This is a genomic window from Nocardioides sp., from assembly GCF_029937575.1.
In the GTDB taxonomy this organism is placed as follows: domain Bacteria; phylum Actinomycetota; class Actinomycetes; order Propionibacteriales; family Nocardioidaceae; genus Nocardioides.
In genome coordinates, this window is sequence record NZ_JAPYPS010000012.1 from 1 (window position 1) to 56348 (window position 56348).

Annotated in this window: 57 protein-coding genes and 1 riboswitch (1 of these 58 running past the window's edge); of the genes, 28 read left to right on the top strand and 29 right to left on the bottom strand. The window is 69.3% G+C overall.

Annotation, left to right across the window (positions count from 1 at the left end; translation table 11 throughout):
- The 4 genes from Q1K33_RS06480 to Q1K33_RS06495 all read left to right on the top strand — a co-directional run.
- A partial coding sequence (locus tag Q1K33_RS06480; RefSeq protein ID WP_300401904.1) for a cbb3-type cytochrome c oxidase subunit I occupies positions 1–1031 on the top strand: 1031 nt, incomplete at its 5' end.
- Positions 1028–1462, top strand: coding sequence for a cytochrome c oxidase subunit 4 (locus Q1K33_RS06485; RefSeq protein ID WP_300401906.1), 435 nt, complete (start codon positions 1028–1030; stop codon positions 1460–1462). The genes Q1K33_RS06480 and Q1K33_RS06485, both read left to right, overlap by 4 nt.
- 135 nt (positions 1463–1597) lie before the next feature.
- Positions 1598–2845 (top strand): Ig-like domain-containing protein, encoded by a 1248-nt coding sequence (locus Q1K33_RS06490; RefSeq protein WP_300401908.1) that lies wholly within the window; start codon positions 1598–1600, stop codon positions 2843–2845.
- Between the two features lie 133 nt (positions 2846–2978).
- Positions 2979–3923: a hypothetical protein gene (locus Q1K33_RS06495; RefSeq protein WP_300401910.1), complete on the top strand. Its 945-nt coding sequence runs from the start codon at positions 2979–2981 to the stop codon at positions 3921–3923.
- A gap of 109 nt (positions 3924–4032) precedes the next feature.
- Here Q1K33_RS06495 and Q1K33_RS06500 read toward each other — a convergent pair whose 3' ends face one another.
- The 4 genes from Q1K33_RS06500 to Q1K33_RS06515 are packed head-to-tail and all read right to left on the bottom strand — an operon-like array spanning position 4033 to position 8427.
- Positions 4033–5787 carry a ubiquinol-cytochrome c reductase cytochrome b subunit gene (locus Q1K33_RS06500; protein WP_300401912.1) on the bottom strand — a complete coding sequence of 585 codons (1755 nt, stop codon included), beginning with the start codon at positions 5785–5787 and terminating at the stop codon, positions 4033–4035.
- Positions 5784–6839 carry a Rieske 2Fe-2S domain-containing protein gene (locus Q1K33_RS06505; protein ID WP_300401914.1) on the bottom strand — a complete coding sequence of 352 codons (1056 nt, stop codon included), beginning with the start codon at positions 6837–6839 and terminating at the stop codon, positions 5784–5786. Before Q1K33_RS06505 ends, Q1K33_RS06500 begins: the two co-directional genes overlap by 4 nt.
- Positions 6836–7744 carry a c-type cytochrome gene (locus Q1K33_RS06510; protein ID WP_300401916.1) on the bottom strand — a complete coding sequence of 303 codons (909 nt, stop codon included), beginning with the start codon at positions 7742–7744 and terminating at the stop codon, positions 6836–6838. Before Q1K33_RS06510 ends, Q1K33_RS06505 begins: the two co-directional genes overlap by 4 nt.
- A 53-nt stretch (positions 7745–7797) precedes the next feature.
- Positions 7798–8427 (bottom strand): heme-copper oxidase subunit III, encoded by a 630-nt coding sequence (locus tag Q1K33_RS06515; RefSeq protein ID WP_300402047.1) that lies wholly within the window; start codon positions 8425–8427, stop codon positions 7798–7800.
- A gap of 110 nt (positions 8428–8537) precedes the next feature.
- Between Q1K33_RS06515 and Q1K33_RS06520 the strand changes: the two genes are divergently transcribed.
- On the top strand, positions 8538–9557 hold the full coding sequence (locus tag Q1K33_RS06520; RefSeq protein ID WP_300401918.1) for a cytochrome c oxidase assembly protein: 1020 nt from the start codon (positions 8538–8540) through the stop codon (positions 9555–9557).
- Here the strand turns inward: Q1K33_RS06520 and Q1K33_RS06525 are convergent.
- On the bottom strand, positions 9504–10076 hold the full coding sequence (locus Q1K33_RS06525) for a Uma2 family endonuclease (RefSeq protein WP_300401920.1): 573 nt from the start codon (positions 10074–10076) through the stop codon (positions 9504–9506). The two genes, Q1K33_RS06520 and Q1K33_RS06525, sit on opposite strands and share 54 nt — an antisense overlap.
- Before the next feature lie 106 nt (positions 10077–10182).
- Between Q1K33_RS06525 and Q1K33_RS06530 the strand changes: the two genes are divergently transcribed.
- Complete coding sequence (locus tag Q1K33_RS06530) at positions 10183–10587, top strand: hypothetical protein (RefSeq protein ID WP_300401922.1); 405 nt, start codon at positions 10183–10185, stop codon at positions 10585–10587.
- A gap of 19 nt (positions 10588–10606) precedes the next feature.
- Positions 10607–11629, top strand: coding sequence for an anthranilate phosphoribosyltransferase (gene trpD, locus Q1K33_RS06535; RefSeq protein ID WP_300401924.1), 1023 nt, complete (start codon positions 10607–10609; stop codon positions 11627–11629).
- Positions 11630–11649: 20 nt separating this feature from the next.
- On the opposite strand, the gene Q1K33_RS06540 is transcribed toward trpD, so the two are convergent.
- From Q1K33_RS06540 to Q1K33_RS06570, 7 genes are all read right to left on the bottom strand, one after another.
- Positions 11650–12051: a DUF2304 domain-containing protein gene (locus tag Q1K33_RS06540; RefSeq protein ID WP_300401926.1), complete on the bottom strand. Its 402-nt coding sequence runs from the start codon at positions 12049–12051 to the stop codon at positions 11650–11652.
- Positions 12048–12731: a glycosyltransferase family 2 protein gene (locus Q1K33_RS06545; RefSeq protein WP_300401928.1), complete on the bottom strand. Its 684-nt coding sequence runs from the start codon at positions 12729–12731 to the stop codon at positions 12048–12050. The genes Q1K33_RS06540 and Q1K33_RS06545 overlap by 4 nt, the downstream gene beginning before the upstream one ends.
- A 138-nt stretch (positions 12732–12869) precedes the next feature.
- Positions 12870–13775 carry a glycosyltransferase gene (locus Q1K33_RS06550; RefSeq protein ID WP_300401930.1) on the bottom strand — a complete coding sequence of 302 codons (906 nt, stop codon included), beginning with the start codon at positions 13773–13775 and terminating at the stop codon, positions 12870–12872.
- Positions 13776–13785: 10 nt separating this feature from the next.
- A complete protein-coding gene (locus tag Q1K33_RS06555) occupies positions 13786–15228 on the bottom strand; it encodes a DUF2142 domain-containing protein (protein ID WP_300401932.1) in 1443 nt (480 codons plus the stop codon).
- 5 nt (positions 15229–15233) lie between these two features.
- On the bottom strand, positions 15234–15512 hold the full coding sequence (locus tag Q1K33_RS06560; RefSeq protein WP_300401934.1) for an Lrp/AsnC ligand binding domain-containing protein: 279 nt from the start codon (positions 15510–15512) through the stop codon (positions 15234–15236).
- Positions 15513–15534: 22 nt separating this feature from the next.
- A complete protein-coding gene (locus tag Q1K33_RS06565; RefSeq protein ID WP_300401936.1) occupies positions 15535–17268 on the bottom strand; it encodes a DEDD exonuclease domain-containing protein in 1734 nt (577 codons plus the stop codon).
- A gap of 48 nt (positions 17269–17316) precedes the next feature.
- Positions 17317–17919: a methyltransferase domain-containing protein gene (locus Q1K33_RS06570; protein WP_300401938.1), complete on the bottom strand. Its 603-nt coding sequence runs from the start codon at positions 17917–17919 to the stop codon at positions 17317–17319.
- A gap of 69 nt (positions 17920–17988) precedes the next feature.
- On the opposite strand from Q1K33_RS06570, the gene Q1K33_RS06575 reads away from it, so the two are divergent.
- From Q1K33_RS06575 to Q1K33_RS06585, 3 genes are all read left to right on the top strand, one after another.
- Positions 17989–18204, top strand: a complete 216-nt coding sequence (locus tag Q1K33_RS06575; RefSeq protein WP_300401940.1) for a hypothetical protein — start codon at positions 17989–17991, stop codon at positions 18202–18204.
- 130 nt (positions 18205–18334) lie between these two features.
- Positions 18335–18501: riboswitch (cyclic di-AMP (ydaO/yuaA leader) on the top strand.
- Between the two features lie 140 nt (positions 18502–18641).
- Entirely contained in the window at positions 18642–19514 is an 873-nt protein-coding gene (locus Q1K33_RS06580; RefSeq protein ID WP_300401942.1) for a C40 family peptidase, read from the top strand.
- 97 nt (positions 19515–19611) lie between these two features.
- Positions 19612–20775 (top strand): hypothetical protein, encoded by a 1164-nt coding sequence (locus Q1K33_RS06585; RefSeq protein ID WP_300401944.1) that lies wholly within the window; start codon positions 19612–19614, stop codon positions 20773–20775.
- Position 20776: 1 nt separating this feature from the next.
- Here the strand turns inward: Q1K33_RS06585 and Q1K33_RS06590 are convergent, their stop codons facing one another.
- The 10 genes from Q1K33_RS06590 to Q1K33_RS06635 form a co-directional block, all read right to left on the bottom strand.
- Positions 20777–20992, bottom strand: a complete 216-nt coding sequence (locus Q1K33_RS06590) for a Flp family type IVb pilin (protein ID WP_300401946.1) — start codon at positions 20990–20992, stop codon at positions 20777–20779.
- 11 nt (positions 20993–21003) lie between these two features.
- Positions 21004–21222, bottom strand: a complete 219-nt coding sequence (locus Q1K33_RS06595) for a Flp family type IVb pilin (protein ID WP_300401948.1) — start codon at positions 21220–21222, stop codon at positions 21004–21006.
- A gap of 161 nt (positions 21223–21383) precedes the next feature.
- Entirely contained in the window at positions 21384–22046 is a 663-nt protein-coding gene (locus tag Q1K33_RS06600) for a response regulator transcription factor (protein ID WP_300401950.1), read from the bottom strand.
- Positions 22043–23608 (bottom strand): sensor histidine kinase, encoded by a 1566-nt coding sequence (locus Q1K33_RS06605; RefSeq protein ID WP_300401952.1) that lies wholly within the window; start codon positions 23606–23608, stop codon positions 22043–22045. Before Q1K33_RS06605 ends, Q1K33_RS06600 begins: the two co-directional genes overlap by 4 nt.
- 9 nt (positions 23609–23617) lie before the next feature.
- Entirely contained in the window at positions 23618–24538 is a 921-nt protein-coding gene (locus tag Q1K33_RS06610; RefSeq protein ID WP_300401954.1) for a type II secretion system F family protein, read from the bottom strand.
- A 1-nt stretch (position 24539) separates the two neighbouring features.
- Positions 24540–26483: a type II secretion system F family protein gene (locus tag Q1K33_RS06615; RefSeq protein WP_300401956.1), complete on the bottom strand. Its 1944-nt coding sequence runs from the start codon at positions 26481–26483 to the stop codon at positions 24540–24542.
- Positions 26480–27997: a CpaF family protein gene (locus tag Q1K33_RS06620; RefSeq protein ID WP_300401958.1), complete on the bottom strand. Its 1518-nt coding sequence runs from the start codon at positions 27995–27997 to the stop codon at positions 26480–26482. Before Q1K33_RS06620 ends, Q1K33_RS06615 begins: the two co-directional genes overlap by 4 nt.
- Positions 27994–29193 carry an AAA family ATPase gene (locus tag Q1K33_RS06625; protein ID WP_300401960.1) on the bottom strand — a complete coding sequence of 400 codons (1200 nt, stop codon included), beginning with the start codon at positions 29191–29193 and terminating at the stop codon, positions 27994–27996. Before Q1K33_RS06625 ends, Q1K33_RS06620 begins: the two co-directional genes overlap by 4 nt.
- A gap of 6 nt (positions 29194–29199) precedes the next feature.
- Complete coding sequence (gene cpaB, locus Q1K33_RS06630; protein ID WP_300401962.1) at positions 29200–29946, bottom strand: Flp pilus assembly protein CpaB; 747 nt, start codon at positions 29944–29946, stop codon at positions 29200–29202.
- A gap of 259 nt (positions 29947–30205) precedes the next feature.
- Entirely contained in the window at positions 30206–31993 is a 1788-nt protein-coding gene (locus Q1K33_RS06635; protein WP_300401964.1) for an AMP-dependent synthetase/ligase, read from the bottom strand.
- A gap of 246 nt (positions 31994–32239) precedes the next feature.
- On the opposite strand from Q1K33_RS06635, the gene Q1K33_RS06640 reads away from it, so the two are divergent.
- The 5 genes from Q1K33_RS06640 to Q1K33_RS06660 are packed head-to-tail and all read left to right on the top strand — an operon-like array spanning position 32240 to position 36331.
- Complete coding sequence (locus tag Q1K33_RS06640; RefSeq protein ID WP_300401966.1) at positions 32240–32695, top strand: SRPBCC family protein; 456 nt, start codon at positions 32240–32242, stop codon at positions 32693–32695.
- Positions 32696–32722: 27 nt separating this feature from the next.
- The gene (locus Q1K33_RS06645) at positions 32723–33913 is read left to right on the top strand and encodes an ArsA family ATPase (RefSeq protein ID WP_300401968.1); all 1191 of its coding nucleotides are present in this window, start codon (positions 32723–32725) and stop codon (positions 33911–33913) included.
- A 1-nt stretch (position 33914) separates the two neighbouring features.
- Entirely contained in the window at positions 33915–34445 is a 531-nt protein-coding gene (locus tag Q1K33_RS06650; RefSeq protein ID WP_300401970.1) for a hypothetical protein, read from the top strand.
- Positions 34442–35377: an ROK family glucokinase gene (locus Q1K33_RS06655; protein WP_300401972.1), complete on the top strand. Its 936-nt coding sequence runs from the start codon at positions 34442–34444 to the stop codon at positions 35375–35377. The genes Q1K33_RS06650 and Q1K33_RS06655 overlap by 4 nt, the downstream gene beginning before the upstream one ends.
- 12 nt (positions 35378–35389) lie before the next feature.
- The gene (locus tag Q1K33_RS06660) at positions 35390–36331 is read left to right on the top strand and encodes an ROK family protein (RefSeq protein WP_300401974.1); all 942 of its coding nucleotides are present in this window, start codon (positions 35390–35392) and stop codon (positions 36329–36331) included.
- 25 nt (positions 36332–36356) lie between these two features.
- On the opposite strand, the gene Q1K33_RS06665 is transcribed toward Q1K33_RS06660, so the two are convergent.
- Together Q1K33_RS06665 and Q1K33_RS06670 are read right to left on the bottom strand one after the other, a co-directional pair.
- Positions 36357–36797: a hypothetical protein gene (locus Q1K33_RS06665; RefSeq protein ID WP_300401976.1), complete on the bottom strand. Its 441-nt coding sequence runs from the start codon at positions 36795–36797 to the stop codon at positions 36357–36359.
- A 58-nt stretch (positions 36798–36855) separates the two neighbouring features.
- Positions 36856–37632 carry an alpha/beta fold hydrolase gene (locus tag Q1K33_RS06670; RefSeq protein WP_300401977.1) on the bottom strand — a complete coding sequence of 259 codons (777 nt, stop codon included), beginning with the start codon at positions 37630–37632 and terminating at the stop codon, positions 36856–36858.
- A gap of 106 nt (positions 37633–37738) precedes the next feature.
- Between Q1K33_RS06670 and Q1K33_RS06675 the strand changes: the two genes are divergently transcribed.
- The 4 genes from Q1K33_RS06675 (at position 37739) to Q1K33_RS06690 (ending at position 41005) form a co-directional block, all read left to right on the top strand.
- Complete coding sequence (locus Q1K33_RS06675) at positions 37739–38506, top strand: lysophospholipid acyltransferase family protein (protein ID WP_300401979.1); 768 nt, start codon at positions 37739–37741, stop codon at positions 38504–38506.
- A 38-nt stretch (positions 38507–38544) separates the two neighbouring features.
- Positions 38545–39657, top strand: a complete 1113-nt coding sequence (locus Q1K33_RS06680; RefSeq protein WP_300401981.1) for a DUF5931 domain-containing protein — start codon at positions 38545–38547, stop codon at positions 39655–39657.
- A gap of 118 nt (positions 39658–39775) precedes the next feature.
- Positions 39776–40288 carry a flavin reductase family protein gene (locus Q1K33_RS06685; protein ID WP_300401983.1) on the top strand — a complete coding sequence of 171 codons (513 nt, stop codon included), beginning with the start codon at positions 39776–39778 and terminating at the stop codon, positions 40286–40288.
- Positions 40289–40315: 27 nt separating this feature from the next.
- A complete protein-coding gene (locus tag Q1K33_RS06690; RefSeq protein ID WP_300401986.1) occupies positions 40316–41005 on the top strand; it encodes a response regulator transcription factor in 690 nt (229 codons plus the stop codon).
- Positions 41006–41174: 169 nt separating this feature from the next.
- Here Q1K33_RS06690 and Q1K33_RS06695 read toward each other — a convergent pair whose 3' ends face one another.
- Entirely contained in the window at positions 41175–42425 is a 1251-nt protein-coding gene (locus tag Q1K33_RS06695) for an oxygenase MpaB family protein (RefSeq protein ID WP_300401988.1), read from the bottom strand.
- Positions 42426–42484: 59 nt separating this feature from the next.
- Here Q1K33_RS06695 and Q1K33_RS06700 point away from each other — a divergent pair, with 59 nt between their 5' ends.
- The 3 genes from Q1K33_RS06700 to Q1K33_RS06710 are packed head-to-tail and all read left to right on the top strand — an operon-like array spanning position 42485 to position 44582.
- Complete coding sequence (locus tag Q1K33_RS06700) at positions 42485–43105, top strand: TetR/AcrR family transcriptional regulator (RefSeq protein ID WP_300401990.1); 621 nt, start codon at positions 42485–42487, stop codon at positions 43103–43105.
- A gap of 53 nt (positions 43106–43158) precedes the next feature.
- On the top strand, positions 43159–43638 hold the full coding sequence (locus tag Q1K33_RS06705; protein WP_300401992.1) for a hypothetical protein: 480 nt from the start codon (positions 43159–43161) through the stop codon (positions 43636–43638).
- A 47-nt stretch (positions 43639–43685) separates the two neighbouring features.
- The gene (locus Q1K33_RS06710; protein ID WP_300401994.1) at positions 43686–44582 is read left to right on the top strand and encodes a hypothetical protein; all 897 of its coding nucleotides are present in this window, start codon (positions 43686–43688) and stop codon (positions 44580–44582) included.
- A gap of 34 nt (positions 44583–44616) precedes the next feature.
- On the opposite strand, the gene glpK is transcribed toward Q1K33_RS06710, so the two are convergent.
- Together glpK and Q1K33_RS06720 are read right to left on the bottom strand one after the other, a co-directional pair.
- Positions 44617–46098: a glycerol kinase GlpK gene (gene glpK, locus Q1K33_RS06715; protein WP_300401996.1), complete on the bottom strand. Its 1482-nt coding sequence runs from the start codon at positions 46096–46098 to the stop codon at positions 44617–44619.
- On the bottom strand, positions 46095–46910 hold the full coding sequence (locus Q1K33_RS06720; protein ID WP_300401998.1) for a DUF1028 domain-containing protein: 816 nt from the start codon (positions 46908–46910) through the stop codon (positions 46095–46097). Before Q1K33_RS06720 ends, glpK begins: the two co-directional genes overlap by 4 nt.
- A gap of 276 nt (positions 46911–47186) precedes the next feature.
- Here Q1K33_RS06720 and Q1K33_RS06725 point away from each other — a divergent pair, with 276 nt between their 5' ends.
- The gene (locus Q1K33_RS06725) at positions 47187–48215 is read left to right on the top strand and encodes a 6-phosphofructokinase (RefSeq protein ID WP_300402000.1); all 1029 of its coding nucleotides are present in this window, start codon (positions 47187–47189) and stop codon (positions 48213–48215) included.
- A 161-nt stretch (positions 48216–48376) separates the two neighbouring features.
- Here the strand turns inward: Q1K33_RS06725 and Q1K33_RS06730 are convergent, their stop codons facing one another.
- Together Q1K33_RS06730 and Q1K33_RS06735 are read right to left on the bottom strand one after the other, a co-directional pair.
- Positions 48377–49888 carry an MFS transporter gene (locus tag Q1K33_RS06730; protein WP_300402002.1) on the bottom strand — a complete coding sequence of 504 codons (1512 nt, stop codon included), beginning with the start codon at positions 49886–49888 and terminating at the stop codon, positions 48377–48379.
- Positions 49885–50454, bottom strand: coding sequence for a TetR/AcrR family transcriptional regulator (locus tag Q1K33_RS06735; RefSeq protein ID WP_300402004.1), 570 nt, complete (start codon positions 50452–50454; stop codon positions 49885–49887). The genes Q1K33_RS06730 and Q1K33_RS06735 overlap by 4 nt, the downstream gene beginning before the upstream one ends.
- Before the next feature lie 121 nt (positions 50455–50575).
- On the opposite strand from Q1K33_RS06735, the gene Q1K33_RS06740 reads away from it, so the two are divergent.
- The 5 genes from Q1K33_RS06740 to Q1K33_RS06760 all read left to right on the top strand — a co-directional run.
- Positions 50576–52060 (top strand): APC family permease, encoded by a 1485-nt coding sequence (locus Q1K33_RS06740; protein WP_300402006.1) that lies wholly within the window; start codon positions 50576–50578, stop codon positions 52058–52060.
- Positions 52061–52135: 75 nt separating this feature from the next.
- Positions 52136–53476 (top strand): class II 3-deoxy-7-phosphoheptulonate synthase, encoded by a 1341-nt coding sequence (locus tag Q1K33_RS06745; protein WP_300402008.1) that lies wholly within the window; start codon positions 52136–52138, stop codon positions 53474–53476.
- A gap of 125 nt (positions 53477–53601) precedes the next feature.
- A complete protein-coding gene (locus Q1K33_RS06750; RefSeq protein WP_300402010.1) occupies positions 53602–54603 on the top strand; it encodes a GntG family PLP-dependent aldolase in 1002 nt (333 codons plus the stop codon).
- 52 nt (positions 54604–54655) lie between these two features.
- Entirely contained in the window at positions 54656–55747 is a 1092-nt protein-coding gene (locus tag Q1K33_RS06755) for a hypothetical protein (protein WP_300402012.1), read from the top strand.
- Positions 55744–56348: the 5' portion of an ATP-binding cassette domain-containing protein gene (locus tag Q1K33_RS06760; protein WP_300402014.1), read on the top strand. The gene runs 352 nt beyond the window's last position; 605 of the gene's 957 nt are visible here — the first part of the coding sequence; the start codon lies at positions 55744–55746; the stop codon falls past the right edge of the window. Before Q1K33_RS06755 ends, Q1K33_RS06760 begins: the two co-directional genes overlap by 4 nt.

Here is a 56348-nt window from a genome sequence, read left to right on the forward strand (position 1 = left end):
TCCTGTGGCAGCACCTGTTCTGGTTCTTCGGCCACCCGGAGGTCTACATCATCGCGCTCCCGTTCTTCGGGATCGTGACCGAGATCCTCCCGGTCTTCAGCCGCAAGCCGATCTTCGGCTACGTCGGCCTGGTCGGGGCCACGCTCGGCATCGCGATCCTCTCGGTCGCCGTGTGGGCGCACCACATGTTCGTCACCGGCGCGGTGAACCTGCCCTTCTTCTCCGGCATGACCTTCTTGATCGCGGTCCCGACGGGGGTGAAGTTCTTCAACTGGATCGGGACCATGTGGGGTGGATCGATTTCATTCGACACCCCTATGTTGTGGTCGATCGGGTTCCTCACCACCTTCCTGTTCGGTGGTCTCACCGGCGTCATCCTGGCCAGCCCGCCGCTGGACTTCGCGATCTCGGACTCCTACTTCGTCGTCGCGCACTTCCACTACGTGGTCTTCGGCACCGTGGTGTTCGCGATGTTCGCCGGGTTCTACTTCTGGTGGCCGAAGATGACCGGCCGGATGCTGGACGAACGTCTCGGCAAGGTGCACTTCTGGCTCCTGTTCGTCGGCTTCCACACCACCTTCCTGGTCCAGCACTGGCTCGGGGTCGAGGGCATGCCGCGTCGCTACGCCGACTACCTGGAGAGCGACGGCTGGGCGGGTCTCAACCAGATCTCGACCATCGGCGCCTTCCTGCTCGGCGCCTCGACGCTGCCGTTCCTCTACAACGTCTACATCTCGCGCCGCGCCCCCCTGGTGGAGGTCGACGACCCGTGGGGCTGGGGACGCTCGCTCGAGTGGGCCACCAGCTGCCCGCCGCCGCGGCACAACTTCCACTCCATCCCGCGGATCCGCTCGGAGTCGCCGGCCTTCGACCTGCACCACCCCGAGGTGGCGGCGATCGAGCTGGACGACAACACGGCTGCACGCGACGGCAAGTTCGCCGACGCGCCCGACATGGATGGTCGCGACACGTTGCTCAAGGAGCGTATCGAGACCGAGACCGACGCTGGCGAAGGAGACGAGACGCGATGAAGGCAGAAGCCTGGATCTTCGGGGTCACCACCGTCTTCCTGGTGCTCGTGACACCCGCCTACTGGTTGGTCACCGACAGCGACGGCAACGCCAACGTCGGCGGTGGCGGCGGTGACTGGACCGGCACGTCCGCGCTGGTGATGACCGGGCTGCTGACTCTGATGGTCACGCTCTACCTGGGTTTCCACGCCAAGAAGATGGACGCCCGTCCCGAGGACCGCAAGGACGGCGAGATCGCCGACGGTGCCGGCGAGCTCGGGTTCTTCCCGCCGTACTCCTGGTGGCCCCTGTGGTGTGGCGCGACGCTGGCCACGCTCGTCTTCGGTGTCGCCATGGGTGCCTGGTGGCTCTTCGTCATCGGTGCTGCCCTCGGAGCGGTCGCGCTCAGCGGCCTGATCTTCGAGTTCTACCGGGGCGAGCACGCGCACTGATCCTCTGATCCAGACACGTGAGGCGCGCCCGGCTCGGATATGGGGTCGCGACCACTCGTGACCTACCCTTGACGATGAGGTCGTCGCGGTCCAGCCGGGCTCGGCGGCCGCACCGTCAACTTGGGGGAACACCACATGTTCGTGTCGAGATCGAGGCGTCTGGTCGCTCTGGTCGCCGTGGCCGCGCTGGCTTCCGCAGGCCTTGCCGCCTGCAGCCCCGACACTCCCGGTAGCAGCCCGGGCGCCAGTGACGGATCCTCGCCCGGTGGCGGCGACGGGGTCGCCCAGGCGGGCTCGGGCAGCGGCTCCGAGGGGGCCACCGAGATCGTCAAGCCGGTCCTCAGCTCCAACGTCAGCCGCGGAGAGTCGGGGGTGCCCGTCTCGACTTTGGTCTCGGTGGCGGTGGAGGACGGCTCGCTCTCCTCGGTGAAGGTCACCTCCAGCGCCGGACAGGTGGCTGGTTCGATGAGCAGCGACGGGATCTCCTGGACGGCCGAGGAGCGTCTTGAGCCCGCGACGACCTACACCGTCGCCGCCGTCGCCCAGGGCGCCCAGGAGGGCTCCCAGGCCCGTCGCAAGACCACTTTCACCACCCAGGACCTCTCGCTGTCCGAGCAGACCTATGCCTCGATCGCCCCGCTCCAGGGCGAGACCGTCGGGGTCGGCATGCCGGTGATCGTGACCTTCGACATCCCGGTCCGCAACAAGGCCGAGTTCGAGAAGCACATGACCGTCAGCTCCGCCCCGCAGCAGACCGGCGCATGGCACTGGCTCAGTGACACCGAGGCGCACTGGCGCCCCAAGACCTACTGGAAGGCCGGCACCGAGGTCGCGGTCGACGTCGACGTCAACGGTGTCGACGCAGGCAACGGGATCTACGGCCAGATGGACCGCGACATCGACTTCAAGATCGGCGACGCCAACATCTACAAGGTCAACGCCAAGACTCACCAGATGAAGGTCCTCAGCAACGGCAAGGTGCTGCGCACCATCCCGATCACGACCGGCAAGGCGGGCTTCACGACGCGTTCCGGCACCAAGGTGATCATCGAGAAGTTCGAGTCCAAGCGGATGAACTCCGAGACCGTCGGGATCACCGGCTCCGAGGCCTACGACATCGACGACGTGCAGTACGCGATGCGACTGACCTACTCCGGCGAGTTCATCCACGCCGCGCCGTGGTCGGTCGGCTCGCAGGGCAACGCCAACGTCTCGCACGGCTGCACCGGCATGAGCACCGAGCAGGCCCGCTGGCTCTACGGCATCAGCAAGCGCGGTGACGTCGTCGAGTACACCGGCACCGACCGCCCGATGACCTTCACCAACGGCTACGGCGACTGGAACCAGTCCTTCACCCAGTTCGCCAAGGGCTCGGCCCTCTGATTCGCGCTGACCCGTCTGCCATGTGTGACGGGTCGACCTGATTCGCGCTGACCCGTCTGCCATGTGTGACGGGTCGGCGGTGCCTGTGGAGGAGCAGGTGCACCGGGGCGGTCTGGAGTGAATCATGGCGCCCATGCCTCGTCCCTTGACCGACGCCCAGCTGCTCGATCTCGTCGCGCTTCTGCCCGCGGAGCGTCCGTTCACCAGCGAGGAGGCGGACAGCCGGGGGGTGGTCAACCACCACCGGCGCCATCTGGTGAGCCGCGGGTTGCTGCAGCGTCCGGTCCGCGGTGTCTTCCACCTGGCCGCCCTGCCCGACACCTTGCAGCTGCGCGTGGAGGTGCTGCGGTTGCTGGTGCCCTCGGACTGCGTCGTCACCGACCGTACGGCGGCCTGGCTGTGGGGTGCCCCGACCGTGCTGGCACCCGGCGACCACCTGGCGGTGCCGCACATCTCTGTCTTCGCGCCCCCGGGGCGGCGGCTGCGCAACGGCCTGGTGGCCAGCGGCGAGCGTCGCCTGCTGGGGTGCGACGTCGCGACTGTCCACGACGTACGCGTGACCACGCCGCTCCGGACCGCCTGCGACCTGGGCAGGTTGCTGCACCGCGACCAGGCACTCGGGTCGATGGACATGCTGGCCGGTCTGCGGCGGTTCAGTGTGGACGAGCTCGTCGAGGAGCTCACCCGCTTCCGCGGATACCGGGGCATCGTTCAGGCACGCCTCCTGGCGCCCCTGGTCGACGCTCGCTCCGAGTCCCTGTGGGAGAGCGTCCTCCGGCTGCGCTGGTACGACGCCGGACTCCCGCGCCCCGAGTGCCAGGTCGAGATCGAGGCGCCCTACGGCAGCTACTTCCTGGACATCGGGCTGCCGGACCTCCGCTTCGGTGCCGAGTACGACGGCGAGGAGGCGCACGGGCCGGAGCGGGAGCAGCACGACACCGAGCGTCGGGCATGGGCACGTCAGTACGGCGGTTGGTCGCTGGTGGTGGCCCGTAGCCACAACGTCATCGGGCGGCACCAGGACATCGAGCAGACCCTGCGTCGGCAGTTCGCTCTCCACCAGTCCCAGGCCGCCTGACGCCACGACGAGCGCCTGTCCACCGGGCTGAATTAGCCCGAAGAGTGACCACTACCCTCCAAAATCGCGTCGACCCGTCACACATGTGTGACGGGTCGACGCGGGTGGATCAGTGGTCGTCGGGACGAAGGTTCTCGCCCTCGACGGCGTGGTGGCCGTCGAACTGGTGACCGTCGGCCGAGTGGCCGTCCAGCGCCGCGGTGAGTGCGTGCTCGTGCTCGGCGTGGTGGTGCGCCTCCTCGAGCTCGGCGGCCGTGGGCTTCTGGACGTTGTCGGCGTACATCAGCGTCGAGAGCTTGCTGCGGATCCCGTCCAGCCGGCCACCGGGAGCGGCGACGCCGTTCTCGTCGGTCGTGGCGGTCGGGGTCCACGGCACCTCGCGATCACGCGCGGTGAGGGTGTAGGCCTGGGCCTCGCTGATCGGGAGGTGCCGCTCGCTGTAGCCGCCCTCGGCCGAGCGCATGATGATGCCGGTCTCGTAGCCGTGCAGCAGCTTGCCCTCGTCGTGGCGCTGCAAAGAGATGCACCAGCGTCGCGTGATGTAGAAGGCGATCGCCGGTCCGATGAAGACGGCACCGCGCAGGAAGTAGGTGATCTGGTTGATGCTCAGATCCAACTTGATGGCGATGATGTCGTTGCCGCCGGCGGCCCAGGCAAGGCCGTAGAAGGTCATCAGGGAGACCATCACGGCGGTGCGGGTCGGGGCGTTGCGCGGGCGCTCCAGGAGGTGGTGCTCGCGCTTGTCACCAGTGATCCAGGCCTCGATGAAGGGGAGCAGGATCAAGATGGTGAGCATCAGCGGCGGGATGATCAGGATCGGGAGCATGATGTTCCACGAGATCGGCTCCCCGAACAGCGTGGTCTCCCAGCCCGGAATGATCCGCAGCAGTCCGTCGGGCCAGCCCATGTACCAGTCGGGCTGGGAGCCGGCGGTGACCTTGGTCGGGTCGTAGGGCCCGAACTTCCAGACCGGGTTGATGGTCAGCAGGCCACCCATCAGGGCGGTGGCGCCGAAGACGATGAAGAAGAACCCGCCGGCCTTGGCGGCGTACACGGGGAGCATCGGGAAGCCGACGACGTTCTCCTCGGTGCGGCCGGGCCCGGGCCACTGCGTGTGCTTGTGGTAGACGAGCAGCAGCATGTGGGCTGCGATCAGCCCCAGCAGCAGACCCGGGATGAGCAGGATGTGGATGGTGTAGAGGCGCGGGATGATCGAGTCGCCGGGGAACTCGCCGCCGAAGAGGAAGAACGACATGTAGGAGCCCACCACGGGGGTGGCCTTCAGGAAGCCGTCGGCGGCGCGGACGCCGGTGCCGGAGAGCAGGTCGTCGGGCAGCGAGTATCCGGTGAAGCCCTCGAGGGTGCCGAGCAGGAGCAGCAGGCAGCCGATGACCCAGTTGAGCTCGCGCGGCTTGCGGAAGGCGCCGGTGAAGTAGACGCGCATCATGTGGATCATCATCGAGGCGATGAAGATCATCGCCGCCCAGTGGTGCATCTGCCGCATCAGCAGGCCGCCGCGGACGTCGAAGGAGATGTCCAGGGTCGAGGCCATCGAGCGCGACATCTCGACACCGCGCAGCGGGTCGTAGGAGCCCTGGTAGTCGATCTCGGCCATGCTCGGGTCGAAGAAGAGCGTGAGGAACACGCCGGTCAGGAGCAGGACGACGAAGCTCCACAGCGCGATCTCGCCGAGCATGAAGGACCAGTGGTCGGGGAAGACCTTGCGCAGGTTCTTCTTCATCATGGTGCCGAGGCCGAGTCGCTCGTCGGCCCAGTTGGCCACGGCTCCCGCCTTGGCCGGCTTCTTCGGGGTCGCAGCGTTCGTGGTGTTGCTGTCGGCGACCCGACTGGTGTCGATGCTCATTCGCCACGCCCCCAATAGCTCGGTCCGACGGGTTCGGTGAAGTCGCTCTGGGCGACCAGGAAACCTTCGGAGTCCACCGCCAGCGGCAGCTGCGGAAGCGGTCGAGCGGCAGGCCCGAACACGACCCTAGCCGAGTCGGCGAGATCGAAAGTAGATTGATGACAGGGGCACAGCACGTGGTGCGTGGTGCGCTCGTACAAGGAGATCGGGCACCCGACGTGCGAGCAGATCTTCGAGTAGCAGACGATCCCCTCGACCGACCAGTCGTCGCGGCCGGGGCCGGGGGTGATCTCGTCGGGCTCCATCCGTACGACGATGACCGGCGCCTTGGCCTTCTGGGCCTGCAGGTCGACGCCCTCGAGGTCGAAGAGACCGTCGGGTACGGCGTTGACCAAGTCACCGATCTGCAGGTCAGCGGCCCGGATCGGGGTGCCGACGACGTCGCGCACGACGCGGACGCCCTGCTTCCAGATGGTGTGCTCGAGACCCTTGCCCTCTTCCTCGTCCTCGACCTGTCCGGGGGTCGGGCCGAGGTCGCGCAGCAGCACGATGGGGGCCAGTGCGATGACGCCGATGGCACCGAAGAGCGAGTTGCGGATCAGGGGGCGGCGAGCGATGCCGGACTCCTCGAGACCGTCACCGAGTGCGGCGATGGTGACCTCACGGTCCTCGTCGGAGGAGCGCGCCGGGTGACGCATCTCGACGATCTCGTGGTCGGCCATCAGCTTGCGGGCCCACTGGATGATCCCGATACCGATACAAAGCAGAGCCAGGCCGAGCGTCGAGCCCAGGGCGACGGTCGAGGCGCCGAGCCCGGCGCCGACGTCCCAGTTGTCCCCGACCTTGAAGACGAAGTAGGAGACGAAGAAGAGGATCGTGAAGACCGCGGAGAGAGCGAAGAGACCGGCCACCTGGCGCTCGGCGCGCTTGGCGAGTCGCTCGTCGACGTCGGTGGGACGCCACGTGTGGGCCGGCAGGCCCGGGTCGGCGATGGGCTCGGCCGGCGTGGCCAGCTCCCCGCCGGAGGCCTGGTCGTGGGGCTTGATGCTCACGTGAGTTCTCCCTGCTCAACGATGGCGCCGGGCTTGGACTTGGTGGTGCGCGTCGTGTGGGCGGCGATCCAGATCGCGAAGCCCAGCAGGCCGCCGATGCCCACGACCCAGGCGAACAGACCCTCGGCCACCGGGCCGAGCGCACCGAGGCCGAAGCCGCCGTACGTCGGCTGCTCCTCGAGGGTGCGGATGTAGGCGATGACGTCGCGCTTCTCGTCGGGCGTGAGGTTGCCGTTGGAGAAGGTCGGCATCGACTGCGGTCCGGTCAGCAGCGCCTCGTAGATGTACTTCGAGTCGACGTCGAGGATCGAGGGAGCGAAGCCACCACGCGGCATGGCGCCGCCGGAGCCGGAGAAGTTGTGGCAGGCGGTGCAGTTGGTCAGGAAGATCTGCCCACCGCGGGAGATGGCTGCCTCTCGGTCGAAGGCAGAGCCGTCCTCGTTGGTCTCGGGCAGCGTGTAGTCGGCCTCGGTCGGGATCGCGGGACCGGTGCCGAGGGAGTCGACGTAGGCCGCGAGCTGGCGGATCTCCTCGTCGGTGTAGATCGCCGGCTTGCGGACGGCCTGCTGACCCGGCTGGGCCAGCGGCATCCGGCCGGTGCCGACCTGGAAGTCGACCGAGGCGGCGCCGACGTCGGTGAGCGCGGGGCCGTACTGCGTGCCGTTCTCCGTGAGGACGCCCTCACCGTTCTGGCCGTGGCAGAACGAGCAGCCGTTGATGAACAGCTCCTTGCCCGACTGGATGTCCTCCGCGGTGGTGCTGGTCTCGTCGGCCTGGGCGCCGGGTGAGAACGCGGAGTACAGGCCGCCGGTGAGGAGCAGGCCGAGTAGCAGGACCACGAGCCCGGCCAGCGGTGCCCGGCGGTGCCGGGAGAGCCGTCCGGCGGAGCGGTTCAGGAAGCGCACGTATCTGATCCCTTGGATTGCAGGAGCTGGGCGAGTGGAGCGGTGGCGATCGGCTACTTGATGATGTAGATCGTGGCGAACAGCCCGATCCACACCACGTCGACGAAGTGCCAGTAGTAGGAGACGACGATGGCGCTCACCGCCTGCTCGTGGGTGAACTTGCGGGCCATGTAGGTGCGCCCGAGCACGAAGAGGAAGGCGATCAGCCCGCCGGTGACGTGCAGGCCGTGGAAACCGGTGGTCAGGTAGAACATCGAGCCGTACGCCGTGGAGGTGTCGCCCGCGCCGCCGTCGCCGCCCATCGTGATGCCCTCGTGGACCAGCTCGGCGTACTCCAGGGCCTGGCCACCGATGAAGACCGCGCCCATGACGTAGGTGAGGATGAACCACTCGCGCAGACCCCACTTGCGGAAGTCCAGGAGACCTCCGGAGCGACCGACCTGGCCGCGCTCGGCGGCGAAGACGCCGAGCTGGCAGGTCAGCGACGACAGCACCAGGATCGTGGTGTTGGCCGCGGCGAAGGGCACGTTGAGCGCCTCGGTGCTGTCGGCCCACAGACCCGGGCTGACCGACCGGATCGTGAAGTAGGAGGCGAACAGGGCCGCGAAGAACATCAGCTCACTCGAGAGCCAGATGATCGTGCCGACCGCAACCATGCTCGGGCGGTCGTGATGCCCGTGCAGTCGGGAGGCCGGAATAGGAGCTGTCGTCGTTGCCACGGAGACATTATGGCGTGCACTTCGGTGGAGGGCACCCCGACCCCCACGTGTTGGGTCGACCTATCGTGGTGCTCGTGCTCGAAACCGCCGTTCTTGCCCCGTTGCTATCCTCGTCCGCCGCCGGCGAGGGTGCCTCCGGGGTGCTTCCGCGCCTCACGGCGGGGTCGTTCTTCACGGAGTGGTCGATCGACCCGCTGCCGCTGATCATCACCGTCTGGGCCGCCGGTCTCTACCTGGTCGGCGTCGCCTCGTTGCGCCGACGAGGCGACAAGTGGCCCGTGGGTCGCACGCTGGCCTTCGTGGTGGCCGGCATGGGGTCGTTCTACGTCGCGACGTCGTCCGGGCTGGCGACGTACGACACGACCGTGCTGAGCGTGCACATGGTCCAGCACATGATCCTGTCGATGCTGGTGCCGCTCTCCCTCGCGCTGGGCGCCCCGGTCACCCTGGCCCTGCGCACCCTGCCCGCCACACCGCGCCGCTGGCTGCTCGCGGTGCTGCACTCGCGGATCGCGAAGGTCTTCTCGTTCCCGCCGCTCACCTTCACGCTCTACATCGTCTCGCCGTGGGCGCTCTACTTCTCCGGCTGGTACCGCGCCTCGCTGGAGTCGACGTACGTCCACGAGGCGATGCACGTGCACCTCGTCGTGGTGGGCGCGCTGTTCTTCTGGCCGCTGATGGGGATCGATCCCATCCCCGGACGTGTGGGCTACCCGTTCCGGGTGCTGCTCACCGTGCTGACCCTGCCGTTCCACGCGTTCCTGGGGGTCACGATCATGGGTCAGACGACCCTGATCGGCGGCGACTGGTATCCCCGGCTCTCCGACGGGCCGATGGGCGCGTGGCTGCCCGATCCGCTCGAGGACCAGAACCTCGCCGGAGGGATCCTGTGGGGCTCGGGCGACCTGATCGGGCTGGTGTTCTTCGGAGTGCTCTTCACCCAGTGGGTGAGGTCGTCGATGAAGGAGGCGCAGCGCGAGGACCGACGGCTGGACCGCCTGGAGCGGATCGCGGCGCGCGAGCGCGCGCCCGTGGCTGCGTCAGTGGCGGAGTCGGGCGGGGACAACGTCGACGGCGAAGGGCCGGCGCGCTGAGAAGACCGCGTCGCCGCTGACGTGGGCGACCTCGACGTACTGCTGCTCGCCCTCGGCCCCTTTGGGGATGCTGAGCTCCCAGGCGGTGAGGGTCAGCTCGAGCGGGTCGATGACCCAGTACGACGGGGTGCCGGCGGCCTCGTAGCGGGCGCGCTTGGTGTGCAGGTCGAATCGGCGGGTGCTGGGGGAGAGGACCTCGACGGCCAACAGCGGTGCGGAGGTGAGTGCGCGGCTGGTCATGTCGGTGCGACGGGCGACGAGGAGGTCGGGGATCAGGCTGGAGGAGTCGTCGAGGTGGACGTCGTACGGCGCGACCACCAGCGTCAGATCCTGGGGACACAGCGGCAGAAGGAGTGCGCTGAGTCGGAGGACGACGTCCTGGTGCTCCCAGGAGGGCGACGGCGTCACGACGAGGACCCCGTCGATGAGCTCGCGGCGATAGCCGTCATCGGGGATGGCGTCCAGGTCGGCGCGCGTCATCGGCAGGGCCGGACGCGAGAGGCCGGACGACAGGGTCATGGCGTCCATGGTGCTCCCTTCGGGTCATGACACTCAAGCATCAGCATCTCGGGTCGACCCGCAACCGGTCCTCCACAGGCGCGCGGTGACGGCTAGGGTGAGGGCCGTGAGCGCCAGCCGACTGAAGATCCTCGTCTACTCCGACGACTCCACCGTTCGCCAGCAGGTGATCATCGCCCTGGGTCGTCGCCCGCACCCCGACCTGCCCGAGGTCGAGTACGTCGAGGTCGCCACCGAGCCCGTCGTCATCCAGAACATGGACTCCGGCCAGATCAACCTGGCGATCCTCGACGGCGAGGCCGTGCCGGCCGGCGGCATGGGCATCGCGAAGCAGATGAAGGACGAGATCTTCAACTGCCCGCCGATCCTGGTGCTCACCGGACGGCCGCAGGACGCCTGGCTGGCGACGTGGTCGCGGGCCGAGGCCGCGGTCTCGCACCCCATCGACCCGATCCAGCTCGGCGAGGCCGTCGTGGAGCTGCTGCGCTCGCGCCTGCCTGCGCAGGCCTGACCAGCCGAGCCCAGGGACGATGAGCTGGCCCGACGTCCTGTCCGCGCTCGTGGGCGGGGAGGACCTCAGCAGCGAGCAGACCGCCTGGGCGATGGGGGAGATCCTCGCCGGCGAGGCGACGCCTGCCCAGATCGCCGGCTTCGCGGTCGCACTGCGCGCCAAGGGCGAGACGATCGACGAGGTCACCGGCCTCGCCGACGCGATGTACGAGCGGCGCAACCCGATCAGCGTCGAGGGACGGCTGCTCGACGTCGTCGGGACCGGTGGAGACCGCTCCAACTCGGTCAACATCTCCACGATGGCTGCGATCGTCGCGGCCGGCGCCGGGGTGCGGGTCGTCAAGCACGGCAACCGCTCGGCGTCGTCAAAGTCCGGCAGCGCCGACGTGCTCGAGGCGCTCGGGATCCGGCTCGACCTGCCACCCGATCGGGTGGCCGAGGTGGCGGTCGAGGCCGGCATCACTTTCTGCTTCTCGGCCGCCTTCCACCCCGCGATGCGACACGCCGCGGCGCCGCGCCGCGAGCTCGGCATCGGCACCACCTTCAACTTCCTCGGCCCTCTCACCAACCCGGCCCGTCCCGCCGCCCAGGCCATCGGCTGCGCCGACCTGCGGATGGCGCCGGTGATGGCGGGTGTCTTCGCCCGCCGCGGTGCCGATGCGTGGGTCTTCCGCGGCGACGACGGGCTGGACGAGCTCACCACGACCACCACCTCGCGGGTCTGGACGGTCACCGGCGGCGAGATCGCCGAGGCCGTCGTCGACCCGACGGCCTTCGGCTTCGCTCCGGCGACCACCGAGGACCTGCGCGGGGGCGACGCGGAGCACAACGCTGACGTCGTACGGCGGGTGCTGGCGGGGGAGCGCGGACCCGTGCGGGACGCGGTCGTGCTCAACGCCGGTGCTGCGCTCGCCGTACACGCCGCGGCTCCGGGGTCGTTGGACGAGCGGCTTGCCGCCGGTGTTGCTCGGGCTGCTGCGGCGATCGACGACGGTGCTGCTCAGCTCGCGCTCGACCGGTGGGTAGCTGTTGCAAGCGGCTGACCCTGCTTAAGACCAACGATCTACGGAAATGCAGACGTGCGATCCGGGCTCGAGGAACTAGCAGGGGGATATTCCGCTGAGCCAGGCTGAACGTCAGCACGTTGCGCGGTGAGGATGGCCAGTTCGCGAGTGAGTTGGGCCAGTCGTGACTCGAGAACCACAAACCTCTTGTAGACCCCTATAAGGATCAGCGCCACGGCGACGACCAGCGTGTAGAGCAGCAGGTCGGTTCCTCGAGTGACGCCGACAAACGTGGCCAGGTGCGAGAGGAGATCGGGGCTGATCACGGCGACGATCCAGGACGCTGTGAAGCAGATCAGGCCCAGCCGTCGCAGCGCAAGACCGCGGGTCGTCGGAGTGGTCCGCAGAGCGAGGACTGCAAGAAGCAGTGCCGCCGCGATGAGAAGGATGCGGATGATCATGTGGCGCGTTGCAGTCGTGACAGCATCAGGTCATAGACAATGTTGACGGCGTTGAGGTTCGACTGGCCCTTGGCCAAGCAGTACTCGTTGTAGACGATAGAGACCGGCACTTCGGTCCACGTCAGCTTGGCTCGGGAGATGCTCGACTCCAGCTCGCTTGCGTAGGCCATTCCTCCCTGGGTCAGGCGTATGGACCGGAGGGCATGCCTATTGAACACGCGCAGGCCGTTGTGAGTGTCGGTGAGCCGCAGACCTGTGGTCCGCCGCGTGTAGGCGAGCGCAGCGCGAAGCAGCAATCTCCTTGAACGCGGCATCGTCGCCTCATGGCGATTGCGGGTGCCCAGCACAACGTCAACCCCCGTACGTTTCGCGACCTCCAGCATCTGGGCTGCGTCGGCCGGAAGGTGCTGTCCATCGGCGTCAAAGTTGACGACGTGCTCGTGCTCCGTGCGGGTCAGTGCATAGTGAAGTCCGGTCGCAAGGGCGGCGCCGCCTCCGAGGTTGATCGCGTGACGAACCACCGTACACCCGGCCGCCAGTGCGATCTCGGCGCTGCCATCGCTGCTGCCGTCATCGACACAGATGATCTCGTCAACTACAGGCTGAAGGCTGCGAAGGACGGAAGCGAGCACAGTAGCTTCGTTGTACACGCGGACCACCGCGCATCTAGTTCCGGTCATGCTGCACGCTCCTTGGCTCAGGGCCAACTGTAGGTACGTACCGACGGTCACGGCTACGGCTGCGGCCAGGTGTGCCCTGGTGTATTCGCCCCTAGTCAATTGTGACTAGGTTTGGGTGCCCGAGAGGAGAGATTCTAGCTAGCCAAAGAACACGTGGCGGATGAGCTCACGTCGAACGGACTCCGCTCGCAGCGCCTCTGGTCGTGCAAGAAGTAGCGCAGCATGAAGCCGGGATGTCAGTCGTATCTGGGCTGCATGGGTTGCCCGCCGCCATCCCATCCGGGTTGCCGTGCGAGCAACGTCCGCCGTGACGCGACGTTCCTCTACGAAACGGTCGGCGCGTTTGGCAGTGAGCGACGACACGCTCTGTGGGTGTCTCCGGTACTCGAACACTATCTCCGGCTCGATGAACAACTGGCTGCCGCTCATGACAAGTTGGGCCAGGAGAGCTAGGTCAAGCACCGTGCCCAGATCTTTCCTGAAGCCATGCTTGGTGATGATGCTGCGCCGCCAACTGAGCGAGGGAAAGTAGGTCCAGTTCCCGATCATCAAAGACGCCAGCAAAGCTTCGCCGCCGTAGACACCTTCGGAATGGCGCCGTGCCAGCACTGCTTTGACCCGGTCGCCGAGGGGCTTTGTAGGAAGCCCTTGATGGTCGATGATTCGAACGCCCGGTTGAACAACGTCGACTCCGATTGCGGAACTCCAAGAACGTCTGACAACCCGCACGTAGTCAGGCAAGAGGCGATCGTCGCACCCCATGAAGGTGACGTAGTCAGCAGTCGACAATTCTAGGCACCTTTGAAAGTTTCTTGCGACCCCCAGGTTGTGCTCGTTCAGGGTGTGCACGATTCGTGGATCGCCAAGACGGGTGAGCCATTGCGAAACAGAAGCGTCTTGCAAGCCGTCCTCGACAACGTTCAGTCGCCAGTTCGGATCAGATTGGTTGAGCACGCTGACAACAGCTTCGCGCAGTAGCTCCACTGATCCCGCGAATGGAATCATGATGTCGAGATGTGAGCAGGGCAAGTCAGGATCTCCCACGGCCATAACTCTAGTTGCTGCTCGTCGGAACAAGTGTAGACAGAGTCCCCTGACCTCGGGCAGCTGCTGTTCGCAGGCTCCAGACGATCAGTCCGCCGGCGAGGAGCGACAGCGTCACCACGAACAAGGCCTGCGTCGACGAGACCGGTCCCCTCAACGCACGGATCATGGCGATGACCGTGAGTCCATGAGTCGCTACCAACCCAGACGCGAGAATCGACGGAAGTACCCAGTTATCCCGAAGTGCGGTTGCAGTGCTCAAGACATGGGTGGACACCAACACCGCACCAACCGAAAGCGGGAGCGCGTACCTGCCTTGCCATGCTTCTCCGAGATTCTCGTACGTGAGCAACGTAAGCAAAAGGGGCACACCAAACGTGCTGAGCACAATACCTGCCAGGCACCATCGCTGAAAATTGCTGGAGTATCGAGCGGCCAAGGCAAGCAGCGGGAAAATAACGGCTGCACCGATGGCGTACACGAGTACGGGAGCTCCCTCGTTGCGGAAGGTGAGAGTCGCAATCGACTGTAGGAACCATAGGAACGGCCCGCGCAGCGCATAGTCAGGAGGCATCGTGTCGAACGAGTCGCCGGAGTCTCTCGGGTCGTTGGTGCCAGCAGACAAGACCCACGCCGCGCACAAGGCGCCCACCACGGTCACTGAGACAAGTACGATTGAGAACTGGCGTAGCGATTTTTTCGCGAGCAGAGATCTTCTGGGCCACAGGAGAAAAGCGATGCATACGCCAACAATCGGAACGAAAATTAGCCCCGTGGTGTGGGTGAGCATTACCAGCGAGGCCCCTACCCCGACTCCCACCCAGGAGCCCCGAAAGGGCGTTGAATCGGAGGCCACACGAAGTGCAGAGGTCCACAGCAGCACCCCGGCTGCGTAAGTGACGGCGTTCGGTGCCGCCACGGTGGTCGAATATCCGAAAATTGGGGTGAACGCCAGGGTGACTCCGGCCAATGGCCAGGCAGGTCGGTCGCTCCCGCTGGCCTGAATGAGCGCGAAGAAGAGAATCACGCCCACGAAGAAGATATTTGCGACTCTCAGCGCCAGCAAGAAGTTGTCGCCACTGAACGGTGCGGCCACATTGCCCGCGATGTAGTACCAAAAGGGGTTGTAGGTTGCCGCGGTGCTCGCTACGTCCACGAGTCCGTCCTGGTCGGGGGGCGATACGGCGACGCAGTTGTCAGGGCCGGGATACGACAGAAGATCGCATGCCTCGAAGGCGGCCTTCGGTATGGATTCGTCCGCCTTTAGTAGATAGCCACCACCAGCGGCAGGGACCCTCTGACTTGCTCCCCAGTATCCCTCAGCGACCGATGAGGCACGGTAGGCATGATCGAACTCGTCTGGCCCTCGGAACGTGGGCACCGCGAGAACGTAGCCGACCTGAGCCAACGCAAAGACACCGAGAAGGATGAAGGCCGGCGTACGACTCCGCATTGGGGTCAGTCCAAGCCCAAGGCGAAGGTCGACTCCAGATCATGGCGAGAGTAAGCACGGAACGCGATGTGCGTCTCTGTCTCCCGGACTCCCTGAACTTTGTTGAGTCGCTCGGCGACGACCGCAGCGACATCGTCATGGTTCCGCACCCGCACCATCGCGATCAGGTCGATCTGCCCTGTAACTGAGTAGACCTCGCTCACTCCCGCGATAGAGGCGATCTCCTCGGCGACCTCGGGGATTCGGTCGACCTCGGTCTTCACGAACACGATGGCGGTGATCATGGCGACAGCCTAGGCCGGTCCGTTACCGGGCGCCTGCGAACTCGGAGGCCGCCGACTGCACCATGTGGCGCGAGGCGCCGTCGACAGGGCAGCTCCATTCGCCGTCGACGTCTACTAGACGCACCCGGGGTGACTCTAGCCAGCGCAGGATGCGCTCGGTCTCGGCAGCGGACGCTGCCGGTGTGGGGCCAGGGGTCAGAGCCGGAGTGATGACGGTCTCCGCGCCGAGGGTCAGCTGATCAACGAAGAGTCGTGCATCGGCTCCTGCCGGGATGACGCCGGCGCCGGCGAGTCGACCGAAGCGCACCACGTGAATCGACCACCTGCCGTCGTCTTCGCGTCGGGTCGCGACGACCTCGCGGCACTCCGTAAGTGAGGTGAGCCGCTGAGTGCGGGAGGCGGCGCGGACGAAGGCGGCGAGTCGATCACGATGAGCGATGGCGTCCTCGAAGCGTTCGTCGTCGGCAAGCCGCGTCATCCGGGCGTTGACGACCTCGACGACATCCTCGGGACAACGGAGTACTGCCTCGCGCAACTGTCGCACGACGGCGGCGTACGAGTGTGGGTCGGCCGTGCCGTCGCACGGCGAGAGGCAGCGACCCAACTCCGCCAGCGCACACGCGGTCCGTCGAGCTGATCGGCTCATCGTGCCCGTGCACTGTCGCACGGGAAAGGTCTCATGCAACGCGGTGAGAGCCTGCTCGGCCAGCCGGCGCGACGAGAACGGGCCGAGGTAGTCGGCTCCGTCGTCGACCACCCTTTTGACCAGCGAGAGCCTCGGCCAAGGCTCATTGGTCAGCTTGATGAAGGTGACCTTCTCCGGGAAACGCGAGCGCCGGTTGTACGGCGGTTTGTGCTCGGCAATCAGTCGCAACTCGCGGACCTCGGCCTCGAGTGGGGTGGCGCAGGTGACGGTCGCGACCTCGGTGGCGAGCCGCACCATCTCGCCCATGCGTGAGCGGGTTTCGGAGGCAGTGAAGTAAGAGAGAACCCGTCGGCGTACATCCTTGGAAGTTCCGATGTAGAGGACTCGACCTCCGGCATCCTTGAAAAGGTAGACACCGGGAGAGTGCGGAAGCCCGTCGGCGAGATGCCTCTTTCGTCGTTGGGATGAAGTCACCCTGGCAGAAAAGGTCTGCAACTCCTCCAGGGTCTGCACTCCTTGAGTGCCCACCCGTTCGATCAGCCCATGGAGGACGTCTACCGTCGCACGGGCATCAGACAGCGCCCGGTGGTTAGGTGCGGTGGTCGACCTGAAAAGGGAGGCGAGGGACGAGAGCTTGCAGTTGGGCGCATCGTCGCGGCTGACGATCCGTCGTGCCAGGACCGCGGTGTCCAGGATCTCGAATGCTGGCCACGTCCGGCTCTGCTCTTCGGCGAAGTACTGGAGGAAGCCGACGTCGAACGGAGCGTTGTGTGCGACGAGCACCGAGCCCGCGGCGAAGTCGAGAAACGCGGGCAGTGCGGTCTCGATCGGCGGTGCGTCTACCACCATTGAGTTGCTGATCCCGGTGAGCACGGCGATGAACGCGGGAATTTCCGTCCGCGGGTTGACCAGCGTCTGAAACTCCCCGAGGACCTCACCACCGCGGACCTTCACAGCACCGATCTCGGTGATCATGGAACCGGCCTTCGCTGACCCACCAGTTGTCTCGAGGTCGACCACGCAAAAGGTCGTGCCCTGCAGGGGGCGTCCGATCTCGTCGAAGCTGCGCTGGTGCTCCCACCTGCTGGTCTCGCCAGGGTTCTTTGCCACCCCACAGACATTAGTGAGAGCCGCCGACATTGACGGACTGGCTGCGATTCATACCGACGCGACGGTCACGAACTCGTTGTACGTGAAGATCCGGCCGGCCGCGCGGGCGAAGGGGAACGAATATTGCTTCACCAAGCTCAGACCAAGGTCCGCTACCAGTGCGGCCAGAGCAGAATGATCCGTGAAGACGGTATGGGTCTCATCCGAGGCGAAGCCGCGCTCCTGCGGGCAGATCAGTACCACCAGGGCTCCGGCGTTCAGGTAGGCGAAGTAGGGGGCAAGGATGCGTGCTGCGTGACCTGCTGGCAGGTGCTCGACCAGATGGGCGGCAAGCAATCCATCGAATGACCCGAGAGCATCCGGGTCGCTGTCCAGGAATGAGTCCACGGTCATCGCGTTGAACCCAGCGTCGAGGCAGGCCCGGACGGATGATGGGTTGTGATCGACGCCCACACTGTCCTCGGAGAGACTTGTCAGATTTCGTCCCAACCCGCAGCCGACATCGAGGGTTCTCCTGTCGCCGAGGATGCGCTGCAGGTTCCACCGGTAGGGTGCCTGTACGTCGAGATGCTGCTTCCAGCGGGCGCCGCTCAATTTCTTGAGGCGGGCGGTGTACTCAGGGCGGGCAGTGGATCCGTCGGGCTCAGTCACGGGCGAAATCTAGCGCCTGGCGCGGTCCTGGGACGGAGCGATGTCGGCGCTCACTGTCATGGTGGCCCCATGACGACACGAATCGACTGCGACTCCTGCTTGGTCCGCGGCCTCGCCTGCCACGACTGCGTGGTGACGGTCCTGCTGGGGCCGCCGCCGGAGCTGTCGGAGCTGATCATCGACGACGACGAGCTGCGAGCCCTCGAGGCACTCGCGGACGGAGGGCTGGTGCCGCCGCTGCGACTGGTCACTCCCGTTTCAGGACCGCATGTCGAGTCGGCTTGACCGCTTCCCTGGTGCTGGTGTGACGTGAGAGGTGCAGCGCGCCGCGAGTCCTGCCGAAGTTTGGTGCGCTCACCACCGGGCGACTACCTTGTTCCAAGGCATCTGTGGAAGTGGGCCAACCAAGGTCCGCGCGGGCGCCGCGTCGAGTTCGACGTCACGCAACTGACGTCGGAGCCGGGGAACCAGTCTTGTGGGGTGAATCTCCCATTTCCGGCCAGTACGTCTGGTCGAGTTGGGGGTAGGGCAGGTCGTGCCCGAATCCGTCAGCTCACCCGGTAGGCGTACACGACACCACCGAAGGGGAACCACCCGCTGTGAGCAACGCCCGGGTCCGACTCACGTCCGTCTTGGCTGGCTGTGCACTCGCCGCCACGATCGGACTGATCCCCAGCTCGCCAGCCCAGGCTGAGCCCGAGATCAAGAACGTTCAGGCTCGTGTGGACACGCTCTACCACGAGGCCGAGCAGGCCTCCGAGCGCTACAACGACGCCAAGATCGAGCTCGACGAGCTCCAGGCCGACCTCAAGTCGCTCCGTGCCGATGAGAGTCGCGAGGACGAGTCGCTCGACGTCGTCCGTGACCAGGCTCGCGATGCCATCCTGCGCCAGTACGCTGGCACGTCCCTGAGCGCGGTGGGCGAGGTCCTGGCCGCTGGTGAGCCGGGCGAGTTCCTCGAGCAGGTCTCGACGATGTCGTCCTACCAGCGGCTCCAGCAGGGCCTCTTTGACAACTACCGCACCGGGCTCAAGGCCCTGAGCATCCGTCAGGACGCCACCCGGAAGCGACTGGATCAGGTCGCCGAGGTCGAGGCACAGCTGGCCGAGGAGAAGGCGACGATCGACGCCAAGCTGGCCGACGCCAAGGAGTTGCTGGGCCGGCTCAAGGAGGACGAGCGTCGAGAGATCCTCTCTCGCGGCACGGCTGATCGGGCTCCCGCACCCGCGGCGGACGTCCCGGCCTCCGGTCGGGCGTCAGCTGCGGTCGCCTACGCCATGGCACAGGTGGGTGACGCCTATGTCTACGGCGCCGCCGGTCCAAGTGCTTTCGACTGCTCGGGACTGACGATGATGGCCTGGGCTCAGGCCGGCGTCGCGCTGCCGCACTCGTCGAGCGCCCAGTACAGCTCGGGCACCCGCGTTGCCGCCAGCGCCCTGCGCCCGGGAGACCTGGTGTTCTACTACAGCCCGATCAGCCATGTCGGCATGTACATCGGCAACGGGATGATCGTCCACGCGGCCAACCCGAGCACCGGCGTCCAGGTCACCGGCCTGTACTCGATGCCGTACGTCGGAGCCGTCCGCCCTGGCTGAGCCGTCGGCCACCCAGCACGACGGACGCCGGTCCTCTCGACGCCCGCGCTGGTGGCTGGTCGGACTGCCCGCACTGATCCTCCTCAGCGCAGGGCTGGTGACCTGGAGCGTCGTCTCCGCCGATGACGAGTCGACCTTCGACGTCGACGTGCCGTCGGGCCGTGTACCTACGGTCGACCCCGCGGGGGCGGCACTGGCCCTGCAGGAGTTCGTGCGCGCGATCGAGACCGACGATGGCCCGCGTGCTGCAGCAGTCGCGGGCGCGGACCCGTCGTCGCAGTCCCTCGCAGTTGCCGTGGTGGACAACGCCTCGGCGGCCCACATCAGGGATGTCTCGCTACGCTACATCGACAGCCTGGGGACCACGGATGCGGAAGGGGAGTGGGACGCCGCGGTTGCGGTCGAGTGGCGCTATGCAGGGTTCGATTCCGTGGCGGCCAGCACCGAGACCGTCGTACGTTTCGATTTCACCGGGGACGGCGTGCGGATTGTCGACCTCGGCGGTGAGTCGCTGCGCAGCCCGATCTGGCTGACTGACTCTCTCTCGGTGTCACGGAGCAAGGAGAGCTTGGTGCTCGTGGCGTCACCCGAGCTGCTGGATCAGTACACCCGACTGTCCAAGAGGTCGGTGGACACGGTGGCGCGCGTGTTGCCGGAGTGGGACCGGCGGCTGGTCGTGGAGGTTCCTGCTGATCGCATTGCGCTCGAGCGGGCGCTGGACGTTGACGCGGGAGAGTATCAGCAGATTGCCGCGGTCGCCGGGTCCGCTGACGGCTCGGTCTCCGTGGACTCGCCCGTGCACGTGTACGTGAATGCCGAAGTTCTCGGTGGCCTCGGCAAACGAGGACGCGAGGTGGTGCTCGCGCACGAGGCGGCGCACGTCGCTGGGGATGGCCCGACAAGTCGCGCACCCACATGGTTGGTGGAGGGCTTCGCTGACTACGTGGCGCTGCGTGACTCTCCGCTTCCGCTGGATCGAACCGCGGCACAGGTTCGTGAACGAGTACGCACGGACGGGCTTCCCGCAGAGCTTCCGGGTGCCTCAGAGTTCGACACGCGGGGCCCGCACCTGGGTGCTACCTACGAGGCCGCCTGGCTGGTCTGTCAGGTCCTGGCGAGGAAGAGCGGGGGCTCTGCCGTGGTCGAGCTCTACAAGCAGGTCAGTAGTGGTGGCACATTGTCAGGTGGACTCCGGAGACTGTTCGGCTGGACCGAGGAGGACCTCGTCCAAGCCTGGCAGGGCACGCTGGCGGAGTTGTAAATCAGCACGAGGATGAGATCGATGTCTTGCCGACCTCGACGCAGGTCTCTTGGAAGAGATCTCGAACGCCGTCGCCCAGAGCGAGAATGGCGAGCACAAGCACGGCAGCGATCCCTGCGATGAGCAGGGCGTATTCAACGGCCGAAGCCCCGCGCTCAGAACGAGCGCGGGGCTTCGGCTTGCGATGTTCAACATGGGTCACATGCATGTCGGACATCCTGTCGAGAATCAGGTGCAGCTGGCCGTGGCCGGCGCGCCGGTGCGGCTACCGATAGCTGTGCAGGTGTCGGTGAAGGCATCCTTGATCTGCCCACCGAGGGCGATGACGACGATGACGATAATTGCGGCGATGCCGGCGATGAGCAGGCCGTACTCGACGGCGGAGGCGCCGCGCTCGTCGAGCTTGGCGCGGCGGGCGTTGAGCATGATGCTGAGGTACTCGATCATTGTCGACTCCTAGGTCTCGGTGGTTGGGGGGCGGTTCCCCTGCTGCGGTGAGGGAACCTCACGCGTCATACTCTGCCGCCTGGCCAGAGCTCCGAGATCAGGAGATCGTGTGGAGGCGAATGGTCACTTCGAACTATGGACCAGTCCCGTTCGGCGTGGTATTAGCCCTCGTGTGGCTGAATGCTGGAGAGGAGCCCGATCCTCATGGCCGTCACCAACGCCTGGGCGCGGTTGGCGGCACCGAGCTTCTGGTAGATCCGAGCGATGTGAGACTTGGCCGTCGACTCGCTGAGGAAGAGCTTCTCGCCGATGGCGGCGGCACCAAGGCCGTCGGCGAGCAACAGCAGGACGTCGTGCTCGCGCTCGCTGAGGTTGGTCGACTCGCCTGACCGCCGTCGCATCATCGCGCCAACGAGTCCGGCGCAGACGAACGCGCGAGGCGACACGTGGGCGTGGCGGGCTGCCCGGACGACCTCGGACGACGGGGCGTCCTTGCCGACGAAGCCTGAGGCACCGGCCTGCATGGCGGCGAAGATCTGGTCGTCGCCGGAGTGCATCGTCAGCACGATCAGGCCGGTGTCGTTGCTCTGCTTGCGGATCGTGCGCACGATGTCGAGGCCGGTGCCGTCCTGGAGCTGGAGGTCGGCGACGACGACGTCAGGGGAGAGAGCCTCGTACTGCGCGATCGCCTCGGTCACGGAGCCGGCGGTGCCCACGACGTCCATGTCGTCCTCCAGGTCGAGGACGGCGCCCAGTCCGCTCCTGATCAACTCGTGGTCGTCGACCAGGAGGATGCGGATCGGCGCGGCTGTGTCGTCACTCATGGGCTCACTCTCTCAGCGTCTGTGGGGCCGGGGAAGGCACCCAGGGTATTGCCGACGCGCACCGACACGGTCAGCCCACCGGTGGAGTTGGAGTCGAGGCGAAGCTCCCCGTCGATCAGCCGGGCGCGCTCGCGCATGATCTTGAGACCGTGCGAGTCGGCGCGGGCCTGCTGCAGCCCGCGGCCGTCGTCGCTCACCGAGATCTCGGCCTCGGGGGCATGAACCCGGCACACGACCTCGATCGAGCTGCACTGGGCGTGCTTGATGGCGTTGTTCATCGACTCCTGGGCGATCCGGAACAGCTCCGACTCGACCTCGGGGCGCAGTCGGGTCGACTTCTCGTCCAGGCTGACCTGGATCGGGATCCCGGACGAGTCGCTCAGGTGTCGGGCCACCGAGCTGATCGCGGCACCGAGGCTCTGCGACTCACCGATGCTGGTGCGCAGGGTGAGTACGGACTGACGGACCTCGGCCACGATCTTCGTGATCCGTTCGCGCAGCATCGCGAGCTGCTGCGCCTGCTTGTCCGAGGCCGGCTTGGCCGCCAGGGCGTCGACCAGGTAGCCGAGTGAGGCGATGTCCTGGGCGATCCCGTCGTGCATCTCCCGGGCCAGTCGTTGGCGGACGTCGGCCGACGCGAGGTCGCGGAAGTCGGAGAACAGCAGTGCCGTGTCCAGCTGGACGGCCTTGGAGCGGACCTGATCGCACACCGTGAGGATCACACGCTCGACCTCCTCGTCGGCGAGGTCTGCGTCCGGAGACAGTGCGCCCGCCACGACGGCTCCGTCTCCCAGGGGGAAGGCGAAGCGTCGCTCATGGACGAGCGGAGCCGATCGCGTCCACGACTCGACGGCGAGCGCCTCGGCCTCGGAGGTGTCGCCCAGACGATCCTCGGCGCTGGACACCAGAGGGACCAGCACCTCGCCTCGCGGCAGGTACACGGCCAGGATCGACGTAGGGAGCGCATCGCGGACGTCGCTGGCGATCGACCCGGCGAGCGAGATGACGTCCAGCCCGGAGTCGAGATCGCCGGAGAGGTCCAGGAGCTGGCGGATCAGGCGCTGGGCATCCAGATAGGGCGTGAGGCCGTTGACCTCACCCAGCGACGAGCCGTGGACGAAGTTGCCGATGAGGGCGAGGCCGAGCGCGCCCATGGACCAGGTGAACATCGTGAAGCCCTGCTCCGCAGTGAGGGCGCCGTTGACGACGAGTCCGGTGGTCACCAGGAAGACCAGCTCCGAGCTGAGCGCGAGGAGGCCAGGTCGCAGGCCCCCGAGCAGCGCCGCGGCGAAGGGCGGCACGATCAGCGCCGCCACGATGGCCGAGGAGTCGACCACGGACAGGCCGCAGACCAGGCCGACCAGCCCAGCCTCGGCCACCGGCACGACCTGCCACGTCTCGCGACGCGATTCGGCGATGACCGCCAGCGCCCACAGCACGCCGAGAGCGCCGAGGGCGACCAGCGCCTGCCCGTCGCGATACCACAGCACCGGCGCACCCACAGCCAGGAAGGTGAAGATCCGGGCGCCGGCTGTGACCCGGAGCAGTTGACGACGTGGCATGAAGGCAGCTCAGCCGAGGTTGTCCATCACGGTCAGGGCCGCGGGGCCCATCACCGCGACGAACAGGCACGGCAGGATGCAGAAGATCAGTGGGATGGTGATCTTGACCGGCACCTGCTGCGCCTTGGTCTCGGCCCGCTGTCGGCGCTTCACGCGCATCTCGCTCGACTGCACCCGCAGGACGGAGCCGATGGGTATGCCGAAGGAGTCGGCCTGCACCATGGCGCTGACGAACCCACGGACGTCGTCGACGTTGGTGCGCTCCGCCATCGAGCGGAGCGCCTGCGAGCGGCTCTGCCCGATCTGCATCTCGCTGAGCATCCGGTTGAACTCCTCGGCGAGGGGTCCTTCGGTATTGCGGGCGACCTGCTGGCAGGCCGCGTCGAAGCCGAGCCCGGACTCGACGCTGATGGTGAGGAGATCGATGGCATCCGGCAGCTCACGCCGCAGCTTCTCCGCCCGGTTGTAAGCCGTTTGGTAGAGGTAGAGATCGGGCGCGAAGAAGCCGAGGACCAGGCCACCCAGGGATGTCAACGCCACAATCGGAAGGTCTGCGCCGAGGAGGAGCGCTATCGCCAGTCCGACGATCAGGAACACGAACGCGCCGAGGACCTTGAGGGACACGACGCGGTCGGCGCCCATGTCGCCGGGGTTGCCCGCGTAGTCGAGCTTGCGCTGGAGCCGCACTGCGGAGTCGGACCCGGTGAGTCGCCGACCGAGACGCAGCGAGCGCTCCTGGAGCGGCACCAGGACGCGTTCGCCGAACGGCCGCTCCAGCTCCTGCTTCAGCTCGTCCGGCGCTGTGGTCATCGCCTCCAGGACTGCGAGCGAGCGCGTCACGCCGCCGCTCTCGTTGCGGTTGAACGACATCGCGACGAGGCCGATCGCCAGCAGCACCAGGATCACGCCCAGCACGAAGACGAGCACCATCTCAGACCTCCACCTTGACGAGCTTGCTCATCCAGAAGACGCCGACACCCAGCCAGAGCGCGGCGGCGCTGATCATGATGATGCCGCGGATGTCGTTGAACAACGGGGCCACGTAGTCGCCCTGAGCCACGACGAGGTACAGCAGGAAGAGCGGCGGGAGCGCCCCGAGCACCCCAGCGGAGAGCTTTCCCTCGGCGGACAGAGCCCCGACCTGGCGGCGGATGTACTCCCGCTCGCGCATCGTCTCGGCTACGGTGTTGAGCAGCTCCGCCAGGTTGCCGCCGACCTGACGCTGGATCTTGATCGCCATCACGACCCAGCGGAAGTCGCGGCTGTCGAACCGGTCGGCAACGCCCGAGAGGGCATCCTCCAGAGAGACACCCAGTCGCGTCTCGACGAGCACCCGCTTAAACTCGGTCTTCACCGGCTCGCCGCCCTCGCGCACGATCGTGTCGACGGACTGCATGAGCGACAGGCCGGCGGAGAGCGATCCCGACATCAGCTGCAGTGTCTCGGGCAGCAGTGAGTCGAACTTCTTGCGGCGTTGGCTCGCTCGGAAGCCGAGGTAAGTCCACGGCACCAAGGCTCCGATGACCATGAAGATGATCCCGACGACCAGGTTGCCGCGACCGATGAGCAGGCCGACCAGCGTGATGATCACGAAGGCCGCGGCGTGGACGAGCAGCCACTCGGAGGCCTTGAGCTCGCTGCCGGCGGCTGCGAGCCGCTGGGCGATCTTCTCCTCCAGGCCGCGGTTGCGCTTGAGGAGGCTGCCGACAGCATCGCTGGCCTGCGTGAGCGTCGCCTCGGGCGAGGCCTTGGTCGCGGTCGCGGCGCCGGGTCGCGTCCCCGCCAGCCCCGTCGTGTAGGTCGAGACCCGCTCCTCGGTGGACATCGGCGCCGGTTTGGCCGGGACCATCATGGCCAGCGCGACCGCGAGCCCGAGCCCGAAGACGCCGATGCCGGCGTACACCGCCCAGTCGGGGAGGGTGACGCTGCTGGTGCGGGGCGTCTCGACGGGCACGCTGAGCATGGGGTCGGCGGCCTCGGCGGTGCCGGCGGACGAGGGGAGCAGGGTGGAGGAGGCGACGACGTCGCCGCCGGTCGAGGGCAGGGTCACCTGCAAGGAGACCTGCCCCGCGGCCACCTCGGTCGGGACCTCGATGCTGACGCCGATCTGGCGCGCGAGGACGTCGGCCTCGGCCGAGAAGGTCTCGGCCAGGTCCTCGCTGTCGGCACTGATCGCCTGGCCGCGCTCACCGGCGATCTGGCGCAGGATGTCGACGGCCTTGGGGCCTTGCTCGAGGGCAACCACGTTGACCACGACGTCGGAGTCGGCCAGGCCGGCCAGGACAGTGGGCAGCGACGTCGTACCAGTATCGGCTCCGTCGGAGAGCAGCAGCACGCTGCCCTGGCCCTCCTCGCCCGCGAGCGCGACCGAGGCGAGGACGGCGTCGTACAGCTGTGTGCCGCGGCTCAGCTCGAGGCCGTCGAGGACGGAGAAGGCGGCCTCGCGGTCGGTGGTCGGCTCCAGAGCGGTGTCGACGGCGCCGCTGAACCCCACGATGCCGACCTGTACGTCGGGCGGCACGATCTCGACGAACGTGCGGGCGGCGCTGATCGCCGCCTCGAAGCGGTCGCCCTGCATCGAGTCGCTGGTGTCGATCGCCAGGATCGTGGTGCGGGTGACGCGGCTGTCGCCGTCGGAGAGCCGGAAGGCCTCGCTCGGGTAGCCGACGCCCTCCACCGTGGCCGAGACCCCGTCCAGGTCGACCTCGACGTCGGCCGGGACGTTGACGGAGACGTCGAGTCCCTCCGCGGTCCGGTCGACGTTGACGATGTCACCGTCGGCGGCGTGGGCGCCCGCGGCGGCGCTGAGGACCAGCACGGTGCCGGCGGCAGCGCCGGCCAGGAGACGACGTACGGCTCCGGCCCGGCGGATCACATCCGGTCCTCGTGGAAGATGAGCGGATCGACGGTCACGTTGGAGTAGGACATCTTCTCCAGGAACTTCGGTCGCAGCCCGGTGCCGCGCATCCGGCCCAGGGTGCGGCCCTCGCCGTCGAAGCCGAGGGAGTTGTCGAAGAGGAAGATGTCCTGCAGCGTGATGACGTCGCCCTCCATCCGCTCCACCTCGGTGATGTGGGTGATCCGGCGGGTGCCGTCCTTGAAGCGCGTCTGGTGCACGATCAGGTCGACCGCGGAGGCGACCTGCTCGCGGATCGCCTTGATCGGCAGGTCCATCCCGGCCATCAGCACCATCGTCTCCATGCGCGAGAGCGTGTCGCGCGGGCCGTTGGAGTGCAGGGTGCAGATCGAGCCGTCGTGGCCGGTGTTCATCGCCTGCAGCATGTCGAGCGCGGAGGCGTCGCGGACCTCACCGACGATGATCCGGTCGGGGCGCATGCGCAGGCTGTTCTTGACCAGGTCGCGGATCGTGACCGCGCCCTTGCCCTCGATATTGGACGGGCGCGACTCCAGGCGCACGACGTGCTCCTGCTTGAGCTGCAGCTCGGCGGCGTCCTCGATCGTGACGATCCGCTCGTCGTTGGGGATGAACGACGACAGCACGTTGAGCGTCGTGGTCTTGCCGGCGCCGGTGCTGCCGGAGACGATGATGTTGAGCCGCCCGCGCACGCAGGCGTCGAGGAAGTCAGCGGTCTGCGGGCTCAGGGAGCCGAAGTCGATCAGGTCGTCGACGGTCAGCGGGTCCTCGGAGAACTTGCGGATCGTCAGCGCCGAGCCGTCCACGGCCAGGGGCGGCACGACGGCGTTGACCCGGCTGCCGTCGGGCAGACGGGCGTCGACCATCGGGCTCGACTCGTCGACGCGACGACCGATGCGGGAGACGATCTTGTCGATGATGCGTCGCAGGTGGGCCTCGTCGGTGAACGTGGCGTCGGCAGCCATCAGCTTGCCGTTCTTCTCCAGCCACACCGAGGAGTGGCCGTTGACCATGACCTCGGAGACCTCCGGGTCACGCAGGTAGGGCTCGATCGGGCCGTACCCGAGAATGTCGTCGCTGATCTCCTGGGTGACCCGCGCCCGGTCGCTGGTGCTCAGCGGACGGTCCTGCGAGCTGAGCACGTCGGCCAGGACACCGCGCACGCGCTGGTCGAGCTCGTTGGGCTCGATGTCGGCGTCGTACAGGTGGGGACCGAGCTGCTTGAGGAGCTCGACGTGGACGCTGCTCTTGAGCTCGTCGATCCGGTCCGTCGCGCCGCTGCCCATGCTCCGGCGGGCAGGGGTGGGCTCGGAGACGCGCGGGGCGGCCGCGCGCTCGGCGCGCGCGCTGGGAGCGGGGGCACCGTTGGCGGGGGCGGCGGCCGCCGGAGTGGCCCCGTCGCCCGGAGCGCCGGGGGTGCCCCCGTCGCCCTGGGCCGCGCCGTCCCCGTCGGCGCCCTCATCGACCAGCGCAGCCCGGCGGGCCGCTTCGAGACGCTCGGACAGAGTGCTCATGCGGGAGACTCCTTCTTGCGGCGGAACATCCGACGGCCCTTCTCGGCCGGCTCGTCCTGCTGGGCGGCGTCGTCGGAGATCGGGGCGGAGACGGGCTCGCCGGCCAGGGTCGAGGCCAGGCGCACGATCGCCGAGCTGGCGCCGTGCTGGGGCTGGTCGGTCACGATCGGGGTGCCGGCGTTGGTGGCGGCAGCGACGTCGATCGACGTGGAGACCGAGGCTGCGACGGGCATCCCGAGGATCGCCTCGACCTTGTCGCTGCCGATGCCGACGGCGTCGTCGGCGCGGTTGAGCAGGAGGTGGCGGTGGCCGCTGGCGATGTTGAGCATCTCCAGGGTCTCGAGGGCGACCTTGACGTTCTTCAGGGTCGGCACGTCGAGCGTGGCCACGATGACGCACTCGTCGGTCTCGTCGAGGGCCGTGAGCACCTGGTCGTCGAAGGAGGGGGCGGTGTCGACCACGACGTAGTCGAAGCCCTCCTTCAGCGTGCGCAGGATCCGGGAGACCAGGACCGGGGTGACCCGCTCGCGGATGTCCGGGTGCGGGGGAGCCGCAAGGACCATCATCGAGTCCTGGTGCCGGGTGAGGAGCCCTTCCAGCATCGCGAAGTCGAGGGAGTCCTCCGAGCCGATCGCCTGCTCGATGGAGTGCGTCGGGAAGAGCTGCATCGTGATCGCCACGTCACCGAAGGCGAGGTCGAGGTCGACCAGGCACACCTTGCGGGCGCCGCCCTCGCACAGCGCGAGGGACAGGTTGACCGCCATCGTCGTCTTGCCGACGCCGCCCTTGGGCGAGAAGACCGTGACCACGCGGCCGACACTCTTGGCGCCCGACGGCCCGCGCAGGGCCACGAAGAGCTGGTGGGCCTGCTTGATCGCCTCGGAGATCGCCCCGATGTCGTCGGCCTGGACGACGTCGCGTGCCCCGGCCTTCATCGCACGGGTGAGCACCTGGGTGTCCAGGGCCGCGACGACGAGGACCACGCTGACGGTGGGCTTGGTCGTGCGCAGGTCCTCGGCGATCTTCAGGGCGTCGTCGAGCTCGAGGTCGGGGCCGAGGACCACGACGTACTCGTCGGGGTGCTGGTCGAGCCAGGCGCGCATCCGGTCGGTCGTGCTGACACCGTGGGACCCCGGCGGCATCGCCTTGAGCAGCGAGGTGACCGTCGGGGTGTCGGGTTCGACGAGAACGGGCATGCGGGCCTAGTTCCCCTCGAAGATGTCGCCCGGGGAGACCGGGTCGCCGATCTTCAGCTGGGTGTCCGGGGGCAGCAGGACGAGGCTGATGTCGCCGAGGTCCTGGGCGAGCTTGAGCTTTGCGGCGTCACGGGCGGTGAGCGCGAGGACGTACTGGCTGAGCGCAGCCGAGTCGGCGCTGGGCAGGGGCTGGCCGTCGGGGCCGACCTGGGGCGCGACGGTCACGAGACCGTTGGCCAGGATCAGGACCTGCTTGAAGAGCACGCGCACCTCGGGCTCGGTGGAGTCCTCGAAGGTGCCGCTGATGAAGACGCCCACCCGGGTGCCTGCCGGCGTGAAGCCGCTGATCCGTGAGGTGTCGTCGAGCGTGATCGCCGTCGCGGTCATCCCCTTGGGGACGGTCAGGCGCGTGGTCGCGGTGACCTCGTCGACGCTGCCGAACTTCTCGGTGATCAGCTGCTCGCCGGGGTAGATGGTCGTCAGGGCGACGGTGTCGGTGAGCAGGGTGCCGTCGTCGGTGGCGTTGGTCAGGATCTCGTCGGTCGGCACCGGCTTGGACAGGATCTTGTTGGCCGCGGCGGCGTCGGAGGCCGACTCGCCGGGCGAGATCATCTGGGTCGCGACGAGCACGTTGCGGGTGGTGAACTGCTCGGCGGCACGGTCCTCGGCGTCTTGGGCGTAGACGAAGACCAGCCCCGCCCCGAGCGCCGCGACGATCACGGCCACGACCAAGAGAATCCTGCGTCGATCCATGCCTGCACCCTCCACTCTCACGTCCCGTACGGCGTCCCATCGCGCCGGCCCGGGCTAGTACTCGGGACGCCTCACTGTAGGCAGCCCCGAACCCCCACGGAGAGTATCTCCACAATTGCTGCCTGATCGTAAGGTTCCACGCCCGAAAGCGCCGCTGTTTCAGCAGATGGGGCGCCGGCGAGGGGGTCAGGAGTGACGAATGACCAGGCCCGCACTAGGGATCTGTCTTGCGAGGCCGCGCACGGCGACTACACGGCGACTACACGTACAACGAGGCGATCTCGTCCTTGCACTCCCGCATCACCACGTTGCGCTTGAGCTTGAGGCTCGGCGTGAGCTGGCCACCCTCCTCGGTCCAGTCGTCGGCCAGCACCTGGAACTTGCGGATCGACTCCGCCTTGGAGACGGCGGTGTTGGCCTCGTCGACGGCCCGCTGGATCTCGGCGAGCAGCTCCGGGTCGTCGACCAGGTCGGCGACCTCCCCGGACTTGCCCTGGGCCTTGGCCCACAGGGGGAAGGAGTCGGGGTCGATGGTGACCAGGGCGGCGATGAAGGGCTGACGGTCGCCGACCACGAGGGCCTGGCTCACCAGGGCGTGGGCGCGGAGCCGGTCCTCGAGCACCGCGGGCGCGACGTTCTTGCCACCCGCCGTCACCAGGATCTCCTTCTTGCGGCCGGTGACCTTGACGAAGCCCTCGTCGTCGACCTCGCCCAGGTCGCCGGTGTGGAACCACCCCTCGCCCTCGAGGGCCTCCGCGGTCGCCTCGGGGTTCTCCCAGTAGCCGGCGAAGACCTGGCCCCCCTTGAAGAGCAGCTCCCCGTCGTCGGCCACCCGCACCGTGGTGCCGGCCAGCGGACGCCCCACCGAGCCGACCTTCTGGGCCTCCGGCAGGTTGACGGTGACCGCCGCCGTGGTCTCGGTGAGCCCGTAGCCCTCGAGGATCGTCAGCCCGACTCCGCGGTAGAAGTGGCCCAGCCGCTCGCCGAGCGGGGCGCCTCCGGACACGGCGTACGCGCACTCGCCGCCGAGGGTGGCGCGCAGCTTGGCGTAGACGAGCCGGTCGAAGACGGCGTGCTTGGCACGTACGGCGAGGGGCACACGGCCCTTCTCGAGGCCCTTGGAGTAGGCGATCGCGGTCTCGGCGGCCCGGTCGAAGAGCGAGCCGCGCCCGGCGGCCGTGGCGCGCTGCGAGGCGGTGTTGAAGACCTTCTCGAAGACGCGGGGGACCGCCAGGATGAACGTCGGGCGGAACGACTGCAGCGTGGGCACGAGCTGGCGGATGTCGGAGCTGTGGCCGAGCCGGACCCGGGACTTGATCGCCCCGATCTGGATGATCCGCGCGAAGACGTGGGCCAGCGGCAGGAAGAGCAGGGTGGAGGCGTCGTCGCCCTCGAAGAGCTGGTCGAGCTCGTCGACGGCCACGCCCAGCTCGGTCATGAAGTTGCCGTGCGTGAGCATGCAGCCCTTGGGCCGACCGGTCGTGCCCGAGGTGTAGATGAGGGTGGCCAGGTCGTCGGGTCCGGCCGCCGTACGACGTGCCTCCAGCGCCTCGTCGGCGACGTCGTCGCCGAGGCTGGCCAGCACCTCGACAGCGTTGTCGTCGATGGTCCACACCTGGTGGAGCGCATCGAGGCTCTGGCGCACGGTGGTGATCCGGGCGAGGTGCTCGGCGTTCTCGGCCACGACCGCCACCGCGCCGGAGTCGCGCAGGATCCACTCGACCTGCTCGGCCGAGGAGGTCTCGTAGATCGGCACGCTGGCCGCACCGGCACACCAGATGGCGTAGTCGAACAGGGTCCACTCGTAGCGGGTCTTCGAGACGAGGGCGACGCGGTCACCGACCTCGATGCCGGAGGCGATCAGCCCCTTGGCGACGCGGCTGACCTCGGCCAGGAACTCGCGGGCCGTGACGTCGATCCAGCTCTCCGCCGCGCGACGAGCCAGCACGACCGCGTCCGGGGCCTCGGCCGCGTTGCGGACGATGTCGTCGGTCAGGTTGCCCGTCCCGGGGAGATCGAGGGCGAGCGGGGTGGAGTACTCACGCACGAGGATTCCTCCTGACGAGGGGAGTGGACAGCCATGACGTCGGGCCGGGGCAGGTGCGACCGGGCTCGACGGGGCTCGACGGGATCGCCGGGGGTCGACGGCGCTGTCGACCCGGTGGAACGCTACCCGGCAGACCGGGGACCGGAGGTGCGGGACGGGGCGGGGCGCGAGTGGACCGGGGTCCGGTAGCCTCCGAACGTGCCGCGACGGCACCTGCTCCCCCCGAACCAGACTGCTGAGGTACTCATGGCCGACCAGACGACCTCCTCGATCGTCGTCGACGCCCCTGCCAGCGCGGTGATGGCCGTGATCGCCGACTTCGAGGCCTACCCGGTGTGGGCCAAGGGCGTGACCACCGCCGACGTGCGCAGCACCTGCGAGAGCGAGCCGGGCGACCACCGCGGCCGGGCCCGCGAGGTCTTCTTCGCCCTCGACGTCTCGCCCATCAAGGACGAGTACACGCTCGCCTACGACTGGGACGGCGACAAGCAGGTCACCTGGACCCTGGTGGAGGGCAAGATGCTGCGCGCACTCGACGGCGCCTACGTCCTGCGGGAGACCGGCGGGTCGACCGAGGTCACCTACCGGCTGGCACTCGACGTCGCCATCCCGATGATCGGGCTGATCAAGCGCAAGGGCGAGAAGATCCTCATCGACACCGCACTGAAGGGGCTCAAGCAGCGCGTCGAGTCCCTCGCCTGAGCCGGTCTGAGTCGAGGCGACCCCTTCGTGGCCGTGCGGATCGTGCTGTTCACCGGCAAGGGTGGCGTCGGCAAGTCGACCGTCGCCGCCGGGACGGCTGCGCTCTCGGCGGCCGCGGGGCGCCGTACGCTCGTGCTCTCCACGGACGCCGCCCATTCTCTCGGTGACGCCTTCGGCTCACCGGTCGGCTCCGAGCCCACCGAGGTGGCGCCCTGCCTGTTCGTGCAGCAGGTCGACGCCCAGCTGCGCTTCGAGCAGTCCTGGGCCGAGATCCAGGGCTACCTGCTGTCCGTGCTCGACGTCGCCGGTGTCGACCCCGTCGCGGCCGAGGAGCTCACCGTCATCCCGGGCGCCGAGGAGGTCCTGGCTCTGCTGGAGCTGCGGCTGCACGCGCTCTCCGACGAGTGGGACGTGATCGTCGTCGACTGCGCGCCGACCGCCGAGACCCTCCGCTTGCTGGCCCTGCCCGAGGCGCTCGGTTGGTACATGCAGCGCGTCTTCCCGACCCAGCAACGCGTGATGAAGGCGCTGCGGCCGGTGCTCAGCCGGGCCGCGGGCGTGCCGATGCCCGGTGGCACCGTCTTCGACGCCGTCGAGCGCCTGCACGCCGAGCTCGACGAGGTCCGGGTGCTGCTGTCGGGACCCGACGCGAGCGTGCGGATCGTGATGACCCCCGAGACCGTGGTCCTCGCCGAGGCGCGCCGCAGCTACACCAGCCTGTCGCTGTTCGGCTACCGCGTCGACGGGGTGGTGGCCAACCGGATCTTCCCCAGCGAGAACGCCGACGACTGGCGTGCTCGGTGGGTGCTCGCCCAGGACGCCGTGCTCGCCGAGGTCGACGAGTCGTTCGCCGGCCTGCCGATCTGGCGCTCGGAGTACCGCGCCGAGGAGCCGGTGGGGGTCGAGTCGCTGCGACGCCTGGCCACCGAGGTGTACGACGGGGTCGACCCCCTCGCGCCGCCGGTCGGGCACGGACCGTTCCGGATCACCCGCACCACCGAGGGGGCCGTGCTGCACCTGGCCCTGCCCTTCGTCAGTCGGGCCGAGGTCGGGCTCGCCCGCAACGGCGACGAGCTCGTCGTGACCGTAGGCTCCTACCGCCGTCTGTTGACGATGCCGACCGGCCTGGCCCGCCTGCGGGTCGCCGGGGCACGGGTCGAGGACGGAGAGCTACGGGTCCGTTTCCGTGAGCCGGCCCCCGCAGGACAGGAGAAGTGACGTGAGCGACCCCCAGGATCCTCAGGACCCCGGAGCAACCGGCGACGCCGGTGGCGTCGGCGACGACCGGCCGTCCGGTGAGGAGATCGGCAGCGTGGGCGAGGAAGCGGCCAAGCTGCTGGGCGCCCTGTCGGACTGGGCCAAGGACTCCTCCGGTGGCCTCGGCTCCGGTCTCGGTGCCGGCCTGGGATCGGGGCTGGGCGCCGGGCTGGGCGCCGGGCTCGGTGCCGGGCTGGGGGAGAGCCTCAGCGGGCTGGCCGACCACGCGGCGGCCACCATGTCGGAGCTCAACGACCACATCGCCACCGGCGCCCCCGAGTGCACCTACTGCCCGGTTTGCCGCACCGTGCACGTCGTACGACAGACCAGCCCGGAGGTGAAGGCGCACCTCGCGAGCGCGGCGTCGTCGTTCCTGCAGGCCGTCGTCGGGATGCTGGCCACCCTGCCGCCTCCCGGATCTGGGGCGGGCGGCCAGGCCGGCCAGCCGGGAGGTGTCGAGCGGATCGACCTGGACGAGGACGAGACACCATGAGCCTGACCTGTGGGATCGACATCGGCGGCACCAAGATCGCCGGCGCCGTCGTCGACGAGAAGGGGCAGGTGCTGGCCGAGCACCGGATCGAGTCCCCGGCCTCCGACGCGGTCGCGGTCGAGGACGCCGTCGCAGCTCTCGTCACCGAGCTGGCCTCGCGCCACGAGGTCACCGCGGTGGGTATCGGTGCCGCGGGGTACGTCGACGCCGGCCGCTCGATCGTGATGTTCGCGCCGAACATCGCCTGGCGTGACGAGGACCTGCGCTCGGAGATCGAGTCGCGCGTCAGCCTGCCCGTCGTGGTCGAGAACGACGCCAACGCGGCGGCCTGGGGCGAGTTCGCCTTCGGGGCCGCGGCCGACGTCGACGACATGCTGATGATCACCGTCGGCACCGGGGTCGGAGGTGGACTCGTGCTCGGGGGCGACCTCTACCGGGGCGCCTTCGGTGCGGCCGGTGAGATCGGGCACCTCCGGGTCGTCCGCGGCGGGAGGCAGTGCGGCTGCGGCAACCTCGGGTGCCTCGAGCAGTACGCGAGCGGCTCGGCCCTGGTCACCCAGACGCGCGCTCTCGCCGGATCTCCCGAGGCAGCCGACCTGCTCGCTCGTGCCGGCGGGGACACGCTGGCGATCGACGGCCCGATGATCACCCGCGCCGCGACCGAGGGCGACGCGTTCGCCGTCGCGATGCTGGCCGAGCTCGGCACGTGGCTGGGTGAGGCGATCGCCTCGCTCGCGGCCGTGCTCGATCCTGGCGCGGTGGTGATCGGCGGTGGCGTGAGCGAGTCGGGTGACCTGCTGCTCGACCCGATCCGGACGGCGTTCGTCAACGAGCTCACCGGTCGCGGGCATCGGCCCTTCCTCGACGTACGGGCTGCGTCCCTCGCCAACGGGGCCGGGATGATCGGCGCCGCCGACCTGGCTCGGCGCTGAGGACCTGACGTCATGGGCCTGCTCATCGGCGTCGACGTCGGCGGCACCAAGGTGCTGGCCGGTGAGGTCGGTGCCGACGGGGGCGTCCTGCGGACGGCGACGCGCCGTACGCCCGGGCGTCGCGTCAGCGTCACCTCCCTCGAGGACGCCCTCACCGCCGCGGTGAGGGAGGTCGCCGGCAACCGCACGCCGGACGGCATCGGGCTGGCCGCCGCGGGTTTCGTCGACGTGGCCGGCGAGCGGGTCATGTTCGCCCCCCACCTGCCCTGGGCGGGGGAGCCCGTACGACGTCGGCTCACCGAGCGCTGGGGCGCACCGGTGACGTTGCACAACGACGCCGACTGCGCGGCGCACGCCGAGAGTCGCCTCGGAGCCGCGAGAGGAGCGTCGTCGGCGCTGATGGTCACGATGGGGACCGGCATCGGAGGCGCCCTGGTGCTCGGCGGGAGCGTCCTGCGTGGGGCCAACGGAATGGCGGGAGAGTTCGGGCACATGCAGGTCGTGCCCGACGGACGGATGTGCGAGTGCGGCCGCTACGGCTGCTGGGAGCAGTACTCCTCGGGCAACGCACTCGTGCGCTTCGCCCGCGCCCGCGTCATCGCGGAGCCCACCGTCCTGACCGAGCTCTGCCAGGGGCAGCCCGAGCAGCTGACCGGGCCGATGGTGACCGCCGCGGCCGAGGACGGCGACCTGGTGGCCCGACAGGCGTTCGCGTCGGTGGGCGACTGGTTGGGCGTCGGCCTGGCGGGTCTCGTCGCGGCCTTCGACCCCGAGGTCATCGTGGTCGGGGGCGGCGTCTCGGCCGCTGGTGACCGGCTGCTCGATCCAGCCAGGATCGCGCTGGGGCGTGCGTTGGTGGGCGCCGAGCACCGCGTGGTGCCCGAGATCCGGGTTGCCGAGCTCGGTCCGGAGGCCGGGCTCGTCGGGGCGGCGTTGCTGGTGCTGGACTCCTGACGGTCGGGAGCCGGCAGGGAGCGGGCTACAGGACCGCGCCGTTGTCGTCGGGGTCGCGCGGCTCCCGGTTCATCTTCAGGACCAGGTAGAGGAAGCCGCCCACGAAGCCGACCACCAACAGGTAGGTGATCAGCTCGGGTGGCTTGAAGCCCAGCACCAGGCAGATCAGCAGGACGACGGGGGAGCCGAAGACCCCGACCCACGCCGCCATCCGATCGGCAGTCGTGGTGGGAAGGGGCGGTGGCGGCGGCGGGACGAAGCGCTCCTCCTCCCAGTCCGAGTCCGGGAAGAGGTCGTTCCAGCCCGGCTCGGCAGGGGGTGCCGACGACCCGCCGAGGTCGTCGGCCGGGTCGCCGGCGTCCTCGACGTCGCGGCCGGCCGGGTCCTCGGGGTGATCCTCGAGATCGGGTCGGTCGCCGTAGTTGTCGACGATCGCGCGCCACGCGTCGTCGTCGTTCTGCGCCACTGTTGAATCGTAACGAACCGGCGGTGGTCCCGAGGTCTCGGACCGCACGGAGTGGCCGTCAGCCGGCCACGCGGGCGATGAACTCGGCGGAGCGCTCGAAGATCGTCGGGGCGTCGTTGTCCAAGGTGGCGACGTGATAGCTCTCGAGCAGCGGCACCTCGGTCACGTCGTCGCTGCCGACGGCGCCGAGGATGATCGGCATCGAGGAGCCGTCGACCACGTGGTCCTCGGGGGAGCGGAAGTAGATCAGCGGCGAGGTCACCTGCGGCAGGTCCTCGATCAGGCCGGGCCAGGCCTGCATGAAGGAGTGGATCGCCTTGAGCGGGGTCCGGTCGTAGCCGTACTCCGCGACGCCGGGCTTCTTGATGTCGCCGGCGATGGCCGGGAAGGACGGCACGAGGTGCTTGAGCACCGGCAGGAGCCTGACGTCGAGCCGCTTCGTGGCGACCGCCGGGTTGACGACCATGACGCCGGCGACCCGGTCGGGGTGGTCGGCGGCCACCTTCAACGTCAGCGACCCACCCATCGACAGCCCGCCGACGACGACCGCGTCGTGGTCGAGGCAGAGCTGGTCGAAGACGCGGGTGATCTCCCCGTAGAAGTCGTCGAAGCGGTGCTGGTTGAGGTCCTTCCAGGTCGTGCCGTGACCCGGCAGCCGCGGCACCGTCACGCCGTACCCGAGGCCGGCGAGGTGCTCGCCCCAGGGACGCATCGACAGCGGAGAGCCGGTGAAGCCGTGGCTGAGCAGGACGCCGATGCGACGCCCGCCGGTGAGCTCGGGGCGCGCGGCGACCGTGAGCGGCTGGTGGGCCTCCGGGGAAGGCTGAGACGTCATGGTCGCGATCATGCCGCACCGGATAGGGGCTGCGGGCGGGAGGGACTAGTCTTCCCCCGTCTGGTTCGGCACGCAGGTCGGTGGGTCTCGGGGAAGGGTGACACGGTTGTTCTACTGGTTCTTGAAGTTCTTCGCCTTGGGGCCACTCCTCAAGGTCGTCTTCCGTCCCCAGACCGAGGGTGCCGAGCACGTCCCCGACGGCCCCGCCATCCTGGCGAGCAACCACCTGTCGTACGCCGACTGGCTGTTCGTCCCGCTCACGCTGCCGCGCCGTGTCACCTTCGTGGCGAAGGCCGAGTACTTCACCAGTCCCGGGATCAAGGGCTGGTTCCAGAAGCAGTTCTTCACCGGCTCCGGCCAGGTGCCGATCGACCGCTCGGGCGCCGATGCGGCGTCGGGCGCGCTGCTGTCGGCCAAGCGGGTCCTCGCCGACGGCGGACTCTTCGGGATCTACCCGGAGGGCACGCGCTCGCACGACGGCCGCCTCTACCGGGGCAAGACCGGGGTCGCCCGCCTCGCGCTCGAGTCCGGTGTCCCCGTGGTGCCCACCGCCGTCGTCGGCACCGACGTCGTGGCTCCTCCCGGCAAGACCTTCGGCCGGGTCACCCGCCCGGTCGTGCGCTTCGGGCGCCCCCTGGACTTCTCGCGCTACGAGGGCATGGAGAACGACCGCTACATCCTGCGCTCGATCACCGACGAGATCATGTACGAGATCATGCGACTCTCCGGCCAGGAGTACGTCGACATGTACGCCACCCAGGCCAAGGAGGAGTCCAAGCGACTCGAGGCCGAGGCCAGGGCGGCGGCCGATGCCCGGCCCGAGGGCGAGTCCGGCGGGGCCGGCGGGGCCGGCGAGCAGAAGAAGGCGTCCTGACGCTGACGGCAGGGCAGTCGGCGTCCGGCTCCCGGTCCGTGCGCGCGGCGCTCGCGGTCGAGGACCAGCTCTTCCGGGCGATCGCGGTCCTGCGCGTCGTGGTCCTGGCCTACGCCGTCGTGGGCAACCTGGTTCGCGGGGTCGGCGACTTCGACCACCCCGCCGCCGGCTACGTCCTGCTCGCGGTGATGGTGGGCTGGACGGGTCTCACCACGTGGGCCTACGCCGACGCCGTACGCCGTGGGGTCGCGCTGCTCGTCGCCGACCTGGCGGTGGCGCTCGCGCTGCTCGTCGCGACCCCGGTGGTGAAGTCACCCGACTTCGACGCCAGCGTGCCCGGCTTCTGGGTGATGGCGGCGTTGCTGGCCTGGGCGGTGCGCTTTCGTTGGGTCGGGGGCCTCGTGGCCGGCGTCGTCCTCGGCGCCGTGGACATCCTGTTGCGCGATGCTCCCGACGGCACCGACGTCGGCAACCTCTTCCTCCTGCTGCTGGGTGGCCCGGTCGTGGGCTACATGTGCGGCTCCCTGCAGCAGATGGCCACCGAGCGCGACCTGGCCGAGCGTGCAGCCGCGGCCGCAGCCGAACGCGCTCGGCTGGCCCGGGTCGTGCACGACGGGGTGCTGCAGGTCCTCGCGCTCGTCCAGCGCCGAGGCGGTGAGCTGGGTGGGCAGGGCGCCGACCTGGCCCGGCTGGCCGGGGAGCAGGAGTCCGCGCTGCGCAGCCTGATCCGCGCCCAGGACTCGGTGCGCACCGACGGTGCTGAGGGCGCGGTGGACGTCGCTGCCGCCCTCGGTCGCCTCGGTCTGCGCCCCGGCGTCGACGTCGCCGTCCCGGGGGGAGCCGTGGAGCTGCCTGCGGACGTGGCCTCGGAGCTGCTCGCGGTCGTGACGGCCTGCCTCGACAACGTCGAGCGGCACGTCGGGGAGGGCGCTCCTGCCTGGGTGCTCCTCGAGTCCTTCGGCGACCGGGTGGAGGTGTCGGTGCGCGACGAGGGGCCCGGGATCCCCGAGGGTCGGCTGGCCGCCGCCGAGTCGGAGGGTCGCCTGGGCGTCAGCCAGTCCATCCGTGGGCGGATCGAGGACCTCGGTGGTGAGGCCCGCTTGACCTCGGCCTCCTACGGGACGGAGTGGGAGCTGGTGGTGCCACGATGACGGTGGGTCGCGTGTGGATGGGTGCTGGTGCTCCTGCGGTCCGGCGGGGTCGTGTGCCTGAGGACGGTCGTGGGACCGCCGTGGGGCACACGACCCGTGTGGGCGGGGAGGCAGGGCGGTGACGATCCACTCCACGCACCCCTTCGTCGACCCCGAGCCCGATCCGGTCCGCCAGTGGCGCGGTCGCCTCGGCGGAGCCGTGAGCCTCTGGACGGCCGGCGGGAGTGACGGACCGGCCGGCTGGGCAGGGCTCACCGTCAGCTCGGTCCTCGTCGCGGCTGGTGAGCCCGCGCGCGTGATCGGTCTGGTCGACCCGGACTCCGACCTTGCGGACACGGTCGAGGAGACCGGCCGCGCGGTGGTCTCGTTGCTCTCCTGGGAGCACCGCGACCTCGCCGAGGCCTTCGCCGGGCAGGCGCCGGCGCCCGGAGGACCGTTCCGACTGGCGACGTTCGAGCGCACGCCGTACGGGCCGGGGCTGGTGGGGGCCACGAGTCGTGCACTGGTCTCGGTCGAGTCGAGCGTCGAGGTGGGTTGGTCGCGTCAGCTCACCTGCATCGTCGACGACCTCGTGGTGCTGGACGAGGACACGGCGTTGCTCCACCGGCGCGGCCGTTACGCCAAGCCCTGAGCGGCTGCGAGAAGCTAGGCTCCGCGCGTGACTGACGAGCAGATCCGGGTGATGGTCGTCGACGACCACCCCATGTGGCGCGACGCTGTCGAGCGCGACCTCCAGGCCGCGGGCCTCGACGTGGTCGCGGTGGCCGCCGACGGTCATCAGGCGTTGGCGCGCTTCCCGGCGGCACGGCCCCAGGTCGTCGTCCTCGACCTGCAGATCCCCGGCCCCAACGGCGTCGAGGTGACAGCTGCGGTGCTCAAGGACGACCCGTCCGCCCGGGTCCTGATCCTGTCGGCCTCCGGTGAGCAGGAGGACGTCCTCGAGGCGGTCAAGGCCGGAGCCACGGGCTACCTGATCAAGTCCGCGTCACGCGAGGAGCTCCTGGACGCCGTACGGCGCGTGGCGCGGGGTGACTCCGTCTTCACGCCCGGTCTGGCGGGCCTGGTGCTGGGGGAGTTCCGTCGGCTGTCGGACCCCTTGGCCGGTGGTTCCGGCGAGGCATCGTCGCTGCACCCCGAGCTGACCGACCGCGAGACCGAGATCCTCAAGATGGTCGCCAAGGGGTTGTCCTACAAGCAGATCGCCGAGCGGCTGGTGCTGTCGCACCGCACCGTGCAGAACCACGTCCAGAACACCCTGCGCAAGCTGCAGATGCACAACCGGGTGGAGCTGACCCGGTACGTGATCGAGCAGGGGCTCGACGAGGACGACGAGGACGACGAGGGCTGACTGGCTGCGGGTGGGCTGCGGGTGGGCTGCGGGTGGTGGCGGCGCGGATCGCGCCGTTTGGTCCCAAACGACGCAGTTCTCGGCGTAGATGTTGTCGTTTGGGACCAAACGGCAACACCTCCACCTCGGTCGCGGAGCAGCCGGAGCAGCCGGAGCAGCCCGACCGTCGCTACCCGCGGGCCGGGTGCGGCCGTCCACCGGCGGGGGAGGCATCGACGAGGTCGTGGTGCACGCCGTACGTCGAGCGCAGTCGCTGGTCCTGCTCGACCCGGTAGCGCTCGCCCATCCGGGTGCGCCACGGCAGGGTGACGGGGATCCGGTCGAGGATGCCGTTGACGGCGCCCAGCACCGGTGCCATCAGCCGCACCAGCCACGTCACCCGGGTCGCGGGGATCGCGAGGTCCTCGGCGATCTCGTCGCCGAGGAAGAGGCGCTCCAGCGCGTGCACCAGCGTGGGGGCGAACCGTCGCGCCGGCGGCGGCAGGATGCCCGCGACCTCGGCGGTCAGGAAGCTCGTGTTGATGGCGGCGACCAGCTCGCGGCAGTAGTCGTCGACCACGGGACGGGTGAGCAGGTAGAGCTCCTCGAGTCGTTCCTGGGCGGCCTCGTCCTGGGGCAGCAGGGCGGGGTCGATCCCGAGCAGGTGACCGACGTAGCGCCAGCGGGCGTAGGCGGCGCGCTCCTCGTGGGGGAGGTAGCCGGCCCCGATCATCCGTTGGCTGCGCAGCGGGATCCGCACGAACTCGACGAGCGTGTAGGCGAGGTAGGCCTGGTTGATGGGCACGCCCCAGGCGGCGGTGTCCCAGCGCGGGTCGTCGCGCAGCGACTGGCGCACCAGGGCGTGGATCACCCGCACGCGCACGGTCAGCTCGAAGCCCGCGGCGTGGCGTGAGAGCCCGTCCTCGCGGGTGATCGCGACGAGCCAGGAGGCGACCTCGATGGTTCGCGCACCGGCGCTCTCGAGGTAGCGGCCCGTGAGCTCGAGCGGGCGTGACGCTGCGGAGTTGGCGTAGCCGCTGACCAGGGAGGCCGCCCCCAGCACGATCCCGGACTGGCGCGTGTAGCGCCCGATGAAGCGGCTGTCGCGCTCGATCGCGGGCAGGTCGAGCCAGTCGGGCTCCACGTCCACGGAGCTGATCAGCGCGTGCAGCGACGCGGGTGCGTCGGGGACTGCGTCGAGGCCCTCGCGGCACGCCGTACGGAGCATCTTCAGAGCCTTGCCGTGACCGAGGCGTACGACGTCGTCGGCGAAGGCGTCAGCGAGGGGGTCGCCGTGGTGCATGGCGTCGAGGTACGTCGTCGCCAGGTCGCCGAAGCGGTCCCGAGCCTCGTCGAGGCGACGCAGGCTCGAGGGGGCGGGCTGCTCGACTCCCCGCACGACGTCGGGACGGATCTCCGGAGTGACCTCGTGTGCGACCATGCCGCGAGACTAAAGTGAATCATTCTCATCTTCCATTCACTTTTGGGGAGCCCCGGGCCATGGCACAGAAGCAGCGGATACTGCCCACGCAGAGCCGCGCGGTCCAGATGCGCCGGACCTTGCTCGATGCGACTGTTCAGCTTCTGGAGCGACCCGGCGGGCGCCCCTTGTCGACCACGGCGATCGTCGAGCGCGCCCACGTCAGCAGCGGAACCTTCTACCGGTACTTCAACGACAAGGCCGAGATCCTCACCGTGCTGCGCGACGAGGCGGTGGCGGCGATCAAGGCCGATCTCATGAGTGCCGTGGTCACGGCCCTGGACCTGGACCAGGAGGACGCACTCCACCTGGTGGTCGAGTCCCTGGTCGCGGCCTTCGAACGGCATCGGGCCGTGATCGGTGCCGTGGTCGAGCAGCTGCCCGCCGGGCCCAACGCCAACGTGCTGCCGGAGATCGAGGCAGACCTGCACCAGCTGGCCTCGCTGCTTCCGCGGCGGCATCGTCCCGACCTCTCGGCGGATCGGCTCGAGGCCGTGGTCTTCCTGACCATGGGCGTGCTGGTCTCGACGTGCCTGCGCATCGCCCTGCACCGTCCCGCGGAGGTTGATCGCGACGAGCTCGTCGACCTGGCGACCAGGATGCTCTCGGTCGGCCTCGTCCCTCGCGCACTCGATGGGTGAACCAGCTGCACGATTCTCCAGCACGCGACCCGGCGCAGACTTACGATCCGCTCATGACTCCTCGTCCACTGCGGGCCCTCGTGGTCCTCGCCGCGTCAGCGGCACTCCTGCTCGGTGCTCTCGCGGCACCCTCCACGGCCTCGACGGCCTCGACGGCCTCGGCCTCCTCGACGACTGCAGACGCACCTGTGCAGTACCAGGGCAAGGACGTCGTCTACTTCGACCTCTTCTACCAGCCCGAGGTGGCACCGAAGCGGATCTTCTTCACCGCCAACTCCGGGCCCTACCTGCGGGGGATGTCCTGGAACCGCTGGGGCCAGAAGAAGACGGTCGGGCGCGGCTACTACGTGAGCAAGTGCGCTTCGTGCGCGCCGCCGAAGCGCAGCAAGGCCGTGGTGCGCTTCTCGAAGCGGACCTACTGCAAGAAGCAGGACCTCTACTACTACAAGCGGGCGACGATGACGCGCAAGAAGCTGGAGGGCAAGTCGCGCACGGTCAAGATCAGCGGCGGCACCTGCGGGAGCCGCGACTGACGGCGGCACCTCTCGCGTGAGCGCCTCGTCCTGAGAGACTGCGCGACGTGACCGACACGCTGCTCGAGATCGCCGACGAGCTCTACGGGCTCGCTCTCGGTGACTTCACCCCGGCCCGGGACGCGCGCGCCAAGGAGCTCAAGAAGGCGGGGGAGACCGACCTCGCCGGCCAGGTCAAGGCACTCAAGAAGGCGTCCCTGGCGGCCTGGGTCGTCGATCTCTTCGTACGACGCCAGGGCGCCCAGGTCGACGAGGTGCTGGACATGGGTGCGGCCCTGCGCGCAGCGCAGGATGGGATGTCCGGAGACGACCTCCGCGCGCTGACCCGGCAGCGACGCCAGCTGACCGCGGCGATCACGCAGCAGGCGCGCTCGCTGGCGAGCGAGGAGGGGGTGAAGGTCACCCAGGCGGTGGCCGACCAGGTCGAGGCGACGCTGACAGCTGCGATGGTGAGCCAGGACTGCGGCCGGGCCGTGCGCAGCGGCCTGCTGGTCGTCGCTCTCAGCACGACGGGCGTTGACGACGTCGACGTCGCCGGGGCCGTGGCGGTCCCGGACGCGCTCGGGTTCACGGCCACCGCCCGGTCGGCTCCCGAGGCCCCCGCGCGGCCCGACCTGCACGTCGTACCCGATCCGGACGCCCACGCCAAGGCCCGCGCGGCCGCCGAGCAGACGCTCGCCGAGGCCCAGGACGTGGTCGACGAGGCGCAGACCGCCCTCGACGACGCCGGCGTCGACGTCGAACACCTCCGCGCCCGCCAGCTGCAGATCGAGGCCGAGATCGACGAGCTCAAGCGGCAGGTCGCCGCCCTCGAGGAGACCTACGACGAGGTCGACGACGAGCTGGGCGATGCCGAGGCGGTCCAGGCCGCGGCATCGGACTCCCTGGCCGAAGCGACGTCCGAGCGCGACGAGGCAGCGGCGGCGCTCGACAAGCTGGGCTAGCCAGACCTGGTGCTGACCGGCAGACCTGGCTGACCTAGAGCTCGGCCCAGCCCTTCGACCGCTCCACGGCATGGAGCCACCGGGCGTATGACGCGTCCGCCTCGCCGCGCTCGGCCGTCGGGTCGAACGACCGGTCCAGCTGCCACGTCTGGCGCAGGTCGTCGGTGGAGTCCCACACCCCGGTGCCGAGTCCGGCCAGGAAGGCCGCGCCCAGGGCTGTGGTCTCGACGAGCCGCGGACGCTCCACGGGTACGCCGATCTGGTCAGCCTGCAGCTGGCAGAGCAGGTCGTTGGCCGCAGCGCCACCGTCGACCCGCAGAGCGGTCGTCTCGCCGGAGTCGGGCATCGTCTCCAGCACGTCTCGCACCTCGAAGGCGATCGCCTCCAACGTGGCCCGCACGACATGGGCTCGCGTGGTGCCACGGGTGAGGCCGAGGATGGTGCCGCGGGCGTGGGGATCCCAGTGCGGGGCGCCGAGGCCGGTGAGCGCGGGCACGAAGACGACGCCCTCCGAGGACGACACCGTGGCCGCGATCGCCTCGGTCTCGGCGGCCGACCCGACGATCTGCAGCCCGTCGCGCAGCCACTGCACGGCGGCGCCGGTCACGAAGATGGCGCCCTCGAGGGCGTAGGTGAGCTCGCCGGCCGGCGAGCGCCACGCCGCCGTGGACAGCAGCCCCGCGTCGGAGCGCTCCAACGAGGTGCCGGTGTTGGTGAGGATGAAGGACCCGGTGCCGAAGGTGCACTTGGAGTCGCCGACCTCGAAGCACGTCTGGCCGAAGAGGGCCGACTGCTGGTCCCCGGCGATCCCCGCGATCGGCAGCTCAAGGTCGAGGAACGAGCGCGGGTCGGTGACCGCCAGCTCGCCCCAGTTGGGCACCAGCTCGGGCAGCGCGTCGCGAGGGACCCCGAAGAGCGAGCACAGCTCGTCGGACCAGTCGCCCTGCTCGAGGTCGAAGAGCAGCGTGCGACACGCGTTGGAGACGTCGGTGACGTGCTCCAGGCCACGTGTCATCCGCGCGATGAGGTAGGAGTCCACCGTGCCGACGGCGTACCGGCCGGACTCGACGAGCGCCCACGTGCGTGGCTCGTGCTCGGCCAGCCACATCAGCTTGGTGCCGGAGAAGTAGGGGTCGAGCCGCAGGCCGGTGAGCTCGGAGACCCGCGCCTCGTGACCCTCGTCGCGCAGCCGCGTGCAGATGTCCGCCGTACGGCGGTCCTGCCACACGATCGCGCGACGGGGTGACCCCATCGTCTCGCGGTCCCAGAGCAGGACCGTCTCGCGCTGGTTGGTGATGCCGATGCCCTGAAGCTCGGAGGTGTCGATGCGCGCCAGTGCGTCGCGGGTGGCCTCGAGCGTGGCCTGCCAGATCTCCTCTGGCGCGTGCTCCACCCACCCGGGCTTGGGGAAGTGCTGTCCGAACTCCTGGTAGCCGCGGGCCACGATGTCGCCGGCCTCGGAGACCACGACGGCGGTCACGCCGGTCGTGCCGGCGTCGATCGACAGGATGCTCATCCGGTCGTCCGCACGATCTCGAGGATCCGCTGGTCGATCCACCCCAGGTCAGCGTCGACCCGCATCTCGTAGTTCTCCGTGCCGACCCAGGTGGTGAAGTCGGGGTGGCCCTGGGCCCGGGCGAACTCCTCCAGCTCGGCGCGCAGGTCCGCGGTGATCTCGACCTGCTCCTCGTCGGTGGACGAAGTCAGGTAGAGGTCGTTGAGGTCGAGCAGGCGGCTGAGCTCGGTGACCGGCGTCGCGTGGTCGTCGACCCGCAGGTCGGCCGCGATGTCGTCGCCGCCGCCGTACCCGGCCCGGTCTCGGACGACGAGCAGTGCGGCCGACTGCCGGCCGCGCTTGTCACCGCCGGCCGCGTCCCCGGCCGAGAGTGCCGCGAGCAGACGGTGGGCGAAGGCCAGCTCGCCCCCGCCGTCCCAGGCGGTCTGCATCGCGTCGACCACCTCGGCGCCGGCGAGGCAGTTGCCCTGGATGGCGTAGCCCTCGCCGGTCAGGCCGCCGGCCCACGAGATGCAGGACTGCCCGGTGTGGGAGGCCGCCCCTCCGTCGACGTCGACGATGCCCACCTGGCGGTGGTCCCGGCCCTCGTCCTCCTCGAGCAGACGCTGGAGCGCGACCGAGGCGGTCGCGCCCTCGTCGAGGTGGGAGAGGGCCAGGCCCTTGTAGGCCACGTTCGCGTCCGCCTGGGTGGCAAGGGCGCCGACCTGGGCGACAGCAGCGGGGACGGCGCTACCGACCGCGAGGAACTTGGAGGCCACCGCCACCCCCCACGTCTCGCCGTCGTCGGAGCGGGCCACGATCGAGAAGGTCATGGCGCCGAGCATAGGGATGGTCCCGGAGCAAGGCCCAGGTCAGCAGTCCTCCTCGAACCCTCGGACGACGTGCAGGTCTGCTGGAGCTGGCTCTCGCCCCGTCCACCGAGTCGCCCGCCCGACGCGTCGATCTCGCGGGCGGCGTCCGGCGTACGCCGGACCGTCCGCCGGGCGCCGTGCGGCCCGGGTTCGGGATCCTGGGACCTGGACGGCGTGGTTAGGTGGGGACCGACCCCGTCAGGGCGACCGTCTCCACCGAGCCTTCAGGAGGATCCCATGCGCGTCGGCGTGCTCACCGGTGGTGGCGACTGCCCCGGTCTCAACGCGGTGATCCGGGCCGTGGTCCGCAAGGGCGTGACTCAGCATGGCTTCGACCTCGTCGGCTACCGCGACGGCTGGAAGGGTCCGCTGGAGGGGCTGACGCGCCCGCTCGGCATCGAGGAGTGCCGCGGCATCCTCCCCCGCGGCGGGACGATCCTGGGATCCTCGCGGACCAACCCGTTCTCGATCGAGGGCGGGGTCGAGCAGATCACCGCCAACCTCGCGGCTGATGGTGTGGACGCCCTGGTCGCCATCGGCGGCGAGGACACCCTCGGCGTGGCGACCAAGCTCGCCGACCTCGGGGTCCAGGTCGTCGGCGTGCCGAAGACGATCGACAACGACCTGTCGGGCACCGACTTCACGTTCGGCTTCGACACCGCTGTCAACATCGCGACCGAGGCGATCGACCGGCTGCACACCACCGCCGAGTCGCACCACCGGGTGCTGGTCGTCGAGGTGATGGGTCGCCACGCCGGGTGGATCGCGTTGCACGCCGGCATCGCCGGTGGCGCGAGCACGGTGCTGATCCCGGAGCAGCCCTTCGACATCGAGAAGGTGTGTGCCCACGTCGAGACCCGCTTCGAGTCGGAGTACGCGCCGATCATCGTGGTCTCCGAGGGCGCCACGCCGATTGACGGCGGTGACATGACGCTGGTCTCGGGCGAGAAGGACGCCTTCGGGCACGTGCGCCTCGGTGGGATCGGTGACCGGCTCGCCCACGAGATCGAGCAGCGCACCGGCAAGGAGGCGCGCGCGGTCGTGCTGGGCCACATCCAGCGCGGCGGCACGCCCACCGCCTTCGACCGGTGGCTGGCGACCCGGTTCGGGCTCCAGGCCGCCGACGCCGTGGCGGAGGGCGACTTCGGCACGATGATGGCGTTGCGTGGCACCGACATCGTCCGCGTGCCGCTCATCGAGGGCACCGGCGAGCTCAAGCTGGTCAGTCCCGCCGAGTACGCCGAGGCCCAGGTCTTCTTTGGATGACCAACCGGCCGCGAGGAACGAGCGGGCGGTGTGGGGTCAACCAGGTTGAGCGAGGCCGCGACCGAGGGACGAGGTCGCGACGCCGGGTCGAAACCCCGTGAGACGAACGCCCACGGCAACCGACCGCTGGGGCGGTGACGACAGCCAACCCCAGCGAGCGGTCAGTGCTCCACGTCCGCCAGGTCCAGCTCCGCCGGCACCAGCCGGTGCACCACCACGGCGACCACGAGCATGACGGCGGCGCCGGCCAGCCCGACCACCGAGAACGCCCGGTCGAACGAGGCGATCGCGGCGTCGGCGGCGGGGGAGCCGAGAGCGCCCGCCAGCGACTCGCGCGCGCTCTCGGGGGCTCCGGCCGGCAGTCCGGACCGGTAGACCAGCGCCGCGAGGCTGCCGAGCACGGCGATGCCGAGCACCCCACCGATCTCGTACGACGTCTCCTCCATCGCCGCGGCACTGCCGGCCTGGTCGGTGGTGCTGGCGCCCATCACCACCGCCGAGGCGACGCCGAGCGACGCCGTACCGGAGCCGACGAGCAGCAACGCGACCGCGACGCCGGGGTAGGTCAGCGGAGCCGGGAGCAGGCCGAGCACCAGGAACCCCAGACCGCCGGACACCAGACCGCCGACGAGCACCGTGCGTGCGCCGATCCGCGCGGCGAGGCTGGGGGCGAGCGGCGAGCCGACGAGACCCTCGACGGCAAGGGGGAGCAGGGCCGCCCCGCTCCGCAACGGCGACCACCCCTGCACGAGCTGCAGCCACTGCGACCCGACGAGCAGCAGGGCGATCATCGCGGCGCTGGTGGCCAGCGCGGCCACGATGCCGGCCGTGAACGGCCGACTGGTGAAGAGGCGCACCTCGAGCATCGGGTCGTCCTGGCGCAGGCAACGCCGTGCGAAGACGGTGAGCAGCGCGGCGCCGGCGACGGCAGTGCTCACGCCGAGGGCGGTGGGGCCGTCGTGGCCGAGGTGCTTGACGGCGTACACGAGCGCGACCATCCCGCCGATCGACAGCGCGACACCGAGCGGGTCGAGGCGGCCGGGCCGGCTCGACCGGCTCTCCGGCAGGAACGCGACGCCGGCGAAGATCGCCACCGCCATGACCGGCACGTTGAACAGGAAGGCGGCGTGCCAGCTGAAGCGCTCGAGCAGCGCTCCTCCGACGATCGGCCCGACGGCACCTCCGACGGCGGCCATGGCGGCCCACAGCCCGAGAGCGGTGGCTCGTTCGCGCGGGTCGGTGAACAGGGTGCGGATCAGCGACAACGTGGCAGGCATGATCATCGCGCCGCCCACGCCCAGGGCCGCGCGGAGAGCGATGACGTGGGCGGCCGTGTCGGCGACGAGCACGAGCAGCGACACGACGGCGAAGATCGTGAAGCCGCTGAGAAGCATCCGACGCCGTCCCCAGCGGTCGGCGAGAGCACTCAGGGGCACGAGCAGACCGGCCAGGACCAAGGCGTAGGAGTCGACGATCCACAGCTGGGCCACCGCGCCGGGGCGCAGGTCCGCGGTGAGGTCGGGCAGCGCGACGTTGAGGATCGTCATGTCCATCACGACGACGAGCAGGCTGGCGGTGAGCACGGCCAGGCCGACCCACCGGCGCGGGTCCGGTGCAGCGCAGGGGAGGGGCGTGTCGGCTGTGGCGACGGCGGCGTCGACGTTCGTGCTCATCGCGAGCCCGCTCCGTCCAGGAAGGTCGACATCACCATGGCGTCGAGGTCGCGGCGCGCGACGTCACCGTCACGCACGGCCTCGCGGGCAGCGACGAGCAGGCCGTAGACGGCGTGCCCGAGCCAGCGCGGGGGGACGTCGTCGCGCAGCACGCCGGCGCGCTGCGCCGCGGCGTACAGGTGGGTCTCGCGGTCCACCAGCGCGTCCGAGCGCGCCAGCAGGTCGTCGGCGCTGGTGAGGTAGGAGTCGGTGAGGGCGAACCCGAAGTCGTCGGAGTCAGCGAGAAAGCGCGCGAGCATGTCCTGCAGGCAGGCGGTGATCCGCGCGGCGTCGCCGGAGTCGGCAGCACCTTCGATCGACTCGGGGTCCGCCGCGTCGAGGCTGACCTCCCACCGGTCGAGGGAGCGGGTGCCGAGCTCGTGCAGGAGGTCGTCGCGCGAGGCGAAGTGCCGGTGCAGCGTGGCGCGGCCGACGCCCGCGGCCGAGGCCAGGACGGCCATCGAGGCTCGGGGGTCGACGTTGAGGTGGCGCTGGGCCGCAGCGAGGATCTCCTCGGTGGTCACCATGAGACGTTCGCGTCCAATCTGAGAGGGAGGCATCGGGGCAACTCGCCCGACGGGGATGCTGCGAGATCGCTCTGGATGGGTATGGGGTGGGTCCACCACTGACGCACGAGGAGCTTCGGACATGAGCAACGACGCGAGCCGTACGACGGGCGTCGAACCCGCCGTGGCCGGGACCGACGACGACGGGTCCGACGAGCCCGGTCTCAAACGGGTGATCGGCCCCAAGCTGCTGCTGCTCTTCATCGTCGGCGACATCATCGGCGCCGGGATCTTCGCGGTGACCGGAAAGGTCGCCGGGGAGGTCGGCGGCCTGGCGTGGCTGCCGTTCCTGCTGGCCTTCGCCATCGCCACGATGACCGCGTTCTCCTACCTGGAGCTGGTGACGAAGTACCCCGAGGCCGCCGGTGCCGCTCTCTACGTGCACAAGGCGTTCGGGATCCACTTCGTGACGTTCCTGGTGGCCTTCACGGTCGCCTGTTCGGGGATCACGAGTGCGTCGACGTCCTCCAGCCTGCTGGCCTCCAACTTCCTGATCGGCATGGACGAGCTGGTCGACGGCGTCCCCACCGGCGACACCGCCTCGTTGGTGGCCGCGCTCGTCTTCATGGGGATCCTGGCGGCGGTGAACCTGCGCGGGGTGGGGGAGAGCGTCAAGTTCAACGTCGTGCTGACCAGCATCTCGCTGGTGGCGCTGAGCGTCGTCATCCTCATCGGCTTCTGGGCGATCGGCACCGGAGACGGTGACCCGGCGCGCCTCGTCGCCTTCGAGACCAGCGAGGACAAGAGCATCTACCTCGGGGTCACCGTGGCCACCACGATCGCCTTCTTCGCCATGGTGGGCTTCGAGGACTCGGTCAACATGGTCGAGGAGACCACGGACCCCGAGCGCACCTTCCCCCGGATCATGTTCACCGCCCTGGGCGTGTGCGCGCTGCTCTACATGCTGGTCGCCGTGGCGGTGATCATGGTCATCCCCGAAGGCGACCTGACGAACCCCTCCAACCCCGACGCCGGGATCTTGCTCGACGTCGTGAAGGTGGGGGCACCCGGGATCCCGATCGACGACATCTTCCCGTTCCTGACCGTCTTCGCCGTCGGCAACACGGCGCTGATCAACATGTTGATGGCCAGCCGGCTCGTCTACGGCATGGCCTGCCAACAGGTGCTTCCTCCGGTGCTCGGCAAGGTGCTGCCGGGGCGCCGGTCTCCCTGGACGGCGATCGCGTTCACCACCGTCCTGGCCATGAGCCTCATCGTCTACGTCCGTACGCAGTCCGAGTCCGACATCGTGTCTGCGCTGTCCGGCACCACCGGTCTGCTGCTGCTCGTGGTGTTCGCGGTCGTCAACGTCTGCTGCCTGGTGCTGCGCCGCGACGACACCGGCCGGGGGTTCCGGGCGCCCACCGCGATCCCGGTGCTGGGTGCGATCCTCTCCGCGGCCCTGGTCGGGCCGTGGGCGCGCAACTCGGCCGACTACATCCAGTACCGCATCGCGGCCGGGCTGCTGGTGATCGGCATCGTGCTCTGGGCGCTGACCTGGCTCACCAACCGGGGCGTGCGGGCCAAGAAGACCGGGTTCCGCGACATCGAGGACCTGGAGGTCTGAGCCCGGCGCCGCAGCGTGCCGACCGCTCGCGATGGCGAGTCGGGCACTTCCTCGACTCCCGCATAGGCTGTCAGCGTGTCGTTCCCCGATCTCGCGAGCCTGCACGCGCTCAACCCGGCCCAGCAGCCGACGTACCCCGAGCGTGCCCTCGTCGACTCCACCGTCGCCCAGCTCCGGGCCGCGCGCCCGCTCGTCTTCGCCGCCGAGTGCGACGAGCTGACCACCAAGCTGGCCGCCGTCGCCCGGGGCGAGGCGTTCCTGCTGCAGGGTGGCGACTGCGCCGAGACGTTCGCCGGCGTCACCGCCGACAACACCCGCAACAAGCTGCGGGTCCTGCTGCAGATGGCGGTGGTGCTGACGTACGCCGCCTCGGTCCCGGTGGTCAAGCTGGGTCGCCTGGCCGGCCAGTACGCCAAGCCGCGCTCCTCCGACCTGGAGACACGCGCCGGCGTCACGCTGCCGGCGTACCGGGGTGATGCGGTCAACGGCTTCGAGTTCACCGCGGAGTCGCGGGTGCCCGACCCTGCGCGCCTGCTCGAGGTGCACCGCACCTCGGCGGCCACGCTGAGCATGATCCGCGCGTTCATCTCCGGCGGGTACGCCGACCTGCGACAGGTCCACACCTGGAACACCGACTTCGTCGCCGAGTCCGCCGCCGGCCAGCGCTACGAGGCGATGGCGCACGAGATCGACCGGGCGATGGCGTTCATGGAGGCCATCGGGGCCGACCCCGACGAGTTCCACCACGTCGACTTCCACATCTCCCACGAGGCGCTGGTGCTCGAGTACGAGCACGCGATGAGCCGCCTCGACTCCCGCACCCAGCAGCACTACGACCTGTCGGGCCACTTCGTGTGGATCGGCGAGCGGACCCGTCAGCTCACGGGCGCCCACGTCGAGCTCCTGAGCCAGGTGCGCAACCCGATCGGGGTCAAGCTCGGTCCCACCACGACCGCCGACGACGCGATCGCGCTGGCCGGTCGGCTCAACCCCGACAACGAGGCCGGGCGGCTGACCTTCATCACCCGCTTCGGTGCCGGCAGGATCCGCGACGGTCTGCCCTCGCTGGTCGAGAAGGTCACCGCCGCCGGGCTGCAGGTCGCCTGGGTCTGCGACCCGATGCACGGCAACACCTTCGAGGCGAGCTCGGGCTACAAGACTCGGCGCTTCGACGACGTCATCGAGGAGGTCCAGGGCTTCTTCGACGTCCACCACGAGCTCGGCACCTGGCCCGGCGGCGTACACGTCGAGCTCACCGGCGACGACGTGACCGAGTGCGTGGGCGGCGGCGAGGAGCTGCTCGAGATCGACCTCGGCAATCGCTACGAGTCGGTCTGCGACCCGCGCCTCAACCGGGTGCAGTCGCTCGAGCTCGCCTTCCTCGTCGCGGAGATGCTCCGAGCCCGCTCGGTCTGAGCTTGCTCAGGCGGACCTGAACGTGCGGAAGGTTGAGGAGCGCTCGGCGTCGGACCGAGGCACGAGGTCCGGAGCGACGCGTCTCGAAGCCCAGTGAGCCGACCGACAACCTGAAGGACACCCCGATGATCGACCTCCGCTCCGACACCCTCACCCGCCCCACCGGCGCGATGCGCGCCGCCATGGCGGACGCCGAGGTCGGCGACGACGTGTACGGCGAGGACCCCACGGTCACCGCGCTCGAGGAGCGCGTCGCTGGACTGCTCGGCCACGAGGCAGCGCTCTTCATGCCGACCGGGTCGATGTCCAACGTCCTGGGCGTGCGCGCCCTGGTGGCCCCGGGTGAGGAGGTGCTGTGCGAGTCGCGCGCCCACATCGCGCGTGCCGAGCTGGGCGCCCACGGCGCCTACAGCGGTGTCACGATGCGCACCTGGATCCACCCTCGAGGACAGGTCGACCTCCCGACGATCCAGTCGCTCTTCGCCCCGGACATGGGGCCGTTCTTCGTGCGCACCGCGGCCATCTCGGTCGAGAACACCCACAACTTCGCCGGCGGAGCGGTGCTGCCGCTCGCCGACCTGCGCGACCTCAAGGAGTACGCCGTGGGCGTGGGGGCGCGCATCCATCTCGACGGCGCGCGCCTGTGGAACGCCCACGTCGCCACCGGCACCCCGCTGGCCGAGTACGGCGCCTGTGCCGACGTGATCTCCGTGTGCTTCTCCAAGGGGCTCGGCGCCCCGGTCGGCTCGATGCTGGTCGCGAGTCGCGACGTCGTCGCCGAGACCCGGGTCTGGCGCAAGCGGATGGGCGGGGGGATGCGCCAGGTGGGCGTCCTCGCCGCCGCCGCCGAGCACGCCCTGGACCACCACGTCGAGCGTCTGGCCGAGGATCACGCCCACGCCCGGCTCCTGGCCGAGGCCTGTGGCGTCGACCCGGCCGGGGTCGAGACCAACATCGTCGTCGTACCCCGACGCGACGCGGCCGACGCGGCGTCGTACGTCACCAGGGCTGCCGAGCAGGGCGTGCGCGTCGCGACCGTCGGCCCGACCACCGTGCGCCTGGTGACCCACCTCGACGTGTCCCGGGACGACGCCGAGCGTGCCGCGGCGGTCCTCGCCCGGCTGTAGGTGGCGTGGCGGGTGCCGGACGCCTCAGGCGCGCCCCCGTACCGTCACTGGGATGACGCCCTTGCGCCGCTGGTCTCTCGTGGCCCTCGTGGCGGCGCTCGTCATCCTCGCCCCCCTGCTGCCCCGACTGCTGCCGGCCTCGGCCAGCGACGTCACCGCCGCGGAGCTGCTCAGCCGCGTCCAAACATCGGGCGAGCGGGCCTACAGCGGGTACGTCGAGACCGACGGTGCCGTCCAGCTCGCGGTGGGCGACGACTTCAGCGACCTCGCCGAGCTGTTCGGCGACCGGATGCGACTGCGCGTGTGGTGGCAGGACGAGGACGCCTGGAGGGTCAACCGCCTGCTGCTCAGCGGTGAGGAGGACCTGGTCCACGACGGCGAGCGGACGACGTCCTACGACTACGAACGAGCGCGCGCGGTCACCAGCCGCGACCCGGAGATCCGGCTGCCCCGGACCTCCGACCTGGTGCCGCCGTCGATGGGTCGGATCACCACCGACGGTGCCGGCGCCGAGGAGGTCTCCCGGCTGCCGGCACGACGGATCGCGGGCGTCTCCGCGCCCGGCCTGCGACTCGAACCCACCTCGGAGCAGACGACGATCGACCACGTCGACCTGTGGGTCGACGAGGACACCGGCCTCGCCCTGAGGGTCGAGGTCTACGCCGGTGCGTCCAGCACCCCGGTGCTCACCACAGCGTTCCGGGAGTTCTCCGCTGCCGCTCCCGAGCCGGCCCAGGTCGCCGACACCTGGTCCGGGCAGGTCGAGCGGGACTTCGACGACACCGTCGACCTGGCCGACGCCGCCAACCAGTACGCGCCCTTCCGGGTGCCGAGGCGCGTCGCCGGCCTCGAGCGTCGTACGGCGGGCAACGGCGCGGTCGGCGTCTACGGCACCGGGGTCACCCGCCTGATCGCCGTGCCCCTGAGGGAGGGCGATGCCGACGACCTGCGCGAGTCGTTGCTCGGAAGCCCCGCGGCGGTCGCCACCGACGCCGGGACGCTGCTGGCCGTCGGACCGGTGAGCGTCTTCCTCACCAGCGAGGGCTTCAGCTACGTGCTGGCCGGCACGGTGACCGACGAGACGCTCCTGCGGGCCGCCGAGGACATCGTCGCCGGGGTGCGACTGCGCGGGCGGTTCGAATGAGCGGAGACACGGCGATCCGGACCCAGGGTCTGACGAAGTACTTCGGCCGCTTCGAGGCGGTCTCCGACCTGAGCCTCGACGTGCGCGAGGGAGACGTCTACGGGTTCCTGGGTGCCAACGGCTCGGGCAAGACCACCACCGTGCGGATGCTGCTCGGGCTGGTCCTGGCCACGTCGGGTGAGATCGAGGTCCTCGGCCGGCCGATGCCGCGCTCGGGACGCGAGGTGCTCCCGCACGTGGGGTCGATGATCGAGGGCCCGGCTGCCTACGCGCACCTGTCGGGGCGCGCCAACCTGACGCTGTTCGACGCGATGGCGCCGCGCAGTCGCCGCACCGGGCGCAAGGACAGGGTCGAGGAGACCCTCGACCGCGTGGGGCTCGGGGGAGTCGACGAGCGCCCGGTCAAGAACTACTCCCTGGGGATGCGACAGCGGCTCGGCCTCGCCGCGGCGCTGCTGCGTCGTCCTCGCCTGCTCGTGCTGGACGAGCCGACCAACGGCCTGGACCCGCAGGGCATCCGCGACATCCGGGCACTGCTCCTCGAGCTCAACGCCGACGGCACGACGATCTTCGTCTCCAGCCACCTGCTCACCGAGATCGA

What these genes read in the sequence shown, in the direction of transcription:
- Q1K33_RS06600 (WP_300401950.1), bottom strand. Translation starts at nt 22,046, where the DNA reads ATGAGTGACGACACAGCCGCGCCGATCCGCATCCTCCTGGTCGACGAC.
- Q1K33_RS06560 (WP_300401934.1), bottom strand. Translation starts at nt 15,512, where the DNA reads ATGATCACCGCCATCGTGTTCGTGAAGACCGAGGTCGACCGAATCCCC.
- Q1K33_RS06485 (WP_300401906.1), top strand. Translation starts at nt 1,028, where the DNA reads ATGAAGGCAGAAGCCTGGATCTTCGGGGTCACCACCGTCTTCCTGGTG.
- Q1K33_RS06625 (WP_300401960.1), bottom strand. Translation starts at nt 29,193, where the DNA reads ATGCCCGTTCTCGTCGAACCCGACACCCCGACGGTCACCTCGCTGCTC.
- Q1K33_RS06525 (WP_300401920.1), bottom strand. Translation starts at nt 10,076, where the DNA reads ATGACCCTGTCGTCCGGCCTCTCGCGTCCGGCCCTGCCGATGACGCGC.
- Q1K33_RS06735 (WP_300402004.1), bottom strand. Translation starts at nt 50,454, where the DNA reads ATGGTGACCACCGAGGAGATCCTCGCTGCGGCCCAGCGCCACCTCAAC.
- trpD (WP_300401924.1), top strand. Translation starts at nt 10,607, where the DNA reads ATGAGCTGGCCCGACGTCCTGTCCGCGCTCGTGGGCGGGGAGGACCTC.
- Q1K33_RS06655 (WP_300401972.1), top strand. Translation starts at nt 34,442, where the DNA reads ATGAGCCTGACCTGTGGGATCGACATCGGCGGCACCAAGATCGCCGGC.
- Q1K33_RS06660 (WP_300401974.1), top strand. Translation starts at nt 35,390, where the DNA reads ATGGGCCTGCTCATCGGCGTCGACGTCGGCGGCACCAAGGTGCTGGCC.
- glpK (WP_300401996.1), bottom strand. Translation starts at nt 46,098, where the DNA reads ATGAGCATCCTGTCGATCGACGCCGGCACGACCGGCGTGACCGCCGTC.
- Q1K33_RS06640 (WP_300401966.1), top strand. Translation starts at nt 32,240, where the DNA reads ATGGCCGACCAGACGACCTCCTCGATCGTCGTCGACGCCCCTGCCAGC.
- Q1K33_RS06500 (WP_300401912.1), bottom strand. Translation starts at nt 5,787, where the DNA reads ATGAGCATCGACACCAGTCGGGTCGCCGACAGCAACACCACGAACGCT.
- Q1K33_RS06670 (WP_300401977.1), bottom strand. Translation starts at nt 37,632, where the DNA reads ATGACGTCTCAGCCTTCCCCGGAGGCCCACCAGCCGCTCACGGTCGCC.
- Q1K33_RS06590 (WP_300401946.1), bottom strand. Translation starts at nt 20,992, where the DNA reads ATGTCCGACATGCATGTGACCCATGTTGAACATCGCAAGCCGAAGCCC.
- Q1K33_RS06595 (WP_300401948.1), bottom strand. Translation starts at nt 21,222, where the DNA reads ATGATCGAGTACCTCAGCATCATGCTCAACGCCCGCCGCGCCAAGCTC.
- Q1K33_RS06755 (WP_300402012.1), top strand. Translation starts at nt 54,656, where the DNA reads ATGACGCCCTTGCGCCGCTGGTCTCTCGTGGCCCTCGTGGCGGCGCTC.
- Q1K33_RS06575 (WP_300401940.1), top strand. Translation starts at nt 17,989, where the DNA reads ATGACGACACGAATCGACTGCGACTCCTGCTTGGTCCGCGGCCTCGCC.
- Q1K33_RS06725 (WP_300402000.1), top strand. Translation starts at nt 47,187, where the DNA reads ATGCGCGTCGGCGTGCTCACCGGTGGTGGCGACTGCCCCGGTCTCAAC.
- cpaB (WP_300401962.1), bottom strand. Translation starts at nt 29,946, where the DNA reads ATGGATCGACGCAGGATTCTCTTGGTCGTGGCCGTGATCGTCGCGGCG.
- Q1K33_RS06540 (WP_300401926.1), bottom strand. Translation starts at nt 12,051, where the DNA reads ATGATCATCCGCATCCTTCTCATCGCGGCGGCACTGCTTCTTGCAGTC.
- Q1K33_RS06750 (WP_300402010.1), top strand. Translation starts at nt 53,602, where the DNA reads ATGATCGACCTCCGCTCCGACACCCTCACCCGCCCCACCGGCGCGATG.
- Q1K33_RS06610 (WP_300401954.1), bottom strand. Translation starts at nt 24,538, where the DNA reads ATGGTGCTCGTCTTCGTGCTGGGCGTGATCCTGGTGCTGCTGGCGATC.
- Q1K33_RS06490 (WP_300401908.1), top strand. Translation starts at nt 1,598, where the DNA reads ATGTTCGTGTCGAGATCGAGGCGTCTGGTCGCTCTGGTCGCCGTGGCC.
- Q1K33_RS06700 (WP_300401990.1), top strand. Translation starts at nt 42,485, where the DNA reads ATGGCACAGAAGCAGCGGATACTGCCCACGCAGAGCCGCGCGGTCCAG.
- Q1K33_RS06740 (WP_300402006.1), top strand. Translation starts at nt 50,576, where the DNA reads ATGAGCAACGACGCGAGCCGTACGACGGGCGTCGAACCCGCCGTGGCC.
- Q1K33_RS06620 (WP_300401958.1), bottom strand. Translation starts at nt 27,997, where the DNA reads ATGAGCACTCTGTCCGAGCGTCTCGAAGCGGCCCGCCGGGCTGCGCTG.
- Q1K33_RS06545 (WP_300401928.1), bottom strand. Translation starts at nt 12,731, where the DNA reads ATGACCGGAACTAGATGCGCGGTGGTCCGCGTGTACAACGAAGCTACT.
- Q1K33_RS06705 (WP_300401992.1), top strand. Translation starts at nt 43,159, where the DNA reads ATGACTCCTCGTCCACTGCGGGCCCTCGTGGTCCTCGCCGCGTCAGCG.
- Q1K33_RS06495 (WP_300401910.1), top strand. Translation starts at nt 2,979, where the DNA reads ATGCCTCGTCCCTTGACCGACGCCCAGCTGCTCGATCTCGTCGCGCTT.
- Q1K33_RS06730 (WP_300402002.1), bottom strand. Translation starts at nt 49,888, where the DNA reads ATGAGCACGAACGTCGACGCCGCCGTCGCCACAGCCGACACGCCCCTC.
- Q1K33_RS06555 (WP_300401932.1), bottom strand. Translation starts at nt 15,228, where the DNA reads ATGCGGAGTCGTACGCCGGCCTTCATCCTTCTCGGTGTCTTTGCGTTG.
- Q1K33_RS06695 (WP_300401988.1), bottom strand. Translation starts at nt 42,425, where the DNA reads ATGGTCGCACACGAGGTCACTCCGGAGATCCGTCCCGACGTCGTGCGG.
- Q1K33_RS06720 (WP_300401998.1), bottom strand. Translation starts at nt 46,910, where the DNA reads ATGACCTTCTCGATCGTGGCCCGCTCCGACGACGGCGAGACGTGGGGG.
- Q1K33_RS06605 (WP_300401952.1), bottom strand. Translation starts at nt 23,608, where the DNA reads ATGCCACGTCGTCAACTGCTCCGGGTCACAGCCGGCGCCCGGATCTTC.